Source organism: Aliivibrio friggae (assembly GCF_057368515.1).
The window spans coordinates 173014-230684 of sequence record NZ_CM170648.1; the positions used below are offsets into that span (position 1 = coordinate 173014).

Here is a 57671-nt window from a genome sequence, read left to right on the forward strand (position 1 = left end):
ACCAAGCAAGACCTCTTTTATAAAAACTATTATTAAGTTACGAACAACATATGCATTATCATTTCTAAAGTACAATTATCTTGATACATCAATAAGAGTAAGTAGCCGAAAATTAGATGTTGTTATAATTGGTTATATATTATCGCCTAGTAGTGTAGCGATTTATCAAATTGCAGTTAAATTCTCAAGTATAATTGGAAGACTAGCCAATCCGATTTATCAAACTTTATACCCAGAGTTTGTTAAAATTCTTAAAAGTGAAAAAAAACATGAGTTAAAGGTTATTACGTATAAGATAACAAAAATATTAGTATTCTTTAGTGTTGTCTCTTATTTGTTCGTACTGCTTTATGGAGATGTAATTTTAGCCATGGTATTTGGAGATGAATATGTATCAGCTCTTCTTCCTGTAAAAATTTATCTTCTAGCTGTCATCATTTCTACAATATCTTTGCCGATCAGTCCTATTTACATGGCACTTGGAGAACTTAAACGTTCAACTTACAACCAGTTAGTGTCAACGTTAGTCTATATTGGAGCTTTGCTTATTCTAGTTCCAATGTTCAATGTTATTGGAGCAACAATAGCATATGTGATTTTTTATATATTTTGGGTTTTTATGAGCTTAAAGTACCTTTTAGATAGAGAGTTAATATAATGTGTGGTCTTTTCGGTTTTGCAGGAAATAATAACCCAGAAGAAATAAAATTAAAAATAGCTTTAGATTCTATGAAAAATAGAGGGCCTGATGGAATGGGTATCTATAAGTATAATAATGTAGCCATGTGCCATAGTAGACTGAGTATTCATGACTTGTCTGAAAATGGTAGCCAACCTATGGTATCTGAAGATGACAGCTTGGTTATAGCTGTTAATGGTGAGATATATAATTATATTGAACTTAGAGATGAATTGGCTAATAAATATAATTTTAAAAGTGAGTCAGATTCAGAGGTTGTTCTACATGGATTCGTTGAGTGGGGAATTAAAAAGCTATTAGATAAATTAGATGGTATGTATGCAATATCTATTTTGGATAAAAAATACGACAAACTCTATTTGGCAAGAGATAGAGCTGGTATTAAACCTTTATATTATAAAAATAATGGTGAGTTTTCGTGGGCCTCTGAATTAAAGGCTATTATTAGTTACTTTGGAAAGGATAATTTCACCATTAATCAGACAGCATGTTATGATTTTTTAACATATGGCTATATACCTGCCCCGAAGAGTTATTATAGTGAGATAAGTAAACTTTGTCCTGGAGAAGTATTAGAGTTCGATATAGAAACAAATTCTTTTTACACAACAAAATATTGGCTATTAGAGTCTAATGACTTAGAAACAAAAAAAGACGAAGAACTTTGTGATAAATTAAGAACTTTACTAAGGGAATCTATAACGGAGCAAATTGTTTCCGATGTGCCGGTAGGTTTTTTCCTTAGTGGGGGAATTGACTCTTCGGTTGTATGTACAATATCATCTCAATTAATAAATAATATGTCAACTTTCACTATTGGTTTTGATGATGAAATAAAAGATGAAAGTAAATATGCTAAAATGATAGCGTCAAGCCTGTCAACGAATCATGTTGAAAAAATATTAGATAAAAATAGTTATGCAGAAGTAAAGAATAAAATATACGATTGGTATGATGAACCTTTTGCAGATACGTCTTGCTACCCTACATATTATGTATCGAAACTAGCATCGGAAGCTGTTACGGTAGTATTGACTGGAGATGGTGCAGATGAATTATTTGGTGGTTACGCATGGTATGAAGAGTATGACAAATTATCTAATAGAGCGATTAATCTTTCTAAATTAGGAAAAATATTTAAGCTCACTTCTACTTTATTTCCATTTTCAACTAAATTAGTACGTTTTATAGAGAAAAAATATGTTTTGGAAGGTTTCGACCTTTATACAAGACTGCTTGGCGGGCTGACAAAGGCTGAGAAAATGAAATATAAAAGGGAATTCAATATCCCTAAAAGTTATGATGATTATTGGTTTTACAGGCAATTTTTTGACCTTGATTCAGTAAAGGCTACTCGTAAAGATCTTCAGTATATTGATTTTAATTGCTTTATGCCTGAAAGTGTCTTAACAAAGGTGGACAGAGTAAGTATGGATTGTTCTATCGAATCAAGAATTCCATTTCTTAGTAAAAATCTAATTGAATTTGCTTTTTCTATTCCCGAAAAAAATATTTATGTAGAGGGTAAATTGAAAGGCTTGTTAAAAAAGACATATGAAGATGTTCTTCCTATTGAAATATTGAATAGGCGTAAAAGTGGTTTTAGCATCCCTGCAATATCATGGAATGCAGATTTTACTAGAACTAGTCAAACCAAATTTGAAAATATGCTTTTTAAATTTATAAGGCAAAATAAAAAATGAAATTGTCTTATATATCTTCTTCATTTTTGTATACTACTTCCGCAAATAATATACATGTAATAAAAATGACAAGTGCCCTTTCTAAATATTTTAGTTTTATAGATCTTTATTGTCCAAACAGAACTAATAGAAAATATAAAACGATTGAAATTAACCGGAAATATGCAATAGAGCAAAGCCTCAACCATAAAATATCAGAGATTAGTGTTTGGAATAACCAGTTATGGCAGTTGATTTATCTATTTAAGGTTTTAATTCTTGTTCTAAATTCAAAAAGCGATTGCATTTTAAGCAGGAATTTTATTGGCGCGTTATTAATGGCTTTTATTGGAAAAAAAACTATCTATGAAGTGCATGATACCCATGTGCTTAGTAGTAGGGTTAAACGTTATATTTATTTATGGATGGTGAAAAAAAATAACTATATTGGAACCGTGTTCATCACAAAAAGCTTATCTTCTGTTTATTTGGCTGTTCATCAAAATAAACACATAGTTTTAGCTGATGGAGCCGATGTACCAGAAAAAGAAATTATTAGAAAAGGTAAAGTTGATGATTTTACTCTAACTTATATTGGGTCTTTTAATAAAGGAAAAGGACTTGAACTGTTAGAGAAGCTTTCTTGGAAGCTACCTGAAAAAGTTAAACTAAATATAATAGGTGGGAATAATAAAGAGATTGAGAAGCTTATTGAGAGCTTTAACCTTAAAAATGTAGTTTTTCATGGTTATAAAAACCAAAGTGAGATTTTTAATATAGTTAGTTATACGGATGTATTTTTACTCCCTAATCAAAATAAAGTTTGGGGTAACGGCACTACAAAAGACACAAGAGATATTGGAAGTTATACATCACCGTTAAAAATGTTTGAGTATATGTCATATAAAAGGCCAATAATCGCATCTAATATTAGCGTGCTAAAAGAAGTATTAGACGATACTTGTTGTATTTTTGCTGATCCTGAAAATGAAATGGAATGGATAGAAGCAATAGATAAAATTCGCAATGATAGTATATTATATGATGAAATTGTTAATAACTCATACGATAAGCTAGTTCATAATTATACTTGGGATAAGAGGGCTAGCAAAGTGTACAAAATATTTAATAATAAGGATTCGTAGTGAATATAGCAATATTGGGTAGTAATGATCGAGCTGGTCTTACCGTAGTGAGACAGTTGGGAAATAAGGTCAATAAAATATATGTATTTAGAAGTGATCAGAATAAATCATTATCTTGTGTTTCAAAACATGTTACCGAAAGCATCTTTTTTGATGTGAATAACGAAGGGATTAAGGAGCTATTGGTAATACTTAGGAAACTTAAAATTACGACAATATTACCAATAGATGATGTAAATGCATTATTCATTATAAATAACTATTATGAGCTATCTTCCGAATTCAAGTTACTTTCTCCTGAGCCTGAAAGTTATTATAAGGCTGTTGATAAATACTCAATTAAATCGTTATGTGATGATGTACATCTAAAATTCCCCCCAACTATGCTCATCACTAAGTTTGATGACATGAATGACGTAGATTTCTCAGAATATACATACTTTAAGCCTCGTTTAAGTACCGTATTAGATCATGGTGTTTATAAGAAGTTAAATGTAAAAAAAATAACTAATCAAATGAAAAAGTTTAATTTTATTTCCGATCATATTCCCTTTGTAAATGTATTATGTCAAAAACAATTAAAAGGTTATGGTTTAGGTATAAATGTTTTAGCTTTTAAAGGAGATATTAAGTCTGTAAGTACCAATATCCGAGTACATGAACCTAAAGATGGAGGAGGCTCTTCCTACCGAAAAAGTGAAAAAGAGTTAAACCCAAAGCTAAACAATATTATATGTAGAATCGTCAAAGAGCTTAATTGGTCAGGTGTTCTAATGGTGGAGTTATTAGCTACCGAACATGGATATTACTTAATTGAAATAAACCCAAGATTTTGGGGGTCTTTATCTCTTACGGAATTCTCTGGTCATAAAATTGTTAAGAATCTTATAAATTGCTTTTACGGTAAAGTTCTTATACCTGATATATATAAACAAGTCTGGGCTCGGCATTTACTCAAGGATTTTAAGTGGAATGTTAAAAATATTTCTTTTAGAAATATATTAAATCTCATTACTGCACCTATTCGAATTATGAAAGGCAATGAACGGTTTGATGTGGAGTCAATATATGATCCATACCCGATGATATATCAATTCCTGGTATTAACTAGATTATTTTTAAATAAAAAAAAACAATTATTACCTAAAATAGGGAGCAGATATTTTCATAACTTTATTGTTGATCGGATCAAATGTGTTGAGCAGTTTGAAAAAGAGACTGCTTATATGTTTTTGTGCAAAGGGAATATTAATAGAAGTGCCTATGCCGAGTATTATTTAAAATCATTAGGTTATGAAAATGTTAGTTCTTCAGGATATTTACCTAAGGAGAAATCTAATAGGATGATGAGCTATGAAATGCTATTATTGAATAAATTTGATTCAAACATGATTAATCATCGTTCATCAACGCTTGATAAAAATAAATATATAAATATTACTGTAATAGCGATGGATTTGGAGTGTTTTTTAATAGCAAAATCTATTGGGGTAAGTGATATAAAAATGCTATCAATAGACTCAGTAAAGGATCCTCATGGTAAAGATTTGGAATTCTTTAAATACGTGTTAATTGATATCGAAAGGAAGATAAATGCGAAAGTTAATTAAACGTATATATATAAAACTATTCTTTTATGATTCTTGGAGGATTGGACTTTTAGATAAACGGGAATTAGAAGCTATTCTTAGTAATAATTTTATTAGTGATTCAAAAGTCAACTGGTTAAATTTTGGCAAGGATCATTACCAAGCTGATCCATTTTTTTTGTGTATTAAAGGCGAAGTACTTATTGCATATGAAAGAATGAATTTATGGAGTGGAGTTGGACGGTTATCCGCTTGTACATTTAATGGTGAATTTAAAGATATCTTTTCTAGTATAAATAACTCGAATGGGCATAAATCTTTTCCGCATATTATAGTCAATGATGGGAAGTATTATTGTTTACCAGAAACGTCAGATAATAATACATTAACATTATACCAATTAGATGAACAATTTAATGACTTTCAATATAAAAGCACTTTACTCAAAGGTATATCTGCTAAAGACTCGATTATCTTTGAATCTAATGATATTTTTTATCTCTTTGTTTCTGTTAAGAATCAGTCAAATATCTATGAGCAGCATCTATATTACTCTAAAGAGTTAGATGGTGTTTACATTGAACATAATTGCTCTCCTATCGCGATTTCAAATGTAACGGGTCGTAATGCTGGAAGTATTGTATCTATCAACGAAAGTCTTTATAGAGTAAGTCAAGATTGTTCTGAATTTTATGGAAAGTCTATTGTTTTTAATGAGATAACGATTTTAAATCTTGATGATTATGAAGAAGTTATTTATTCAAAAGTAGGCATTGATTCCAAAGATAAATATGGTTTGCATTCGTTTAATATACATAATGATAAGATTGTCATTGATGCTAAGGAGCGAAAGTTTTCTATATTGACTCCAGTGATGAAATTCTTTTCAAAAATAAATAAATTTAAAGAGAAAGTTAAAAGTGAAAAAGTTAGATTATAGGTCCGAAATAGATGGGATGCGCGCACTTGCTATTTTACTAGTTATTGTATTTCATTATCTTCCTGGTTATTTAACTGGTGGCTTTATAGGCGTAGATATATTTTTCGTTATCAGTGGATACTTGATTACTTCAATTATTGTATTTGAGATGGCAAATAATAAGTTTTCATTTAGAAAGTTTTATTCTCGTCGAGTCGTTCGGTTATTCCCATCAATTTTATTTCTCTATGCCTTTATACTATTATATGTAGTGCTTATGTATTCCCCAAGAGAACTTGATTATTTTGGAAAAGATATATTCTTCTCTGCAGTAGGCTTATCAAACATTTGGTTTGCACAAGGAGTTGATTATTTTACTGGAGGGGCTGCTAATAATCCATTAATACATTTTTGGTCGTTAGCTGTTGAAGAGCAGTTTTACTTGGTTTTCCCGATAATTGCATTAATATTATTTAAGCTAAACTTTTTAAAGAGGGGAGTCTGGTTCTTATTTGTTATTTTTTTAGTCATCGGTTTTTTCGGGGCTTGGACTAAAACTAAAGGTGTTTATTATTTACCACAATATCGATTTTTTGAATTGCTCTTTGGTTGTGTATTGGCTCTGTATAATGTAAAGCATTCATCACGTGTATTGTATATTTTATCTGTTACTTCTTTATTGGCGATCGCATTTTTTATTGATAAGAGCTTTCATTTTCCAGGTGCAATTGCTTTACTTGTATGTGTGTTATCTGGTTTTGTCATTATCTATAATAAAAAAAGCATGCTTAATAATAAAATACTAGTTTATATCGGTTTAGTTTCATATCCATTGTATTTGTTTCACCAACCTGTTCTGGTATTTATTAAAAGGCATTTTGAAGTAAATATTATGACAACAATTTTTGCTTTCTTAATATCATTAGCTCTTGCTATATTTTCTTTTGAGGTGGTAGAGAAAAAAGCAAAAGAAATTAATAAAAAAAGTCTATCAAAAGGTAGATATATCATTTTATCATGCTCACTTTTAATGTTAGTAGCATTATCTGGGTATTTTTTTGCAAAATCTCAGGGATTTCCTCAAAGGTATCTATTTAACTCTACTGCATTAAATCAATTTAAAAATATTGAACCTTCTTTTTATAAAAACTATAAAAATGGAATACTAGAAAGTGAATATAAAAAAGTACTTTTCGTAGGAGACTCTGTCCTTCAGCAGTATATAAATCCTATCAGTCAAGCGTTAGGATTGAAAGGTAATCAAATATCAATGGTAACAAGGGGAGGTTGTGTAATTTTAAAAGGAATAGACTTTTTAGATAAGGTTTCAGGTATTTCGTGTGAATCTTTAAACGAGTATGTGTTCTCTATAGAGAATAAGTATGATTTAATTGTATTTTCCCAATATTGGGCTGGATATGATGGTCAGCTTCTTACAAATATAAGCGAAAAAAAACTTGATCGTTGGGATGAGTATATAAGTAACACACTAAGTTATTATAAGGAAATATCTAAAAAAGTGGTCATTATTGGCCAGCATATTGAAATTGATGGAACTGATAGGATCCAGCCTTCGATGTTTATTAGTGAAAAAGATATTCAAAAAGCAGTTAAGCGTTTAGAAGTTTCTCAGGGAAGAAAAGAGCGTTCAGAAGCAATATCTTATTTCGCTAAGTATCAATCGAGCAATGTAATTGTAATTCATCCATTTGAGATATTTTGTGGATCTACATCTTGTCAAACATCGAATTTTGAAGGTAATAGTTATTTTCGAGATAATATTCATACCACACACATTTCAGATACTTTTGTCGCAGAACAAATAAAAAATAAAGTTAACATTATATTTGGAGTTGGTCGATGAAAATTGTTCATATAATAAACTCCCTTTCTACTGGTGGAGCGGAGAAACAGCTTGTGCAAATAGCGCGAACTAATTGTGAAAACCATGTTATATGTACGCTGTCAAATGAATTTACACCATTGTGTGAGGAAATTAAAGGACAAGTCAATCTAGTCCAATTTAATTTTACAAAATATAATTTTGTCTTTGAATTTTTAAAATTATTTTTCTTCATAAAAAATGAAAAAGCAGCTGTATTGCAAGGCTGGCTTTACTTATCAAATATTGTGGTATTAGTCGTTTATATCTTATCTTTGGGAAAGCAGAAGGTTGTTACTAACGTTAGAAGAACTGAAATACCGAAAGGAAAAAACAGATTATTTGCAAAGTTAGGGGCTTATTTTTCAATAATACTACCTGTACCAATTATATGTTGTGCCCACAGCGGCATAAGTTCACATGTTAGCTTTGGCTACAAGAAATCTCGCTTTATTTGGATTCCTAATGCAGTCAACGATAATCGATTCTGCATTAAAGATATCCAAATAAATAAATCTCCAAAAATAATTAGGATTGGAACTATTGGGAGAGATGTTAAAGAAAAGGGCTATGACCTTTTAGCTGGAGTTATTGCTGCTTGTAATGAAAAAATATCTATTTTCCCAAAAGAAGTATCTTTTGTTTTTGTTGTAGTCGGTCGAGGGGTTACAAGGAATAAATCATTAGTTTCATTGGATAAAACTAAGTTTGATAACAGGATTTCACTAGAACTATACGAGGAAAAAGATCAAATAGAGTTAACTATGCAAAAAAATAATATATATTGTCAAACATCCTATACGGAAGGTTTCCCCAATGTTCTAGCTGAAAGCATGGCGTGTGGATGTTTTCCTATCGCATCCTCAGTCGGAGATACATCTCTTTTACTAAATTCTTATGGTATTCTTATTAAGGACTTAACACCAGTCAATTACCTTGAGGCTTTAAATACTTACTGTCGAATAAGCGAAGAGGAAAGGTTATTATTAAGCTATAAAATTTCAAAGGAAATTCAGTTAAAATTTAGTCAAGAAGAAGTTAACAAAAAGTACGTGACCTTGTATGAGGAGTTATAAAAATATTTACTTTTATACTGAATTTGAATTTCTATAATGTTCTAGTTTTTTGATATTTTCTAAGCCACTTTTTTTGTTTTTCTGAATACGTTTCGTGTAGCGTTAAATATCCTATTGAGCTGTGACAACGCATGTATAAAATACCATTTTTTCATAAATCTAGGTGAGAGATTTAAAAATCATTACTAACTCATCATGAGTGTGTGATTTTATGTATTTCTAAAAAAGTGGAATAGCCTGAATTAAAAATACTTGGTTTGCGGATTCACATCGAATGGTAGGTGGCGATAAAGCAAAAAAGTAAGTATTCGTTATTATATCAGCTCCGCTGAGCTAGATACGGAGAGCTTTGCTCATTCTGTTCGTGGTCATTAGGGTATTAAAGTCGATGCATTGGTCTTTAGATGTCAGTATACGAGAAGATGAATGCCAAGTGTTACTTGGAAATAGTGGGCAAAACTTCGCACGTTTTCGTCATATAGCTTAATTTACTGAAGAAACGTAAAAGTAATGACAGCGTAAGCTGAGCTCAAATGAAATTATTCGTGAATGGTGAGTACAAAGGAAAGCTAGTGCTTGGTTGAAAAATGTTCATTCGTTTGACGTGAGCAACTTATACGTGAGCCTTGAACTTATATGGGAACCCAGTGATATCTATCGAACCGTTATGGAAAACGGGGTTCTATTAATTTATACATTGATAACTGGTTACAAAAATGAAAATTGCAATTGCCGGTACAGGCTATGTAGGCTTATCAAATGCGATGTTATTATCACAGCATAATGCTGTTGTCGCAGTCGATATTATCGAAGAAAAAGTGAGATTACTGAATGACAAATTATCTCCAATCGTTGACGTTGAAATTGAAAATTTCTTGGCGAACAAGCCATTAAACTTCACTGCAACACTCGATAAAGAGTTAGCTTATCTCAATGCGGAATTTGTGATTATCGCTACACCAACAGATTACGATGTTGAAACTAACTACTTCAATACATCATCAGTTGAAGCGGTAATTAAAGACGTGATGGCTATCAATCCAAACGCGGTGATGGTTATTAAGTCGACCGTGCCTGTGGGCTATACTGCGCGCATTAAACAAGAGCTAGAGTGTGAAAATCTCATGTTTTCTCCTGAGTTCTTACGTGAAGGCAAAGCCTTATACGACAACCTACACCCATCTCGTATTGTCGTGGGTGAACGATCTGAGCGTGCTCAAGTTTTTGCGAACTTGTTGTTAGAAGGGGCTATTAAAAAAGACGTTGAAATCCTGTATACCGACTCAACAGAAGCCGAAGCCGTAAAGCTGTTCTCTAACACCTACTTGGCACTTCGTGTCGCTTATTTTAATGAGCTAGACACCTACGCAGAATCTCATGGGTTAGATACGCGCCAAATTATCGATGGGGTAAGTTTAGACCCTCGTATTGGTTCGCACTACAACAATCCTTCATTTGGTTACGGTGGTTATTGCTTACCAAAAGATACTAAGCAATTGCGTGCCAACTACTCTGATGTACCAAACAATATTATTGGTGCGATTGTGGACTCTAATACCACACGTAAAGATTTTATTGCGGACTCTATTATTAAAAGAAACCCAAGACGTGTCGGTATTTACCGGTTAGTGATGAAGTCAGGCTCTGACAATTTCCGCGCTTCCAGTATTCAAGGTATTATGAAGCGTCTTAAGGCAAAAGGTATTGAAGTCGTGGTGTTTGAACCAGAGCTTAAAGATAAAGAGTTCTTCCACTCATTAGTATTAACGGATTTTGAGCAGTTTAAATCAGGCTGTGACGTTATTGTTTCAAATCGCATGGCTCAAGAATTGGCGGATGTAAAAGACAAAGTGTACACGCGTGACTTATTTGGTTCAGACTAAGGAATAAAAAATGAAGTATTTGGTAACGGGCGCTGCGGGCTTTATCGGTAGTGCTGTGGTAGATCAATTGACTGCGAAAGGCCATAAGGTTGTTGGTGTTGATAACCTGAATGACTACTACGATGTAGCTTTGAAAGAAGCGCGTCTAGTGCGTATTCAGCATACCAATTTTAAACTGGTTCAGTTAGATATTGCCGATCTCGATGGTGTTGCTGCGTTATTTAAGGCTGAGCAATTTGATCAAGTGATCCACTTAGCCGCGCAAGCTGGGGTTCGCTATTCTATTGAAAATCCACATGCCTACGCCGATTCAAACTTAGTCGGTCATTTGAACATTCTTGAAGGGTGTCGTCACAATAAAGTGAAGCACTTGGTTTATGCCTCTTCAAGTTCAGTATACGGGTTGAATGCTAAAACACCGTTTGCAACGTCAGATTCGGTGGATCATCCTGTTTCATTGTATGCCGCGACCAAGAAGTCGAATGAGTTGATGGCTCACAGTTATTCTCATTTATATGACATCCCAACCACAGGCTTGCGCTTTTTTACTGTGTATGGCTCGTGGGGCCGCCCTGATATGGCACCTTTTATCTTCACTAAGAAGATCCTTGATGGCGATACCATTGATATCAACAACAATGGTGATATGTGGCGTGATTTTACTCACGTAAACGACATTGTTGAAGGCGTTGTACGTATCGCAGATGTAGTACCAATGCGCGATAACGATTGGACGGTAGAGGCAGGCTCTCCAGCAACCAGCTCTGCGCCTTATGCGGTGTTTAACATTGGTCACGGCTCGCCAATAAAATTAATGGACTTTGTTAAGGCGATTGAAGATGAACTGGGCATTGAAGCGAAGAAAAACTTCAGAGAAATGCAATCTGGAGATGTATACCAAACTTATGCCGACACTCAAGACTTGTTTGCGGCAACAGGTTATACGCCGAAGGTGGGAGTAAGAGAGGGTGTATCAGAGTTTGTGAGTTGGTATAAAGAGTTTTATAAGTAAATGAAAAAAATACTGTTTGTTGTCAATGTTGATTGGTTTTTTATCTCCCATCGTCTCCCTATTGCATTACAAGCGATAGCGGATGGTTATGATGTACATCTTGCTTGTTCTTTCACAGATAAGAAATCTCAACTCGAAGAATTAGGTATTACTTGCCATAGCATTGCTTTTTCAAGAAGCGGAAGTTCAATAAAAGGGGAGTTCCATGCAATATCTTCCATTCGTCGAGTGATAAAGAGCCTTGAGGTCGATGTTGTACATGCGATAACAATAAAGCCTGTAATTTATACAGGGCTAGCTTTGCAGAGTATTAAAAGTCCGCCAGCTTTTGTCGCAGCGATCTCCGGATTAGGTTATGTGTTTACTGCGGAGACTCTTAGGGCAAAAATGACGAAGCTATTGGTTTCATTAATGTACAAGTTTGCTCTTCGTAATAAACGTAAAGTCGTGATCTTTCAAAACACTTCCGATCAAACCATTTTATCTGAAATTGTAAAGTTATCGAAAACAGATAGGACTTTGATTAAAGGGTCTGGTGCCGATCTTTCTGTTTATCGTTACCAGACAGAACCTGTGGGTCCTAAAAAAATAGTATCCATGGCCTGTCGCTTACTTAAAGAAAAAGGCGTCTATGAATTTGTTGAAGCCGCTAAACTCATTAAAGAAAAACATTCAAATATCGATTTTTGGTTGATAGGTAGTGTTGACCTAGAAAACCCTAATTCGGTATCGCAAGAAGAAGTCGATACTTGGGTAGAGCAGCGGGTTATAACTGCTCTTGGTCATCGTGATGATATTCCTGAATTATTCGCTCAGTCTCATATTGTAACGATGCCTTCATTTTATGGTGAAGGGGTGCCTAAAGTGCTCATAGAGGCGGCTGCTTGCGGACGTTCAATTGTGACTACTGATAATCCAGGTTGTAGAGATTCGATTATCAATGAAGAAACTGGCTTACTAGTGCCTATCAAAAATGCGGAAGCACTTAGTGAAGCATTGATGGTTTTACTTCTTGATGAAGATAAGCGGATTAGAATGGGGTTACAAGCAAGGCAATATGCTGTAAACGAGTTTGATGTCAGCAATGTTGTTATAAGACATTTAGAAATATATGAATCATTAATGGTAAGCGAGTAATGACGATATTAGTAACTGGAGCTTCTGGCTTTGTTGGCACTAAGCTTTTAGAGCACTTTCCTTGTGACGAGATTGTGGGTCTTGGACGTGAGAAGCCTTTGAACTTAGAATCACATCAATTTATTGTGGCTGGAATCGATAGAGATACTGATTATTCGATAGCTTTAAGCGGTGTCAGCGTTGTTATTCATCTCGCAGCGAGGGTTCATGTAATGAGCGACTCGGTAGAAAACCCTTTATGTGCCTATCGAGAAGTTAATACATTAGGTACCATTAATCTTGCAAGGCAAGCGGTCAATGCAGGGGTTAAGAGGTTTATCTTTGTTAGCAGCATCAAAGTGAATGGTGAATCGTCAATTCCAGGGCACCCATTTACTTATGCGGATAAACGTAAACCAGAAGATTTTTATGGGCAATCCAAGTCTGAAGCTGAAGAGCAACTTTTAGCATTAGCTGCAGAAACTGGGTTAGAAGTTGTTATTATTCGGCCAACACTTGTTTATGGTGCAGGAGTTAAAGCTAATTTTGCTTCTTTAATGAAGTTAACTTGCAAAGGTTTACCTTTACCCTTCGGTTGCATAAATAGTAATAAACGAAGTCTAGTTTCTGTTACTAATTTAGTCGATTTGATAAAGACATGTATTGTCCACCCTAATGCGGTTAATCAAGTCTTTTTGGTATCAGATGATCATGACGTTTCGACATCAGAAATGGTTAGACAAATGGCCAAAGCTCTTGATAAGTCAACATTGCAATTACCGGTTCCTCTTTGGTGTTATAAATTAGTTGGAAAGCTGATCAGAAAATCAGATGTAATTGATCGGTTAACTGGGTCTTTGCAGGTAGATATTCAATATACGAAAGAAACTCTTGGTTGGATGCCTCTACAATCGTTAGAAGATGGATTTAAAGAAACAGCTAATTACATAACAGAACAACAAGGAAAGAATTAATGATACGAATAATCGATTTTTTAGCTGCTTTTTTGGGCTTATTATTTTTATGGCCTGTTCTCTTAATTGTCGTCATTATAGGGATGTTTGATACTGGTTCACCAATCTTCGTTCAAGAACGTGTAGGTCGTAATAAAAAGCCCTTCAAGCTAATTAAATTTCGTACCATGTCAGTTGAGACAAAATCGGTGGCCAGTCATTTAGCGAGCGATGCTTCCATCACAAAGCTTGGTGGATTTTTGCGTAAAACTAAAATTGATGAGCTACCGCAATTAATCAATGTTGTGAAAGGTGAAATGAGTTTAGTTGGTCCGCGTCCAAATTTATTCAACCAAGAAGAACTGATTAGTGAGCGTGACGCGCTAGGCGTGTATAATGTTTTACCGGGTGTAACCGGCTTGGCTCAAGTTCAGAATATTGATATGTCAACGCCTGAGTTACTAGCAAAAACTGATAAGCAGATGATCGATACATTAACGATTAAAGACTATTTCAAGTACATTATCATGACAGCAACAGGTAGTGGCTCAGGTGATGCTGTAAAATAATTTGCGTGAAAAAAATTAAAATCCCAGAGCAGTGATCTATTCACTATAACTTCTGGGATTTTTTGTATCTAATCCTATCTTTCACTTTGATAATTTTTCTTATAAAAACATAAACGGTTATTATGTCTAATTTAAACGTCATTTGGTCCCTCTCTCGCTATAAAAAACGCCTTATCAGCTTAGTTATTGATTTATTTTTTATTGCTCTTTCTTTTCTTGGTGCTTATTGGGTTCGTATTGGAAAGGTTGAGGCCTTACCTTCAGTGGAAGGCCAGTATGTTTTAGTTAGTACCGTTATTATTACCTTGCTGATTTTTACAAAGTTAGGCCTATATCGAGCAGTATTAAGATACTTAGGTTTACATGTGCTTGCTTTAGTCGGGTTAGGTACTGCGTTATCTGCTATTTCGATGGCGGGTTTGGCATTTTGGTTTGATGCTGAACTTCCACGCTCTGTTCCTATTATTTATGGGGCTTTTTTAGCTATTAGTGTTGGTGGTAGTCGTCTTATTGTTCGAAGTTTAGTTGCACAGTCGTCAAATAAGGCGGGTAATCCAGTATTAATTTATGGAGCGGGCAGTGCTGGTCGCCAACTAGCGTTAGCACTACGCCAATCAGAAACACATAAAGTGGTTGGCTTTGTTGATGAAGATGTCACATTGCAAAATACTATGATGATGGGGTTGTATGTCTATACCACAGAAGATGCAGAAAAAATCATTGCAAAACATAATGTAAAGCAGATATTACTAGCGATACCCAGTGCATCGCGTCGTCGCCGTAAAGAAGTATTAGATACTATCTCTTTGTTACCGGTAGAAGTTCTTACTGTTCCTGAAATGTCTGATATTGTGGCTGGTAACGCTAGTATTGATGAGCTAAAAAATGTGTCTATAGATGATCTATTAGGGCGTGATCCTGTTGCCCCACAGCAAGCCTTAATGGAAGCGAACATTAAAGATAAAGTGGTCATGGTAACGGGTGCTGGTGGTTCTATTGGCTCTGAGCTATGTCGCCAAATTATTCGTAATAAGCCAAAAGCGTTAGTCTTGTTCGAATTATCTGAGTTTGGTTTGTATCAAATTGATAGAGAGTTATCTTTACTTGTTGAAGCAGAGGACTTAGGTATTCAAATTATTCCATTACTTGGTTCTGTTCAGCGTATTAATCGTTTATCTAAAGTGATGGGAAGCTTTAAAGTTCAAACTGTATATCACGCAGCCGCTTATAAACATGTACCCCTGGTTGAGTATAACGTAGTTGAAGGTGTGCGTAATAATGTCTTTGGTACCAACTATACTGCTCGTGCCGCGATTAAGGCAAAAGTAGAGTCATTTGTTTTAATCTCAACTGATAAAGCGGTTCGTCCAACTAATGTCATGGGTACAACCAAGCGTATGGCAGAGCTTGGGTTACAGGCGTTGGCAGAGCAGCAAAATAAGATCCGTGCAAAAGACGCAAGTGCAGGAACGCGTTTTTGTATGGTGCGTTTTGGTAATGTATTAGGCTCATCTGGCTCTGTTGTTCCGGTATTTAAGCGTCAAATTGAAAACCGTGAACCAATTACCGTTACTCACGAAGAAATAACTCGTTTCTTTATGACCATTCCCGAAGCCGCTCAATTGGTTATTCAAGCAGGGGCTATGGGTAAAGGGGGGGATGTATTTGTTCTTGATATGGGCGAATCAGTTAAGATTGTCGATTTAGCTAAAAATCTGATTCACCTTTCAGGTTTGGAAGTGAAAGATGAATCCAACCCATATGGTGATATTGAAATTCACTACACTGGTTTACGCCCTGGTGAAAAACTGTATGAAGAATTGTTAATTGGTGACAATGTAGGTTCAACAGCTCATGAGCGAATTATGACAGCACAAGAAGAGTTTTTATCATTAGATGAATACAACGCTTTGCTAAATAAATTAGATACAGCTTGTCATGATTTTGATCATGAAGGTATTCGTCAGTTGCTTTTAGATGCGCCGACTGGATTTTCGCCAGTTGATGGGATCGGTGATTTGGTTTGGAAGGTTGAAGAGCAGGATGCTTTGCTGTGAGAGGTGAGGAAGAGAAAAATCGAGGATTCAGGTTTCAGGAAGTTCAAAGCGGTTATACCTGAAACCTTGTGCGCAGCGTCCTGGGCCTAGTTTTTAGTCGTTTATCCCCCCCTCCCAACCTCCCCTTATATTGATATGGTTGATCAATTCGTTATATCGATAAAGGGGAGAAGCTGTATTGTAAACGCTGTACTACTAGCGGCCACATCTGAAATCTGCCAGCGAAGCGATCTGAACTCTATCTTTTGATTTTCGCTCTTCTTCGCCCCTCGAGCGTAGCATCCTCTATTCTCGCATCTCCGCCCTTTCTACCTTATAATCCCCTAAGATAAATTTTCTCTACAGGACTAATAATAATGAAAATTGTGATTACAGGTACAGGTTACGTTGGCTTATCAAACGCGGTATTACTCGCGCAGCATAATGAAGTGATTGCGGTTGATATCATAGCTGAAAAGGTTGAGTTAATTAATAACAAGCAATCGCCAATTTCAGATGTTGAGATTGAAGACTTTCTTGCTAATAAAGAATTAAACTTGATAGCGACTCTCGATAAAGAGTTCGCATACAAAGATGCTGAGTATGTGGTGATTGCAACACCAACAGATTACGACCCTGCGACTAATTACTTTAATACTGGCTCAGTTGAAGCTGTGATTAAAGAGGTAATAGCGATTAATCCTCATGCAGTAATGGTGATTAAGTCTACTGTTCCTGTTGGGTATACTGAACGCATTAAACAAGAATTAGGTTGTGACAATATTATTTTCTCGCCTGAGTTTTTACGTGAAGGTCGTGCGCTATTTGATAACTTGCACCCATCTCGTATTATTGTTGGTGAACAATCTGAACGTGCTCAAGTCTTTGCTAACTTGCTTGTTCAAGGTGCAATTAAAGAAAATATTGAAGTATTGCTGACCAACTCAACCGAAGCTGAAGGGGTGAAGTTGTTCTCTAACACTTACCTTGCTTTACGTGTCGCGTATTTCAATGAGTTAGATTCTTATGCTGAAGCTCATGGCCTAGATGCTCGTCAGATTATTGAAGGCGTTGGTTTAGACCCTCGTATTGGAAATCACTACAATAATCCATCATTTGGTTATGGTGGCTACTGTTTACCAAAAGACACTAAGCAGTTGTTAGCAAACTACCAAGAAGTACCAAATAATATTATTGGTGCGATTGTTGATGCTAACCGTACACGTAAAGATTTTGTGGCTGATTCTATTATGAAGCGCAATCCTAAAGTTGTAGGTATTTATCGCTTAATCATGAAAGCGGGTTCTGATAACTTTCGTGCCTCTTCGATTCAAGGGATCATGAAGCGCTTGAAAGCCAAAGGTATTGAAGTGGTGGTTTATGAGCCAGTACTTAAAGAAGCTAATTTCTTTAATTCTCGTGTGATTGAAGATTTGAATGAATTTAAGCAAGTGTCTGATGTGATTGTATCGAACCGTATGATGGAAGAGCTGGCAGATGTTGAGGGTAAGGTTTATACCCGCGATTTATTTGGTAGTGATTAAGAGCAAGAGCAGAATTCAGATCGGTCGCAAGCTCCCTTGCAGAGTTCAGAAGTAATCGTTGTGAGACTAACTAAAGACTATAAGATCAAAAGCGGGCACAGACTTTAAAGAAAGCGGATATGACTGGTTTGGTTGTGTTCGCTTTTTTTTTGAAGAGTAAAGTGAGGATTCAGGTTTCTGGAAGATCAAAAAAAAGTGCCTCTGAACTCTGCTAGCGTAGCGATCTGAATTCTAGCTTTTGCTTTTGATTTTATAGGAGCGAAGCGGTCTAGTTTCTAGTTAGCAAAGCGTATAGTCTCAAATTATTTATAACCTTGACTCTCAATCAGGACCGTAGGACCATAAGACCGCTCTTCCCGTTCTTAAAAAAGGATTTTCATGAACTACGACATCTTCAACGGTGATGCTGATGGCATCATCGCACTTCTTCAGATTCGTCTGGCTACCCCTCAAGAATCAGCTCTAATCACTGGCGTTAAACGTGACATCAACTTGGTGGCTAAAGTGGATGCCAAAGCGGGTGATAAGCTCACTGTATTAGACATCTCAATGGAAAAGAACATGGTAGGTCTAGAGCTTGCTTTACGTTCTGGCGCTGAGGTGTTTTATGCCGATCACCATCGTGCGGGTGATATTCCTGATCACGAGAATCTATCGGCTCATATCGATTTAGATGCCAATACTTGTACTGCGTTAATTGTTGATAAATTACTGAATGGTCAGTTTCATGAGTGGGCGATTACCGCTGCTTACGGTGATAATTTGATTGCTAAAGCCGATGAGTTGGCAGACGTTGCCGGTTTATCTGTTGAACAAAAATCACAGCTAAAAGAGTTGGGTACTTTAATCAACTATAATGGCTATGGGGCAAAGATGGATGATCTGCATTTTGACCCAGCAGTGTTATACCAAGCGTTATTACAATACTCATCTCCTTTTTATGTGATTGCCGATAAAGCATCGCCTTTTTATCAACTGCAAGCAGCGTATCAATCCGATATGGATAATGCGTTGGCGATTGAAGCGCAGCACAAAAGTGAGAAATTAGGTTTATTTAAGTTACCAAATGAAGCATGGGCACGTCGTATTAGCGGTGTTTATGGTAACCTTTTGGCTAATCAATCTCCTGATTCTGCTCATGCGGTATTAACGCAAAATACGGATGGAACATATATGGTGTCATTGCGAGCACCATTGAATAATAAGCAAGGTGCGGGTCAGATCTGTAGCTCGTTTGAAACTGGTGGTGGACGTGAAGCGGCGGCGGGAATTAATGTGTTGCCGAAAGAGTCGATTGCTGAGTTTATTGAAGTGGTTGAGAATAAATACTAGAGTAAAAGCGTAGGATTCAGGATTCAGGTCTCAGGTTTCAGGAAGATCAAAAGCGAGTACCCCTGAAGCCTGCAAGCGAAGCGTCCTGAAACCTAGTTTTTAGTTAGCACAGCGTATAGGCTCTTCTTTCTATCATTAATAATTAAAAATAGAGAACAACATGAACATATTAGTCACTGGCGGAATGGGTTACATCGGTAGCCATACATGTGTACAAATGATTGAAGCGGGCTTAACGCCGATCATTTTGGATAACTTATACAACAGTAAAGCAGTGGTGCTTGATCGCATTGAAGCTTTGGTTGGGGTAAAACCTAAATTTTACCAAGGTGATATTCGCGATCCTCAAATTCTAGAAACCATCTTTGCTGAAAACCAAATCGATAGTGTGATCCACTTTGCTGGCTTGAAAGCAGTAGGTGAGTCGGTTGAAAAGCCAATCATGTATTACGATAATAATGTATCGGGTACCTTGGTATTGGTAGAAGCGATGCGTAAAGCGGGCGTGAACAGTATTGTATTTAGTTCATCTGCTACGGTTTATGGTGATCCGGCTTCTACGCCAATTAATGAAAACTTTCCAACCTCAGCAACCAATCCTTATGGCCGCAGTAAGTTAATGGTTGAAGAGTGTCTAACTGATATTCAAAAAGCACATCCTGAAATGAGTGTGACGTTGCTTCGTTATTTTAACCCGGTTGGCTCTCATAAATCAGGCACCATGGGTGAAGATCCTCAAGGGATCCCAAACAACTTGATGCCATTTATCTCTCAAGTTGCTGTTGGCCGTCGTGAGTTCTTATCAGTTTTTGGTGATGATTATCCAACCGTTGATGGTACTGGTGTTCGTGATTACATTCATGTTGTTGATTTGGCTGATGGTCATTTAGCTGCGTTAGAGCACAAAGGTCAACAAGCAGGTCTGCATATTTATAACTTGGGTACTGGTAATGGTAACAGTGTTCTTCAAATGGTCGCTGCGTTTGAGAAAGCTTCTGGCGCTAAAGTTCCGTATCAAATCGTCCCTCGCCGTCCTGGTGATATTGCCGAGTGTTGGGCTGACCCTGCAAAAGCGCGCGAAGAGTTGAAGTGGGAGGCTAAGTTGTCTCTTGATGATATGACGGCGGATACGTGGCGCTGGCAGTCGAATAATCCGAAAGGGTATTAAAAGCAGAGTTCAGATCGGTCGCAGGCTCCCTTAAAGGGTTCAAGGGTGATCGTTGTAGTTTTAGTAATCACAGTACTGTTCCTCCCCTTGATAGATACATTATTGAGATTAGTAATGTTGATATAAGGGGAGGCTAGGAGGGGTTGTTAGTGATGAGGTTGAATCTATCTGAATCACGATAATATGGTGTAACCAACCCCCTCTAACTCCCCCTTGTATTGACGATGTCGATCTCATAGCTATAGCGATTAAGGGGGAGAACCTTCTTTGGTGCTGTTCGTTCAACGCATACCCCTGAAACCTGCAAGCGTAGCGATCTGAACCCTAAGTCCTTGCTCTCCACTATTCCTCCCTAATCAAATTGCATTCCCCTTACACTTCTTTTACTCTCACAGAGTCATAAACCATTTATCTGTGAGTTTACCCATGCTTTCTCATCCACCTTCTGATTATCTTGAACTCTATGCAACTTTGCTTTGTGGACCGAATATGCAGGCCGGAAGCGATCATCATGCTGAATTTACCGCAGCGTTAGCAGAGAGTGAGAATTGGAACGTCAATTACCTTAAAGTTAATGTGGTGTTTGATGAATGGTGTTTCTCTCCAGAGATAGATAAAGAACACTTCTTGGCAGCGCCGCAGTTTGATAGTAGTTATCTTCGTCATCGAGAAAGTGTTTATGAACTCGATATTCAAAAGCTCTCCTTTACTCAACTGTGCGATCTAGCCTTGTTGAGCGTGTTAGACCCTTCTTTATTAAACAAAACAAAAGAGAATCTAAATTTAGCTCTTGAACAAGCGGGTCAAGATTTTCCTCAATATTGGCAACGCTCGGTAGATTTTATTACGGCGAGTGATGCGGTGTTAGCTCGGTATTTTGACAATCCTGATCGTTGGCTTATGTCTCTAGTTCAGAAGAACGGTAAAGTGGCGTGGGGCCGAATGTTGATTGAGTCAATTGTCGCTTATCGTGTACGTGATAATGCTGATGTGTGGGTTGGCTTAATGACATTGGCTAATAACCCTGCGGTAACTACTTTACTTGAACTTCCTGATGATTTTGCGCTGGCGAAAATAGCAAAACACGCCTTGGCTCGCTTGGTGGACCAAAGCAATCCGTTACTGCTTGTATCTTCTCCTTGGCAGCAGTGGCTAACGCGCATTGATGGGGTACTAAATACTGAAGTTGCCAATAAAGAGCGTTTGATTTGGCAGTTAGAGCCGTTGGCTATGAAGGTGAATGCCAAAATACAGGCGAAAAATAGACGAGGTTGGACTCAGGGACGCAAAGTGGCTCTGGATAAGTTTAATCATAAACACAAAGAGATACTCAGCCCAAGTGATACCGCGATCCTTTCTGCCGCGGCTTATGATGGTATGGATTGGGGAGATAGTAGCTCAAGAGTCACCCGAACTGTCGCTCATGCGTTATGTGATGCCGATAATTTGTATGATCATCATGGCGACCAAGTGTCGTTTTATCGAGAGACCCCGCTGTTGGTATGGCGCTCGGTAGGAGATGAGTTGGCGTTTGAGGTTTATCCTTATTATCACCAACAGACTTGCGCTCAACCTTGGTTATATCACTCTGGTGGTGGTATCTACTCTTTCATTGATGCACCTGAGCAGCTGACTGATTTTTTAGAAGAGTTAAGAGTTCGGGACCCGCATTTTCCAGTAACCCAAACCGCAGAGTTAGTGGCGGTATTGGGTGAGCAGGTGCATTGGTTTGATATAGATAAACAGCAAGGGACAGTGACTCGGGGTGATAGTGTGGCTGAGCCTCAGTTATGGCTTGCTTGGAATGGCGCGTCTTTGGATGTGGCGATTGAGTTTGGTTCTAGCGATAACAATGTTAGCTGGACGCCAGGAAAAGGCAGCGAGTGGGAAAGTGGTTTTGATGGTGTGTGGTATCAACGTGATCTTGTCAGTGAGAAACGTCAAGCTAACGCACTGGTCGTTGAATTAGGCCTCGTTAAGAATAAGAATTTTATTTGGCAGATTGAAGGTGAGGCGGCGCTAACGTTTATTACTCAAATTGATGGTGAGTTGGGTGCAAACCTGCACTGGAAAGCCGACAGCCAACAAGTGAAGGTGATTGGGGTTGATGATTTTTCAATGTCGATTAACCAAAAGCAGAATTGGTTTGAAGTCGATGGACGCGTTCATATTGATAGCAGTTTAGAGATGGATTTACGTCAGTTGTTGGCACATCACCGTACGGGTTTTGTCAGTGCTGATAATTCTTCATTGACGCTATTAATCTCAGAGCAGCTGCGTCGCCAACTAAGCTTGATTGACAGTCTGGTCGATGATGATCAATTGGTTGACCAACGTATGGCGTATCCACTGCAAAAACTGGTGGAGTCGATGTCGGCCAATAGTGATGATGCGTGGGATAACTTGGTGGAAGAGTGGCGAGTGAAGCCTGAGCTAGATGCCGATTTATTATTGCCATTGCGTGATTACCAAAAAGAGAGTGTGGAGTGGGCGGCGCATCTATCTCAACATGGTTTTGGTGCGTGTCTTGCGGATGACATGGGCTTAGGTAAGACACTGCAAGGCTTAACGTTGTTGAGCCATTATCGTGAGCAGGGACCAAGTATGGTGGTGTGCCCTAAATCGGTATTAACCAATTGGGCGCAAGAAGCCGAGCGTTTTACGTCACAGTTAACCATGATTGATTTAGAGGCGAGCAGTGATCGTATTGCCACTATTAATGCCGCAGGTGCCAATGATGTGGTCGTGATGAGTTATGGCATGGTGACGCGATTAGCTGAAACTTTAAATGAAATTGATTGGAATTGTGCGGTATTGGATGAGGCGCAGCAAATTAAGAACCCGCAAACAAAACGCTCAAAAGTAGTGTTTGGTTTGCAAGCCGCGCATCGCTTTGCGTTATCGGGAACCCCAGTAGAGAACCATTTGGTTGAGCTATGGAGTTTGTTCTCTTTCTTGAATCCTGGATTACTTGGCGATCTTAAATCGTTCCGTTCTAAATACGCACAAGCAGCGAAGCAAGAACAAGATATGTTGCGATTAAAGACCTTAGTGAGTCCGTTTATTATGCGTCGTACTAAAGTAGAAGTACTGACGGAATTACCAGCGAAGACAGAAGTCGTTCACCATATTGAACTCTCCAATAAAGAGCGAACCGCGTATGAAGCGGTACGAAAAGAATCATTAGCGAATTTAAAAAGTGAATCAAGTCGCGGTGTGGTTGAGGTGTTTGCGGCATTAACAAAACTACGTCAGATCTGTTGTGATGTTAGCTTGGTGTTTGACTCTATGAAAGGAGAAGAGAGTACCAAGTTATCTGAAGCGCAGAGCTTGATTGAAGAGGCGTTGGATGGTGACCATAAAGTGTTGGTGTTCAGTCAATTTGTTGGGGTTTTGAAACGTTTTTCTGCTCAGTTAACAGAGTCAAATATCGGTTTCAGTTATTTGGATGGCAAGTTAACTACTAAACAACGTCAGGCGGCGATTGATTCGTTTAAAGATGGCACAAACGCTGTGTTTTTGATTAGTTTGAAAGCCGGTGGTACAGGATTAAACTTAACCGAAGCCGACACTGTGATTCATATTGATCCGTGGTGGAACCCGGCAGTAGAAGATCAAGCCAGTGATCGTGCCTATCGTATGGGCCAACAAAAGCCAGTGACGGTTTATCGCTTGGTAACAAAAAATACCATTGAAGAGAAGATTATCGCTCTGCATCATGATAAACGAGATTTAGCAGATCAAGTATTGTCGGCAAGCTCAACCAGTAAAACGTTAGATCCGGTAATGTTGTTGAGTTTGTTGGAGGGGGAGAGCTAGAAACGATAAGAGTAGGGCGCTTCGCTACGAGAGACGAGGACAGACTTTGTCCTCGAGGGACGAGTAAGATCAAAAGCGAGGTTTCAGGATTCAGGAAAAGCAGAGCAGAGTTCAGATCGCTTCGCTTGCAGAATTCAGAGGTGATCGTGGTGGTAATAGCATTCGCAATACAGTTCCTCCCCTTGAACGATACATTATTGAGATTAGTAATCTTGATATAAGGGGGAGGTTAGGAGGGGTTGTTAGTGATGAAGTTTAGTTTATCTGAATCACGATAGTATGTTGTAACCAACCCCCTCTAACTCCCCCTTGTATTGATTCTTTCGATCTCATTACTTTAGTATTTAAGGGGGAGAACCTTCTTTGGCGTGATTAGTCCAGCGCACACCCCTGAATCCTGCAAGTGAAGCGTCCTGAAACCTAGTTTTTCGCATAGTTTCTAGTTATATATAACCAACTCCTCCCAGCCTCCCCTTATATTGATATTTTTAGTCAAGTGACTATATCGATAAAGAGGAGGAGCTATATTGTGATCGCGGTTATTTCAACAACCACCTCTGAATTCTGCCAGCGAAGCGATCTGAACTTTTTTTGACTAAAACAAAAATGCCCACAGGCTATAAAACCTGTGGGCATTTGATTATGTTCAGAGACTAGAAAAACAAGGATTCAGATCGGTGGCAAGCTCCCTCAAAGGATTCAGGATGATTGCTTTTGATCTTCCTCGCTTCTCGAGCGAAGCGTCCTCGCCTCTCGTCCCTGCTCTTTTCTTACTTAAAAAGAACTTCACCAGACATCTCAGCAGGAATCGCTGTATCAGTTAGCGCTAGCATAGTAGGAGCTAGATCAGACAGTTTACCGCCTTCTTTAAACTCAACTGCCTTGCTACCAACGTAGATAAGAGGAACAGGAAGGTTAGTGTGAGCAGTATGAACGCCACCTGTTTCAGGGTTGATCATCATTTCAGCATTACCGTGATCGGCTGTGATAAGCATTTGACCATCAACTTCTTTGATAGCTTCAACGACTTTACCGATACACTCATCTAGTGCTTCCATTGCTTTAACTGCAGCTTCGTATACGCCAGTGTGGCCAACCATGTCACAGTTAGGGAAGTTACAAACGATAGCGTCGTACTTACCAGATTTGATTGCCGCAACTAATTTCTCAGTCAGCTCAGGTGCGCTCATTTCAGGTTGTAGATCGTAAGTCGCTACTTTTGGTGAAGCAACCAGTTGACGTTCTTCGCCTTCAAATTCGTCTTCGATGCCGCCATTGAAGAAGAAAGTAACGTGTGCGTATTTTTCAGTTTCAGAAATACGTAGTTGAGTTTTACCTTCTTTAGATAACCACTCACCGTAAGTATTTTCTAGAGACGCTGGAGTGAACGCACAAAGAAGAGGGATGTTTGCTGCGTATTGAGTCAGCATCACAAAATCGATTTCTGGGAATACGTTACGAGCGAAACCATCGAAATCAGGAACGAATGCACGTGTAATTTCACGAGCACGGTCAGCACGGTAGTTCATGAAGATAACTGCATCGCCATCAACGATTGCTGCTGATTCTTCGCCTTCTGCTTTGATTTCAGTTGCCTGTACAAACTCATCGCTTTCTTCACGAGCGTAAGCCGCTTCAAGACCTTCAACAGCAGTATCAAAAGTGAATTCACCTTTTGCTTCTGTCATTAGTTCGTAAGATTTTTGTACGCGATCCCAGTTGTTATCACGGTCCATTGCGTAGTAACGACCAATTAGTGAAGCAACACGGCCTTTGCCTAGTTTAGCGAATAGCTCTTGGAAGTTTTTCAGAGAGTTTTCAGCTGAACGAGGTGGAGTATCACGTCCGTCTAGGAAGCAGTGTAGGTAGATTTTTTCTGCGCCACGTGCCGCTGCCATTTCTACTGCTGCGTAGATATGATCTTCATGAGAGTGAACGCCACCTGGAGACATAAGACCCATGATGTGAACAGCTTTATCTGCTTTAACTGCTTTGTCGATAGCGTTAACTAGTGTTTCGTTTTCTTGGAACTCACCATCAGAGATAGCTTTAGTGATGCGAGTAAGATCTTGATAAACAATACGACCAGCGCCGATGTTAGTGTGACCAACTTCAGAGTTACCCATTTGACGATCAGGTAGGCCAACGTCCATACCAGATGCAGAAATTAGTGTGTTTGGTTGAGTAGCCATTAGGCCATCAAGAACTGGAGTGTTTGCGTTTGTGATTGCGTTATCTGCTTGAGCTTCACGGTGACCGTAACCATCAAGAATAACTAGAGCCATAGGCTTTTTAGCTGACATAAAGGTGTTCCTCGTCAATAACTTAATAAATTCGAATAAATAACTTTGTGTAATTTTACTACAAAGTTTGAAAATGGGCTAGAGCAAAGGGCTGATTCAGGATGGGGAGGGAAGAGAGTTATATTATAATTACAGAGTTATTAGATCTATTTATCTGCACGTAGCCACATCGTTTAATTTTTGGTGTGGAAGTTATTTATCATAGAGCTATAATGTTAGATAAAACCATGTTCGGTATATATAAATTAACCTTATGAATATGAATATGAATATGAATGTCGAGTGCTTTACCTAGAGTTGGTGTGGTTGTAACTTTATGATTTAAAAGATTAAGTTTTATTAATTGTTTCTTGTTGTCTATAGTTGATTTTTGTAAGGTTTGTTATGTTTATCTATCTTATTTAAGATGACGAATATTCTTCCAATAGTTGCAGAATCAAGTTATATATTTGAGATTAAACTTGATTAAAAAGTGTTAAATAGAGGGAATATGAAAAAATACGATTATCTAATTGTAGGTGCGGGTTTCTTTGGTGCTGTATGCGCTTATGAACTAAAGAAAAAAGGAAAGAGAGTACTGATTCTTGAAAAGCGGAATCATATTGGAGGAAATGCTTACACTTATAATGAAAATGGTATTCAAGTTCATCAATATGGCGCTCATATTTTTCATACGAATGATAAGAAAATATGGAATTATGTGAACGAATTAGTTCCTTTTAACCGATTTACAAATTCACCTTTAGCTATACATAAAGGGAAATTGTTTAATTTACCATTTAATATGAATACGTTTCATCAGTTGTGGGGGGTTATAACTCCCGCTGAAGCAAAAAGCAAAATAGCAAAGCAACGTGCTGAAATGGATGGAAAGGAACCTGAAAACTTAGAAGAACAAGCCATTTCTCTAGTGGGTCGTGATATGTATGAAACCTTAATTAAAGGTTATACTGAGAAACAATGGGGTTGTGCTGCAAGAGAGTTACCTTCTTTCATCATTAATCGTTTGCCAGTCCGCTTTACATATGACAACAATTATTTTTCTGATAATTATCAGGGAATACCTATTGGGGGATATACTAGATTATTTGAAAAACTTCTTGGAGATATTGAAGTTCGTTTAAATGTAGATTATCTAGAAGAAATAGAAGCCTATAATGATATGGCGGAAAACGTTATATTCACAGGTCCTATTGATTCATATTTTGGCTATCAGTTAGGAACTCTAGACTATAGATCTTTAGAATTTGAACATGAAGTTCTTGATATTGAGAATTTTCAAGGAAATGCTGTAATTAATTATACTGAAAGAGAAATTCCTTTTACTCGTATAATTGAGCATAAACATTTTGATCCAGTTGATGTACCTCATACTGTTGTTAGTAAAGAGTACCCTAAAAATTGGTGTTTAGGAGACGAACCATATTATCCGATTAATGATAGTAAAAATATGAATTTATATAAAGAGTATAGAAAATTAGCAAAAGATACAAATGTTATTTTTGGTGGAAGACTAGCTGAATATAAATACTATGATATGCATCAGGTAATTAAAAGTGCACTAAATTTAGTGGCTGAATTATAAAGGATTTATAATGAGAAATATATATGTAATTTGTCCAGGTAATATAGTTACAGGTGGCCCTGAATTACTTCATCAATTCGTTCATAGACTAAATGAACGAGGTGTTAATTCTTCAATTATTTATTATCCTTTTAATCAAAAATTTGATGTTCCTCCAGCATATCAATCTTATAATATTAATGTTGAAGAATATACTAATGTAGAGAAAGATTCGATAGTGATAATGCCAGAAGTTACAACTGGGTATAGTAAGTTTTTTAAGGGTTCAAAAATATTTATTTGGTGGCTTTCTGTTGATAATTATTTTAATTCTAAAAAGCCGTTAAGTATTTTAATGGATAAATTAAAAGGTAAATATTCAGGAGAGGACCCTGGTAGAGTTAAATTGAATAAAATGTCAAACTTTAGCCATTTAACTCAAAGTGAATATGCAAGATTGTTTTTAAAAGATTTAGGTTATGAATCAGAAATGCTTTCTGATTATCTAAATAAAGACCACTTTTCTAAAGTGTTTAATGTAAAAGATAAGAGTAATATTATTTGTTTTAATCCTAAAAAAGGTAGTGGGATAACAAAAAAATTAATTGAGCTTAACCCTGAGCTAAACTTTGTGCCAATAGAAAATATGACATCAAAGGAGGTTGCTAATTTGCTGAATAGCGCGAAGGTGTATATCGATTTTGGCCAACATCCAGGAAAAGATCGTATACCTAGAGAAGCTGCAATGGCTGGGTGTATTATTATCACAGGGATGCAAGGAAGTGCAAAAAATAATATAGATATGCCTATACCTGAAAAATACAAGCATGACGAGCAAGGTATTGACTTTTTTAATGATGTATCAGTAATTCTTAAGAATTCTTTAGCTGAATATGAGGTTGCGATTAATGATTTTTCTTCTTACCGTACATCTATAGAGAAAGAAGAAAGTCGATTCAATAATGAAATAGATTTGTTTGTAAAAAACCAACAGATGCTATAACCATATTTATATTAGCCTTATGCTACTTTTATAGAGTATAGGGCCTTTTCTGTTGATAATTATTTTAACTATCGGAGCTAGTATAACTTGTTCTTTGCATACCAAAATGCACTTATCCCACCCATCACATTTCCTATCGCAATCCCAACAAACAAGCCTTCCATGCCATATAAGTGGCTACCAATCCACGCTGTTGGCAGAGTAAATACAAACAATCTCATGAAACTCCAACTGAAAGAATGTAACGGTTTTTGCATCGCATTTAAGCTGCTCACAAGTACCATCACTATTCCTTGGAAGCCATAACTGAATGGCACACAGATCAGATACATCCATAGACCATGTTGTACGGCATCATCTTGGCTAAATAGATGAGATAACGGAATGCTGAGTGGAACAATTAAAATATAAAGAAACAATTGGAAGAAGACAGAGAACTTCATCGCTAAGAAAATCGCTTCTTTGACTCGCTCTGGTTGTTTAGCTCCAAGGTTTTGAGCGACAAATGGGCTTAATGAAGACGTAAGTGCCATTATCACCAACAACATTAATGACTCGACTCGTTGCGCTGCACCATAAGAGGCGACCGCAACCGTACCTTGGCTGGCAAGCATCATCATTAAAATGGCTCCTGATATTGGATTTAATGCGTTTGATAATGCTGCGGGAGAGCCGATTTTTAAGATCTGATGCCAATCTTGTTTTATCTCTGATGGCTTTGGTGGTGCAAGCAGTTTTACTTTTCGAGTTAATACATAGAAAGAGGCACATAAGGCACCAAACCAACTGATGCCACTGGCAATCGCTGCGCCTTGAATACCTAACTCAGGAAAAGGCCCATAACCAAAGATAAGCAATGGATCGAGGATGCCATTGATCAACCCTGCCAGCATCATGATTTTTGCAGGCGTGGTGGTGTCACCCGTGGCACGAATGGCACTGTTGCTCGATATTGGAATAACCAGCAGCGGAATAGTGAGATACCAGATCGACATATATTGATGAATAAGAGGTAATAGTTTGTCCTCTGCGCCTAATAATCGAAACAGAGGTTCAATGGTGAAAAAGCCAATGCTGCAAGCGATAAGAATAAGAATGACCGCTAAGATTAATCCGTGTGTCGTTAATTGAGCCGCGTGCTTGCTGTTACCTTGTCCGAGTAGGCGTCCAATAGAGGCAGATAATCCAACCCCAATCCCCATCGTAATGCAGTTCACCGCAAAGGTTACGGGGAAGGTAAAACTCACCGCAGCAAGGGCATCTGTACCAAGCAATGAAATAAAGAAGGTGTCCACCAAGTTGAATAGAAGAATCGCAACCATGCCAAACACCATTGGGGTGGTGAGTTTTTGTAATACGTCGGCGATAGGTTGGGTTAGTAAACCGTGTTTATCTAGCATGGTTTTCTCGAGTGGTGGTGGGATGGGTAGTGTAGCAGTAAGAGCAGAGGCGCAACAAGTTGCTTAAGGTTAAAGGGCGCTTCGCTTAAGGAGGACTTCGTCCCAGAGGAGAGCATAGAGCAGAGTTCAGATCGCTACGCTTGCAGATTTCAGAGGTGAGCGTGGTGGTGACAACACTTGTAATAGGGTTCCTCCCCTTGAGTGTTGAATTATTGAGGTTGATGATGTTGATATAAGGGGAGGCTAGGAGGGGTTGGTAGTGACGAAGTTGAATTTATCTTCATAATTAAAAAACATGAGCAACCCCCTCTAACTCCCCCTTGTATTGATTATTTCGATCTCATGAGTATTAACGATAAAGGGGGAGAACCATCTTTGTCGCTGTAATCACAGCGATCGCCTCTGAATTCTGCAAGGGAGCTTGCGACCGATCTGAACTCTGCGTTTTCTTCAAAAATTTAGTCATAAACCCTTGCAATCCCCCCCTAAAAACCCCATTAATAAACCAAAGCCAAATCATGGCACTTTATTCTTAAATGGAACATTATCAGGAGATACGACCAATGAATATCCGTCCTTTACATGACCGTGTGATCGTTGAACGCCAAGAAGTTGAATCAAAATCTGCAGGTGGCATCGTGCTAACTGGTTCAGCGGCTGAAAAATCAACTCGCGGTACTGTTCTAGCTGTTGGCAAAGGCCGCATCCTAGAGAATGGTTCTGTACAACCATTAGACGTAAAAGTTGGCGATTCAGTTATCTTTGCAGAAGGTAATATCAAAGCAGAGAAGATCGAAGGCAAAGAAGTGTTGATCATGTCTGAATTTAACATCCTAGCGATTGTTGAATAATAAACGATATTAAGAAAAGAATTTAAAAAGGAAATTAAAGATGGCTGCTAAAGACGTTAAATTTGGTAATGACGCACGAATCAAAATGCTAGAAGGTGTAAACGTTCTGGCTGACGCGGTTAAAGTAACTTTAGGTCCTAAAGGCCGTAACGTTGTTTTAGATAAATCATTTGGCGCACCAACTATCACTAAAGATGGTGTTTCTGTTGCACGTGAAATCGAACTTGAAGACAAGTTCCAAAACATGGGTGCACAAATGGTTAAAGAAGTGGCTTCGCAAGCGAATGACGCGGCGGGCGACGGAACAACTACTGCAACTGTTCTTGCTCAAGCTATCATTGCTGAAGGCCTAAAAGCCGTTGCTGCTGGCATGAACCCAATGGATCTTAAACGTGGTATTGACAAAGCAGTTGTTGCTGCAGTTGAAGCACTTAAAGAGCTATCTGTTCCATGTGCTGATACAAAAGCTATCGCACAAGTAGGTACTATCTCTGCGAACTCTGACTCTACTGTTGGTAATCTTATTGCTGAAGCAATGGAAAAAGTAGGTCGTGACGGTGTTATCACTGTTGAAGAAGGTCAAGCACTTCAAGACGAATTAGACGTTGTTGAAGGTATGCAGTTCGACCGCGGTTACCTATCTCCATATTTCGTAAACAACCAAGAAGCGGGTTCTGTTGATCTAGAAAGCCCATTCATCTTACTGGTTGATAAAAAAGTATCAAACATCCGTGAATTGCTTCCAACGCTAGAAGCTGTAGCTAAAGCATCTCGTCCTCTTCTTATCATCGCTGAAGATGTTGAAGGCGAAGCGCTTGCTACTCTAGTTGTGAACAACATGCGTGGTATCGTTAAAGTTGCTGCGGTTAAGGCTCCTGGTTTTGGTGACCGTCGTAAAGCTATGCTACAAGACATCGCGGTTCTTACTGCGGGTTCTGTAATTTCAGAAGAGATTGGTCTAGAGCTTGAAAAAGTAGTTCTTGAAGATCTTGGTCAAGCGAAGCGTGTAACTATCACAAAAGAAACAACAACTATCATCGATGGTTCTGGTGAAGAGACAATCATCTCTGGCCGTGTTACTCAAATTCGTCAACAAATCGAAGACGCAACGTCTGACTACGATAAAGAAAAACTTCAAGAGCGTGTAGCTAAACTGGCTGGCGGTGTTGCAGTAATCAAAGTTGGTGCTGCTACTGAAGTTGAGATGAAAGAGAAGAAAGACCGTGTTGAAGATGCTCTTCACGCAACTCGCGCTGCGGTTGAAGAGGGTGTTGTTGCTGGTGGTGGTGTTGCACTTATCCGCGCTGCATCTAAAGTTGCTGGCCTTGAAGGTGACAACGAAGAGCAAAACGTAGGTATCCGTGTAGCACTTCGTGCAATGGAAGCTCCTATCCGTCAAATCACTAAGAATGCAGGTGAAGAAGATTCAGTCGTTGCTAACAACGTTCGCGCTGGTGAAGGTAACTACGGTTACAACGCAGCAACTGGCGTTTACGGTGATATGATCGAGATGGGTATTCTTGACCCAACCAAAGTAACGCGTTCTGCACTTCAGTTCGCTGCATCTGTTGCGGGTCTTATGATCACAACTGAAGCGATGATCACTGATAAACCACAAGATTCTGGCTCTGCTATGCCTGATATGGGCGGCATGGGTGGAATGGGCGGCATGATGTAATCATCCCCTGAGCCTATTGTCTAAATAGACAAAAGTTCAAATTGAGAGCCGAGGTTAACTTATTCGTAAGTGCCTCGGTTTTTTTATGCTTTGAAGCTAGAGGCTATACACTGCGCTAACTAGAGACTATAAGAGCGAGTATGATTGGCGTGGCAATGAATTAGGTTTCAGGAAAAGCAGAATTCAGATCGCTGCGCTTGCAGATTTCAGAGGTGATCGCTGTGATTACAGCGACAAAGAACGGTTCTCCCCCTTGGTCGTTTTTAGTTATGAGAACGATATAGTTAATAGAAGGGGGAGTTAGAGGGGGTTGTAACTAAATATACTTTTTTATACAAAGAAGCACATTGTCACAGCTATCTAAAACATCTTGATTAGTAAATCTAACAACTCTTATTCCTAAGTTTTTCATAAATAAGTTTCTAATTTCATCATACTTCTGAGCTTCAATAGAAAAATGACTATCACCATCAAGCTCAATGACTAACTTTCTTTCACTACAAAAGAAGTCAACAACATACTTTCCAATTCCATGTTGTCTTCTAAATTTAACGCCTAATTGCTTTTTTCTTAAATAGAACCATAATTTTTTCTCTGCACTTGGCATATCATTTCGTAAGTTTTGTCTTAATGTGCAGTGTTTCTTCTGATTAAAAATATTCGGCATATTGATTACTTATAGAAAAATTAGTATCAATAAACAGTAAGGGATAAGAAATCGATTGGATGAAAAAATCAGAGTTATTGCGATCATATTCAAAATTACTTATTAACAACCCCTCCTAACCTTGTATCAACATAGTCAATCACAATACATTATTACTCAAGGGGAGGAACAGTATCGTGATAGCTGTAATTACAGCGACCACCTCTGAATTCTGCAAGGGAGCTTGCGACCGATCTGAAACCTGAACCCTGCTCTTAAAAACAAAAAAACCGCAGATGCTTTCACACCCACGGTTTCAAATTGTTCACAGAACCAAGTTCTTCCTCGCCCCTAGAGCGAAGCGTCCTCGGTTCTCGAATCTTAATTAAGCTTTTGCTTCAGCTGCTGCTTTAGCGATAGCTGCAAAGCTTTTCGCGTCAAGAGCTGCACCGCCAACTAGAGCACCATCGATGTCTGGTTGTGCGAAGTATGCTGCTGCGTTTTCAGGTTTAACAGAACCGCCGTATTGGATAACAACGTTCTTAGCAACTTCTTCTGATTTCTCAGCAATGTGAGCACGGATTTGAGCGTGGATGCGTTGTGCATCGTCAGCTGTAGCCGCTTTACCAGTACCGATAGCCCAGATTGGTTCGTAAGCGATGATAGCGCCTTCAAGAGCGTCAACGCCTTGAGTGTTGATAACAGCGTCAAGTTGACGTGCACAAACTGCTACCGTTTCGCCAGCTTCGTTTTGTGCTTCAGATTCACCGATACAAAGAACAGGAGTTAGACCGTTCTCTTTTAGGAATGCGAATTTCTTAGCAACAAACTCGTCAGACTCAGCGTGGTATTCACGACGCTCAGAGTGACCGATGATGATGTGAGAAGCGCCGAACTCTTTAAGCATAGCTGGAGACATGTCGCCAGTGAAAGCACCGCTGTTGTTTAGGTCAGTGTTTTGAGCACCTAGGATGATTGCGCTGCCAGCTTCAGTAAGCGTACGCTCAGCAAGGTCAACGAAAAGTGCTGGTGGAGCAACTGCAACGTCTACGCCTGTAACGCCTTCAAGTTCAGCGTTAAGACCGTTTAGTAGATCAACAACCATTTCTTTGCTGCCGTTTAGTTTCCAGTTACCCATAACTACAGGATGACGCATAGGATTCTCTCCAATTCAAATTAATGTAAAAAACTTGCGTAAAAATATAACAGATTTTGCGACAGATTTAGTGTCTAAAATCATTTTTATGCATAATTTTAGCGCTTTTATTTCGAAGTGCGAAAGATTATTAACTGAATTGAGGGGATTTTGATTGTTCCTAACTGTGATTCATTAGGCACTTTTATATTGAGGAGATTGTAACTTACGCGCTTTCACTGAATGATGGAAAAATAATCATTCATTTAACGCAGTATGAAAAGGAAGTAATAATGCCGCACTTAATCATGGAATATTCAAACTCAGCAGAGGATCGTTTAAATACGCAGGGGTTGTTAGAAGATCTGCATCAGGTGGCGATAGATTCAGAGTTGTTTTCAGTTAATGATGTGAAGTCTCGTGCGATCCGTGTTCACTCTTGGTTAGTAGGAGATAAAGGCAACAGTGCGGATTTTATCCATATAACGGTAGAGCTATTATCGGGAAGAACCGCTGAGCAGAAGAGAGAGTTAAGTCGCGCATTAATGAATGTATTAGCAGAACAAGCGAGTCACATTGATAGCTTAACTATCAATGTGCGAGATATGGAACCCGAGAGTTTCCAGAAAATAGGCTAGACACTTTTTCCAGGATAAATGCTAGTGCTTGATATTATTTGATGGACGAGTTCGTGTATTTGGAAATTGAATAATGTCCGCCACTTGGTGCTCATTAATGGGCTTATTTAATGAATCAGCAAAACGAACAAACTGCTTACCGAGCTCTTTCCCTAATAATATGTTGATGTGATTAGGGTTGTTGCCTCTTCCAATAATACGATCAATGTGGCTTTGCTGTGCCAGCAGTGGCCCTTGATGCTCTTCCGGTAAACTTTCAATAAATTCCATACTAAGTTTGTGTCGCAATGCTTCCAATTGCTCAGGGGATTTTTCCGCTAAGGCTTTAAGTTCATCGAATGAGGGGATTTCTATCTGATGATGTGAATGCGGCATTGGCTGACTCCTTGCTGTGGTATCCATGAGTTCAGCTTAGTTGGAGTTTTTAGATTTTGAGAAAGTGGAATGGGGGATATTGAAGGTTTGTCTCGTTTGTGAGAGTTAAGAGCAGGGTTCAGATTGCTTCGCTTAAAGGGTTTAGAAGTGATCGCTGTAATTACAGCGAACGAGATATAGTTCCTCCCCTTGATAGATATATCGTTGAGATTAGTGATGCTGATATAAGGGGAGGCTAGGAGGGGTTGTTAGTAATGAATCTTGGTTTATCTAAATAACATAAATATTATATAACCAACCCCCTCTAACTCCCCCTTGTATTGACTATGTCTATCTCATAACCCTAACGATTAAGGGGGAGAACTGTTCTTTGCTACTCTAACCACAGCACTCACATTCTGAATTATTCACTCGCTTTACGCTTAATAGAATCGAAGCGGTCTAGCTAGTACGTGTATAGCATCTAGTCTCACAACGATCACCCCTGAACCCTGCAAGGGAGCCTGCGACCGATCTGAAACCTGAACTCTCTAAAACAAAAAAACCGCAGATGCTTTCACACCCACGGTTTCAAATCAGGCAAAGAATTCAGATCTTCCTCGCTCCTCGAGCGAAGCGTCCTCGCCTCTCGCTCCTGCTCTTAAAGAATAATATCTCTAACTTCTTTGTCTTTACGCTCTAGATAATGAATAGACTTGATGCGACGGATCGTACGGCAGCGCCCACGAATAAGCAGTGTTTCAGTCGTTGCAATATTACCTTGGCGAGTGATGCCTTCTAGTAAATCACCTTTCGTGATACCAGTAGCAGCGAAAACAACATCATCGCTACGTGCCATGTCAGTCATTTTTAAGATAACGTTAGCTTTAACGCCCATCTCAGCACAGCGTTTTAGTTCATCTTCACCGTAAGCACGATTTTCTGGCGTATCGCCTTTCACTTCGTGACGAGGAAGAAGACGTGCTTGCATGTCGCCATCTAGTGCGCGAATAACGGCAGCAGAAACTACACCTTCAGGTGCGCCACCGATGCAATACATTACGTCGACTTCGCTATCAGGCATACATGTTAGGATTGATGCAGCAACATCACCATCAGGCACTGCAAATACACGTACACCCATTTTTTGCATATTAGCAATAATGTCATCATGGCGTGGTTTAGCCAGAGTTGTTACGACTAATGTATCTAGAGTTTTACCTAGTGCTTTAGCAACGTTTTCTAAGTTTTCTTCTAGAGAAAGGTTAAGGTCAATTGCGCCTTTTGCGCCAGGACCAACAACCAATTTTTCCATGTACATATCAGGTGCTTTTAGGAAGCTTCCTTTTTCACCAGCAGCAAGAACAGCAAGTGCATTTGATTGGCCCATAGCTGTCATGCGCGTACCTTCAATTGGGTCAACGGCGATATCAACAGCGTCACCGCCAGTACCTACATGCTCACCAATATAAAGCATAGGTGCATCATCGATTTCACCTTCACCAATAACAATCTCACCACTGATGTCAGTTTTGTTCAGCAGTGTACGCATTACTTCTACAGCAGCGCCATCAGCAGCGATCTTATCGCCACGACCAAGCCATTTGTAACCTGCCAGTGCGGCACCTTCAGTAACTCGAGAAAAAGCCATTGCTAAATCGCGTTTCATAATTGCTCCGAATAAATCGATGAATAAATAAAAATCGCGAAGATTTTAACATAACAAAAAGGGAAACGTTTGCTTTTCGAGTAAAGATTCGAATTTTTTAGAATTTATCAATTTGATTTATAGAAGAGATGCTAGGCTGTAACTCAAATAATGGATTGAAATGGTTAGTTTTAGTATGAAGTTCGTTTTAATCTTAAGAAAGTAAGTCAGATGTTGGTAAAAGATGCCGTTTTTTTGTTCAAATGATACATTTTCATGAATAACACTATGGCAGAATTGCAATTGCTGAGTAGAATAGAAAATAAGTCAGCAGAGAACATTTTACTCTCTGCATCTCATTGAAGATTACAGTTAAGGTGGCAGGAATGTCTTTAGAAATATTAGAACAACTAGAAGCTAAAGTTCAGATGGCAGTAGATACAATCGCACTGCTACAAATGGAAGTTGAAGAATTAAAAGAAACGAACGCTGAGCTAGCTCAAAATCTTGAGCAAGCAAACAACGGTCGTTCTGAAGTTGAGCAACAAGCTCAAAAAGCACGTGATGACCAAGCTCAATTTGAAGCTCGCATCCGTGGTTTACTAGGTAAGATGGAAGAAGTAGAGTAATAGAGCAGGGGCGAGGACGCTTCGCTCAAGGAGTGAGGAAGAGCTTGGTTCTGTGAATTATTTGAAACCGTAGGTGTGAAAGCATCTGCGGTTTTTTTATGCTAGTTCTTAAATCTCTTCCTCACCCATCTCTTCTAACGGCTCTTGAGAAATAATCGTCCCTGTCGAATCCGCATACAGATGATCTTCAGGCAAAAACGTCACGCTACCAAAATTAACAGCCACATCAACTTCACCGATGTTCTTCTTCGCGGCGCCTACAGGGATAGATGCCAGAGCTTGAATGCCAATGTTGATCTCTTCTAAATAATCCACTTCGCGAATACAACCGTAGACAACCAAACCTTCCCAACCATTATGAGCGGCTTTAGAGGCTAAGTCGGCATCAACCAAGGCACGGCGTAATGAACCGCCACCATCAACGAGCAATACTCGGCCTTCTCCTTTCTCATCGAGAACACGACTAATTAAGCCATTATCTTCAAAGCACTTGATTGTCGTGATTTGACCGGAAAAAGAGGTTTTGGCACCAAAATGGCTGAACATAGGTTCAACAACATCAACTTGGTCTAAATAAATGTCACAAAGGGCTGAAGTGTTATATTCCATGATGATGTCTACCTTTTGGTTGGTGTAAGGATATTCTAGTAATGACTTAATATACGTGCTTAATAAGTCATTACTATGATGGGCAACAAGTTTATATTGATAAATATAGGCCAATAGAGAAGAAAATATTAGTGAATAAAGCACACTGAACTACCGTTCCCATCATTGGTCGGATGGCTTCGCCATTGGGCGCGCGCAGTACAGAAACCACATGATAAAGTGCAAATGGACCTGCTAGTAAAAATAACCAACCAGCGAGTGAGTGAATTTGAGTGGCACTAAAAATGGCAAGACAGATAAAGCTAACTGCCATTAATACAGCGTGATATTTACGACCCCAGTCACCACCCATACGAACCACTAGTGTCATTTTTCCACAGGTTTCGTCGTTTTCAATATCACGCAGGTTATTAATATTTAATACGGCGACGGCTAATAGACCACAAGCTACCGCAGGCAGTAGCAATGCAGAGGATAGATGACCAGTATGCAGATAATAAGTACCCGCTACGCCCAATAAACCAAAGAAGATGAATACTGAAATATCACCCAAACCGCGATAGCCATAAGGTTTGTCACCCATGGTATAAGCGATGGCAGCACCAATAGCCAGTAAACCTAAGGCGATAAAACCGATGATATCCATGGTTTGATGTAGAGAAGTAAACACCAGAATTAAACCACTAATGATGGTTAAAACGATATTAATGCCAATGGCTTTTTTCATCGTATCTTGCGTGACAAGGCCTGATTGCATAGCACGTTGTGGCCCAAGACGATCATCGTTGTCCGTACCTTTTACAGCATCACCATAATCATTAGCAAGGTTAGATAAAATTTGTAATAAGGTTGCAGTAACAAATGCCATGAGAGTGATGGTAGCTGAGGCGTGATTGTTCCAATACGCTAACGCTGAGCCTGTCATAATTGAAGCAAGCGCAAGCGGTAAGGTTTTTGGACGGGCAGCACTGAGCCAAATAGCAAAAGGTGAATTTTTCATAGCATCGCAAAAATAGTGAATAGAGTCTCTATTATTCACTATTTTTGGAAGAACCCCAAATTTGAAAAGAAAAAGAGGGGAAGTTTAGACTCGTTATCCGATTTTTCCGGTATCAATTAACTGTTGTAGTAACGGACGAATGATTAATTCCATTGCAAAGCTCATCTTTCCTCCTGGAACCACAAGCGTGTTGTGACGGGACATGAAAGAGCCATCAATCATGGCAAGTAGGTAAGGAAAGTCTACATTACGGATCCCACGGAATCGGATCACCACAAAGCTTTCATCTAAGCTTGGAATGCCTTTGGCGTTGAGTGGGTTTGAAGTATCAACCGTAGGTACGCGCTGAAAGTTAATGTGAGTACGAGAAAACTGCGGCGTGATGTAATTGAGATAATCATCCATTGAGCGAACAATCGAATCCATTACCGCTTCTCGTGAATGGCCGCGATCACGAGTATCTCGAACGAATTTTTGGATCCACTCAAGGTTTACAATCGGCACCATGCCTATCAATAAATCGACGTGTTGGGAAACATCAATATCGCCATCAACCACACCACCGTGTAACCCTTCATAGAAAAGTACATCGGTGTTTTCAGGCAAATCTTGCCATGGAGTAAAAGTCCCCGGCATTTGGTTGAAGGGAACGGCCTCATCAAACGTGTGTAAATAGCGACGGTATTGCCCTGTGCCATCAAGACCATATTGACGGAAGAACTGCTCGAGTGCTGGAAAGTCATTTGCTTGAGGGCCAAAGTAGCTGATGTGCTTACCTTGTTCTTTCGCTTTACGGATCTCTACATCCATTTCAGGACGCGTAAATCGATGAAAGCTATCGCCTTCAAGCCATGATGCTTTAATGTCCATCATATTGAACATTTTACGAAAGGCTTCAGAAGTCGTAGTAGTACCTGCACCGGATGAACCAGTAACGGCGATAATTGGATGTTTAGCGGACATGACAAACCCTGTCGGTTATTCTTGGCATCAAGCCTTAATGTCAGAATGTTATAACAGGGTTGCGTTAAATGATACGTTATCGTTTAAAATTTGTGATTGATTGAAAACGATTATTCAAATTCATGATTGGTGAGATTAGGATTAAAACGCGCTTTGGTTTGAATATCGACCGTTTCATGTAACTCTGAAAACACGACCATCGCTTCGCCACTTTTAAGTAATAGCTTAATTTGTTCTATTTTATCTTGATGGCTGCATTCCATCTCACCGTAATCTGTCCCTTCTCGAAGTACAAATTCTGAAATTAAATTCTCTAGTGTGTCTGGTGCGATGTCTTGCCAAGGAATGATCATACTACTTATCTCATCCGTTTAATGAATAGCCATGAGTGGCGTTAGGATTATAGAGCGTGTTGAAACCATTGATTTACGGTGGTCTCTAACCAAAAATTGGGTTTGGTGAATGAACCATTAATAAAGCCCACATGACCACCATGCTCTGTTAGTTGATAGTGTACACAGTTAGGCAGAGGATGAGTAGGGATCACCGCTTTTGTCATAAATGGGTCGTCTTTAGAGTGAATAATGCGTGTTGGAACATCTATGTCATCTAAAAACTGCAGACCACTGCATTGTTGATAATAATCTTGTGCGTTCTCGTAGCCGTGCATTGGGGCGGTGAGTAAATTATCAAATTGCAGGAGATCGGGAATGGCTGCAATCATTGTTTTATCTAAACCGACGATTGCTTTTCTACTTCCGTTGATCTTTTTGATGCTACTGGCTTTCAATGATCGTAATAAATAGCCTTGATAGACTTGGGAAAAGCCTTGTTGAATACGCTCTGAGCAAGCGGCTAAATCTAAAGGAGCAGAAATAACGGTTGCTGCATTCAATAATGTTTTTGTTTTGTACTTAGCAAGATAATTTACCAGCATATTGCCACCCAGAGAGATCCCAGTAGCAACTTTTACTTGTTGTGGAAAGCGGCTGTCTAACATTTGAATAAAAAAACGCGCGTCTTCGGTTTCCCCTGAGTGATAGGCTCTGGCTAAACGGTTTGGTACGGCACTGCACCCTCGAAAATGCATCATTACGCCTAACCAACCTTGTTCTTTAGCGGCGGCGAGTAATCCATTCGCGTATGGGCTTTCAAAGCTGCCTTCTAAGCCATGAAATAAAATGAAGATGGGTTTATCTCCGGCTTTATTTGGATTTTCACTCCATGCTAAATCTACAAAATCACCATCAGGCAGTTCAAGGCGCTGCCAATAAGCATTGAATAGTGGATTTCTACGTATTAAGCGAGGCAGAAGGGTTTGAATGTGGCAATTGGATAACCCTGTAGCTGGTGTAAATTGGTCCATCATCGAGATATACCTTAATTAGCTTGGTTAGCTTGTAAGTTGAAAATGAGTGTTTCTGCGTTCAGTGAAAGACAGTAATGACGTAATAGAGCGGGAGTGTCGATTGCTGTTACTTGTTTTAATGGAATACGTAATAAAGCTTCAATAAGCTCAGCTTGCTGTTGTCGTTCGAGTTGAAGCTCAAAGTTAAGCGCATCTTGATAAAGAGATATATTGGCCGTTTTTTTGATCGCTTTGCGTAATTTACGATAAGAAAACAATAAGGTATCAGTGCTGATAAGAGCCGTTTCAAGAGTCTTTATATCTGGTGTTGGAAAGCCAATGCTAAGGCTATCAAGCCAAATTAAGAGTAATGCTAAGTTAACATTGCCATGATGTTTGTCTTGTAGGGTCAGCGCGCCTTGTTGTACACCTTTTTCATTGTAGTGGGATAACGAGAAGGACCAAAAGGCTTCGCCGGTAAGCAAAGCCTTTTGTTGTTTACTGACTGGAGGATTACAGCTGAGAGGCATTCTCTTTTTCTTCAATTTGCTCTTGAAGATCCATCCACTCCATTTCGACATCTTCTAGCTCTGATTTTGCTGAGGCTTGAATCGCTAAGACTTCCGTTAAGCGTTTTTTATTTTCTGCTTCATACAAAGAAACATCACCTAACTCTTCTTCCGCTTGGCTTATGGCTTCATTCAATTTGTCCATTTTCTTTTCAAGCTTAGTCACTTCTTTACGTAGTGGTGCTATCTGCTTTCTGAATTCGGCTTCTTTACGCTTTTGCTCTTTTTTGTCTGCCGCACTTAAGCTCGTTGAAGTGCTTGGACTGTCTTGCTTGTCTTGTTGTAGTTGTTCTTTACGTTCGGTCTTGTTTTGTTCTGTTAGCCACTTGTAGTAATCGGTTAAGTCACCATCAAAAGGAACCACTTGGCGATCATGAACTAGGTAAAGATCATCTGTGGTAGCACGAAGTAAGTATCTATCGTGACTGACGATAACCATTGCACCTTCAAAGGTTTGTAGTGCCATGGTTAAGGCTTGGCGCATATCCAAATCAAGGTGGTTGGTTGGTTCATCGAGTAGCAACATGTTTGGTTTTTGCCACACAACAAGTGCTAATACTAGACGTGCTTTTTCACCACCTGAGAATGGACCTACTTTATCGAGCGCTTTCTCACCTTGAAAACCAAAGCTACCTAAGTAATCACGCAGTTGTTGCTCGGTGTGATTAGGAGCAATTTGCATTAAGTGTTGTAGTGGCGTTTCTTCTACGTGCAGCGTTTCTAATTGATGCTGTGCAAAGTAACCAATTTTTACACCTTGGGAGTAGCTGAAAATGCCACTTTGTGGTGCTAACTCACCTGAGAGTAATTTAATTAAGGTCGATTTACCGGCACCATTTCGACCCAGTAGACCAATACGGCTGCCCGGAACAAGGTTCAAACGAATTTGTTCTAGAATGGTGTTGTTTTCATAGCCCGCGCTTACTTCATCCATCATTAGAATTGGATTTGGCAGGGCATCGGGTTCTCTAAAGTTAAAGCTGAATGGATTGTCTAATTGTGCTGGTAGCACTTTTTCCATCTTCTCTAACGCTTTAATACGGCTTTGTGCTTGACGTGCTTTTGATGCTTTGTAACGGAAGCGGTCAATGTATGACTGCATGTGCGACATGTTCTTTTGCTGCTTTTGGTATTTCGCTTGTTGCAGCACTAATTTTTCAGAGCGTTGCACTTCAAATGACGAGTAGTTACCTGTGTATTCGTTCAATTGCTGATTTTCGACATGAATGATGCGATTGATTACTGGATCAAGAAAATCACGGTCATGAGAAATAAGCATTAAGGTGCCAGGGTAATTTTGTAACCAACGCTCTAACCACATTACGGCATCTAAATCTAAGTGGTTGGTTGGTTCATCGAGTAGCAATAAATCAGAGCGACAAATCAGGGCTTGCGCCAAGTTTAAACGCATACGCCAGCCACCAGAGAATTGAGTTAGATTCCACTCCATTTGCTGTTGAGAAAAGCCTAAGCCGTTAAGTAATTCAGCCGCACGTGAGTTAATGGTGTAACCACCAGCAATATCTATTTTGCTGTGAAGTTCAGCAACTAAGGTGCCGTTATCTACCTCTTCTGCTTTACGTAACTGCTCTTCTAAGCCTCGAAATTCACGATCGCCATCGATAACATAATCAATTGCTTTGCGCTCTAATGCCGGTGTTTCTTGCGCTACCCATGCCATTTCCCAGTTTTGAGGAACACGGTTTGAACCGGCATCAACGCTTAATTCGCCTTTAATTAGGGCAAAAAGAGTGGATTTACCACAGCCATTTTTTCCGACCAAGCCCACTTTGTCACCCGGGTGAATAGTGGCAGAGGCTTGTTCTAATAATGGCTTCCCGCCACGAAGTAATTGAATGTCTGAAAACGTAATCATGCTGTGGTGTTCTTCTCTTGTTGGCAAAATAGTGAATACGAAGAGCATAGTAGGCGTAAGAGGGAAGATTGTCGATATGGAAATAGTCTGTATGATGGAGAAGATAACAACAAAAAAGAAAAGTCTAGAAAGGAATTTATGACTCAGTTGCCTAAAATATTAGTGATCCTCGCTCATCCTGATCCTGAACATTCAGTTGCCAATAAAGCCATTTTAACGGCCTATCAAAATCTCGCTCATGTCACTGTGCATGATCTTTATGCCCAATATCCAGAGTTTTTCATTGATGTAGTTTATGAGCATGAGTTGATTGCTCAGCATGACATTATTGTTTTTCAACATCCTCTTTATCTCTACTCATGTCCGGCACTGTTAAAAGAGTGGATGGATTGTGTCCTTGGAAAGGGGTTTGCCTATGGTGAGGGCAATGCTCTAAAAGGGAAGCAATGGCGCAGTGTGATTACCGCTGGTGGTATTGAAGAGGCGTTTTCTGAGAGGGGTTATAATCAACATACGATGGATGAGATTTTAATTCCTTTTAAGATCACCGCTGCGTTATGTCAGATGGAATGGTTAACGCCATCAATTCAATATTGGGCTCGAAAAATTACGGTAGAAAAACGTCAGCAGTTTATTGATGAGTATAGAGATTGGTTGTTGAATCCCAAAGGAGGCATCTAATGGCGGGTGATTGGTTACATACCAGTTCAATATTTTTAGCGGCGGCAGTGGTTACGGTTCCTTTGGCGCAGCGATTTGGTTTAGGTGCGGTACTGGGTTATTTATTGGCGGGAATTGCGATTGGTCCATGGGGGTTAGAGCTAATCTCGGATGTAGATGCGATTTTACATTTTTCTGAATTTGGCGTGGTATTGCTTCTCTTTTTGATTGGCTTAGAGCTAAACCCAAACAAATTATGGAAGATGCGAAAACCAATTATAGGGTTAGGTGGTAGTCAAGTGGTGGTGACCACCTGTGTGATAAGCGCGGTGATGCTGTTGTTTGGTCTGACGTGGCAAGTGAGTCTGGTGATAGGCATGGGGTTGGCTTTGTCATCAACCGCGATTGCCTTGCGAGTGATTGAAGAACGCAAATTATCCTCCTCTGAGAGTGGTCAATCAGGCTTTGCGGTCTTGTTGTTTCAAGATATTGCGGTGATCCCAATGCTGGCGGTATTACCTGTGCTGGCTGGGGGCGCGAGTGGCAATTGGCTTGATGGCTTATGGATATTGGCAGGTGTAATCGGTATTTTCACCTTAGGTCATTTTTTATTACGACCACTATTTAGCTATGTAGTGAAAAGTGGTGCGCGTGAATTGTTTACGGTTGCGGCACTGCTTTTAGTTATTGGTGTGTCTGCTGCGATGAAACAGTTGGGATTATCGATGGCGCTTGGGGCATTTCTAGCAGGGGTGTTACTGGCTGAAAGTGAGTTTCGTCATGAATTAGAAGTGGCGATTGAACCCTTTAAAGGTCTGCTACTTGGTTTGTTCTTTATTGCGGTCGGTATGTCGGTCAATTTAGGATTGTTACTGCAATATCCATTAGAAATATTGGCTGCTGTCACTCTATTGGTTACCTCAAAAGGGATGCTACTTTATAGCTTAGCTCGGTCGTTTGGTACTCAAGCTAAAGCGCGCAGTCAGATGGCGATGATTTTAAGCCAAGGTGGTGAGTTTGCTTTTGTGTTGTTTACGGCAGCGCAAATGGAAGGCTTATTAAGTCGTGAGCTAACCGCCTTTTTATTGGTGGTGGTCAGTTTATCGATGATGACGACGCCGTTATTATTGATAGGCCAAGATTGGTGGTTTGGTAGAACACTGAACGGTGAAGAAGAGATGCCACAATCAGATTTTACTCATGCTACCCAGCCAAAAGTAATTATCGCGGGCTTTGGTCGATTTGGACAAATTGTTGGGCGTCTGCTGTTTGCCAATAAAATTAAGTTAACCATTCTTGAAGGTGACCCAAGCCAAATTCGTTTACTGAGAAAGTTTGGCTATAAGGTCTATTATGGCGATGCTACTCAAGTCGAGTTATTACGGGCAGCAGGAGCTGAAAAAGCCGAAGCGATTGTTATTTGTAAGACCGATCCGCAAAAAGTGATGGAGATAGTTGCTTTATGTCAGCAGCATTTTCCACATTTGAAAATTCTAGCGAGGGCGAGAAGCCGAGTTGAGGCGTATGAGTTGTTAAGTGAAGGTGTGGATCACTTTTCACGAGAAACTTTTTATGGAGCCCTTGATTTAGGCCGACAAACCCTCACATCTTTGGGTATGCATCCGTATCAAGCCAAACGTGCAGAGTCGCATTTTAAAAAGTTAGATGTTGCTATGCTAAAAGAATTGTTACCATTGCACTCAGATGACAAGGTTCTGGCTTCTAAGGCGAAAGCGGCTCGAATAGAGTTAGAAGAGATCTTTGGCTTAGAAATGGAAAATGAACGATCAGATCAGAACCATTGGGATTGATGTGAGGCAGAGTTAATTAGCACAAGGATAATAACCGTGAAAAAACGATTTATTGCAGGTGCGGTTTGCCCATCGTGTAGCACTACGGATACGCTACGTTGGTGGGAAGAAAGTAATATTGAACATGTCGAATGTGTGGAGTGTGGTCATACTGACCGCAAAACGCCAAAATCGATAGAAAAAACCAAACATGCGCAAGATGATGTTATTGGCGTTTTTAAGCCTGAATAGTATTATGTCGCAACACTGAATACCATCCACTAATGCCAAGTGCATCCGGAGTTAAAATGAAAATTGAAAAGAATGTTGTTGTAAGTCTTGCTTACCAAGTAAAAACTGAAGAAGGCGTAGTTGTTGATCAATCAACAGTTGAAGCTCCTCTTGATTACCTACATGGTCACAACAACCTAATCGTTGGTCTTGAGAAAGCGCTTGAAGGCAAAGTTGCAGGCGATAAATTCAGCATCACTGTTACTCCTGAAGAAGCATACGGCGAGCACATGGATGAGATGGTTCAACGTGTTCCTGCGAACGTTTTCCAAGGTGTTGAGCAAATCGAAGTTGGCATGCGTTTCCTTGCTGATACAGACCAAGGTCCAATCCCTGTAGAAGTGACTGAAGTTGACGGCGACGAAGTTGTTGTTGATGGTAACCACATGCTTGCTGGCCAAACGCTAGGTTTTGACGTTGAAGTGGTAGCACTACGTGAAGCAACTGAAGAAGAAGCTGCACACGGTCATATCCACCAAGAAGGCGGCTGTGGTCACGATCACGGACACGACCATGATCACGAAGGCGGTTGTTGTGGTGGCGAAGGCCATTCTCACGATCACAAAGAAGATCACGAATGTTGTGGTAGCGGTAACTGTTCTAAGTAATCTTTTAAGAGCAGGGTTCAGATCGCTACGCTTAAAGGGTTCAGGGGTGTATGTGGTGAGGTTTCTATTATTAACTAGAAACTATACGCTGCGCTAACTAGAGTCTATAAGAGCACATGCAGAGTTGAATGTTGTGCTTAGAATTAGAAAGACCACAGGTGTGAGCCTGTGGTCTTTTTTTTTAAGTCGAGTTCAGATCGCTGCGCTGGCAGAATTCAGAGGTGATTGCTGTAATTACAACGATCACCTCTGAACTCTGCAAGGGAGCTTGCGACCGATCTGTATTCTGAAATCTATTTCTAGTAATGCGGTGGTGGTGTCTCTTCTGACGCATCAGCCATGCTCGACGTATCCATAGTCTTCATCTTACCAACCATAAACTTCATCTGAACTTGCATATTCGTGATCAATAATTGTTGCTGAGATAACGCATCATTTAACTCTTCGATCGTTTGCTCTTGAAACGCTATTTTGTACTCTAAATCACTGATTCTATCGTCTAATTTTTTAATATCTGTCGTCATTATTCTATCAACCAAGCTTGAGCTATTCCGGCTGAAGTAGCGGAAATGACTCGTTGTTTTTTATCAATGGCGACATCATACACTACCGCTGTTGGTGGACGTGCATCTTTTAATGGTTCAGCACGCCATTGTTCTTGCTTCTTACCTGACAAAGTATCCCATAGCATGATATTACCGGCAGGTGAGCCTGTCATGAGGTATTTACCATCATCGCTAAAGCGAGCACTTGAGAACACTTGTTGGCGAGCAAAGGTACTTAACTCTGTCATTTTATCGCCAGTTTTTAAATCCCAGATAAAAGCTTCATTACCACCATCGGCTGTTAAAGCGTATTTGCCATCTCGTTGCAGTGCGATGCGACTTACGCGTTTCTCATGCTCAAAGGTGTGCAGTATTTGTCCCGTTTGCGTATTCCAAAAATAGGCAAAGTGATCATTACCACCAGATAAGGCAAATTTACCATTGGCAGATAAGGCGACTGAATTTACTTTTTCACGATGGGCGAGAAATTCAAGTCTACGTCCAGTGGCTAAATCGATATAGATAGCCTTGCCATTAGATAGGCCAAGTAAGACTTGTTGGCCATTACTTGCAATATCAACGTCACGAATAATACCATCAGAGATAGACCATAATCCTTCAGATACGCCCATTCCTAAATCCCAAACGGCAAAATTGGTTTGTGTTGCTGTAATAGCAAAGCGAGAATTATCGGAGATGGTGATATGAGAAACGGTAGAATCGTGCTGATCTTGAGCGCCAAAATAGGTGAGTTCTTTATTATCGACCAGATCCCAGAAGTGTAAGCCACTTTTAGTTTCACTATCAGTATTGGCGGCGTTAGATCCTTTTTTTACGAAGAATAACCCAAAGCGAGCGTCGCGGCTTAACGCGAAACTTGTGGTGCCTTGTGTTGCCACTTCCCAACGCTGAACGTCAGAATTATTAAAGAAACAGCCTGATAATGTCAGCGTAATGACAAAAATTGCTAGGTATTGAGAGATAAGGCGCATCAAATTGAACTACTCGTTTGTAATGTGTCTATAAGTACTAGTATATTGTGATGAACAGTATTTCACATCTTTATCTAAAAAATTGAATAAGAAATTGAGGCAAGACCTCAAATAACCGGAGTTTTGAAATGAAATCTATCTTTAAAGTGTCGTTACTTGCTGCAACTGTTGCATTCGTTGTTGGTTGTCAAAAAGAAGAAGCACCAAAAACAGAAGCAACAACGTTACCTGCAACTATTGAAGCATCAGCAGAAGGCGCAACGGCATCAACGTTCGCATCTGAAGATGAAAAAGCGGGTTATGCAATTGGTGCATCACTGGCTAAATACTTAAACTCTAATTTAGAGAAGCAAACAGAACTTGGTTTAGACCTGAAAAAAGAAGACGTACTTGCGGGTGTTACTGATGTATTCAACGGTAAAGAACGTCTAACAGACGAAGAAATTCAAGGTGCTCTACAAGCGCTAGATCAACGTGTTGCTGAAATCGCACAACAAAAAGCAGCCGCTGAATCTGAAGCAAACATCAAAGCCGGTGCTGATTACCGCGCAGAGTTTGAAAAACAAGACGGTGTAATGAAAACTGAATCAGGTCTTCTATACCAAGTAGAAACACCAGCTGAAGGTCCTAAACCAAAAGCAACGGATACTGTAGTTGTTCATTACTCAGGTACATTAATCGATGGTACTAAGTTTGATAGCTCTTACGATCGTAACCAACCTGCGACATTCCCACTGAATGCAGTAATTCCTGGTTGGACTGAAGGTGTTCAGCTTATGAATGTTGGTTCTAAATATAAGTTCGTTATTCCTGCTGAATTAGGTTACGGCGCTCAAGGTAACCAAGCGATCCCTGCAAACTCAACATTAGTATTTGATGTTGAATTGCTAGAAATTAAAGATGCAGCAAAACCTGCAAAATAATTTTCTTGAAGATTAAATAATCTAAACTTTGTTTTAGATCACTGAATTAGCCCCGGCACTTGCTGGGGTTTTTTATTTTCATGCAAATATTCTGATAAACTTGATGTAATTATTTTAAGCGTAGGTCTTAACGCATGTGTTAAGCAGCAAATATTAAGTTGGTAATTATGAATATAGCAAAGACCACAGAAGAAGGTTTATCTGCGGTAGTGCCATTTACTGAATTTGATCATCATATTCTGCGTTCTTATGAAGCTGTTGTTGATGGTATTGCCAGTTTAATCGGTAGCTATTGTGAGATTGTTCTGCATTCATTAGAAGACATTAATAAGTCGGCTATCCGAATTGCCAATGGTGAGAATACAGGCCGTAAAGTCGGTTCTCCTATTACTGATTTAGCATTACAAATGTTGAAAGATATTCAGCGTTCAAAGCGTAATTTCTCACGCTCATACTTCACTCGCGCAAAAGGTGGGGTGTTGATGAAGTCGATTACGGTGGCGATCCGTAATGGTGACGAACGAATTATTGGTCTACTGTGTATTAACATCAATCTAGATGCGCCTTTCTCTCAAGTTTTGCATTCCTTCATGCCAAGTGAAGAGGCGAATGAAGCGGCCTCAAGTGTCAACTTTGCCAGTGATGTGGATGAGCTTGTTGATCAGACGGTTAAGCGTACTATTGATGAGGTTAATGCTGATAAAGAAGTCGGCAATAACGCTAAGAATAAACAGATCGTCATGGATTTATACGATAAAGGTATTTTTGATATTAAAGATGCCATTAACCGTGTTGCTGATCAGCTCAATATTTCAAAACATACGGTTTATCTCTATATTCGTCAGAGAAAAATAGAGGATGGTGAAAAGTGAGTTTGCGCTACGGATTAGTCGTTAATGGCTCGGCCTATGGCACTCAAGCGTCAAGGCAAGCTTTTCAATTTGCACAAGCGTTGATCGAGCAGGGACACAGATTAGAGAAAGTGTTCTTTTATCAAGATGGGGTGCTGAACGCCTCTTCATTGATCTTACCTGCTAATGATGAATTTGATATTACTAAAGCATGGCAAGCATTGGCACAAGAGCACAATGTAGAATTAGAAACCTGTGTTGCGGCTGCATTGCGCCGTGGTGTTATCGGTCAAGAAGAAGCAGATCAACATAAGATGGAGCAACATAACCTAGCGCAAGGCTTTCAACAGGCTGGTTTAGGTGGGTTAGCAACGGCGTTGTTGAAGTTTGATCGTGTTGTTCAGTTTTAATAGCTTGGATCTGAAAGAAATAGGTAAGTCATGAATCGTATTGGATTTGTATTTCAAAGTTCACCACACTCAACCACTAAGGGTAGGGAGGGGTTAGATGCCATCCTAGCAGCGTCGGCATACAGTGAAGATATTGGTGTTTTCTTTATTGGTGATGGTGTGCAGCAGTTACTTGAAGCACAGCAGCCTGAAAAAATATTATCTCGCGATTATATTGCTGGGTTTAAAATGTTGCCTTTGTACGATCTTGAAGAGATCTTTGTCTGTCAGACGGCGCTATTAAATCGCGGATTAAAATCTCATAACCTGAACATTGATGTTGAAGTCATCTCAAATCAACAAATTAATGAGAAGTTAGCACAATGCGCTCAAGTGATGGTGTTTTAAGTTATGCTGCATATTTTAACCAAAACAGACAATTTACACGCGCTTTATAGGCAAGAGTTACCCGTAAATATAGATGATGATGTGTTTTTATTAACACAAGACTGTGTCTATGCAGGAATATTGGATCATAAAGATCATTTATTGATCCTCTCTCTTAAGCAGTGTTATTTTTTACAAGAAGATGTTGAGGCGAGAGGTGTTAAAGGATTAATTGATAATAAAATTCAATTAGTTACTTATGCATCTTTTGTCTCTTTAACCCAAGAACATTCCCCTGTGGTGACTTGGTAATTGAGTGTTATGGCCAAGAAAGAAAGACTATTTTTAAATTGTTTATTAATAGTGCTGTATATTTCTTGACACATATCACGTTCAGCCTTAGAATTTCGCGTCCCTATTTCCATAGGGATATAGATTTTTCAAAAGTTTTCGAACCTCTAATCAGGAGCTATTTTAATGGCAACTATTAACCAGCTGGTACGCAAGCCACGTGCAAAGCAAGTTGTTAAAAGCAACGTGCCTGCGCTAGAAGCGTGTCCACAAAAACGTGGTGTATGTACTCGCGTATATACTACTACTCCAAAAAAACCGAACTCAGCATTACGTAAAGTATGTCGTGTTCGTCTAACTAACGGCTTTGAAGTTACTTCATACATCGGCGGTGAAGGTCACAACCTTCAGGAGCACTCAGTTGTTCTTATCCGTGGTGGTCGTGTTAAAGATTTACCAGGTGTGCGTTACCACACTGTTCGTGGTGCACTTGACTGTGCAGGCGTAAACGACCGTAAGAAAGGTCGTTCTAAGTACGGTGTGAAACGTCCTAAGTCTTAATGGAATCCGTTAAGTAAGGCCAAACACTAAATATTTGTAATTTGAAGAAACTGAAAAGTTTTGGATAACCTGAAGACAACAACGGAGATATTCCATGCCACGTCGTCGCGTAATAGGCCAACGTAAGATCCTTCCAGATCCTAAGTTCAAATCTGAACTGTTGGCAAAATTTGTAAACATCGTAATGGTTGACGGTAAGAAATCAACTGCTGAAAAAATCGTTTACGGTGCCCTAGAAATCATGGCTGAGAAATCTGGTAAAGATCACTTAGCTGTATTCGAAGAAGCTCTTGAAAATGTTCGTCCATCGGTGGAAGTTAAATCTCGCCGTGTGGGTGGTTCAACTTACCAAGTTCCTGTAGAAGTACGTCCGGTTCGCCGTAACGCACTTGCTATGCGTTGGATGGTTGATGCTGCGCGTAAGCGTGGTGAAAAATCTATGGCTCAACGTCTTGCTAATGAAATGGTAGACGCGTCTGAGAACAAAGGTACTGCGGTTAAGAAACGTGAAGACGTTCACCGTATGGCTGATGCTAACAAAGCATTCGCTCATTACCGCTGGTAATACCGAAGGTGCAGCAGTCCTTGCTGCACCTTATTTCTTTCTTTCCCATTTAGTAAAACACTTAGCCATTATCGCTATTTCAATGCGTGTGCGTTGGGAAATAGCAATAATCCCTAAGATAAGAGGATACAACCGTGGCTCGAAATACACCTATTGAGCGCTACCGTAATATCGGTATCTGTGCTCACGTAGATGCAGGTAAAACTACAACTACTGAGCGTATTCTGTTCTATACAGGCCTTTCTCATAAAATCGGCGAAGTTCATGATGGTGCTGCTACCATGGATTGGATGGAGCAAGAGCAAGAGCGTGGTATCACAATTACCTCTGCGGCTACTACGACTTTCTGGCGTGGTATGGATGCACAATTCGAAGATCACCGTATTAATATCATCGATACTCCTGGACACGTTGACTTCACCATTGAAGTAGAACGTTCTTTGCGTGTACTTGATGGTGCGGTTGTTGTGTTCTGTGGCTCGTCGGGTGTAGAACCTCAATCTGAAACTGTATGGCGTCAAGCGAATAAATACGGAGTTCCTCGTATAGTATTCGTTAACAAAATGGACCGTGCTGGTGCAGATTTCTTACGTGTTGTAGGCCAAATTAAAAACCGTCTTGGTGCGAATCCTGTTCCTATCCAATTAAATATTGGTGCAGAAGATGATTTCAGAGGTGTTGTTGACCTTATCAAGATGAAAACAATCAACTGGAATGAAGCCGATCAAGGGATGACCTTCACTTATGAAGACATTCCTGCTGATATGCAAGAACTTGCAGATGAATGGCGTCAAAACCTAGTTGAAGAAGCCGCTGAAGCCTCTGAAGAGCTGATGGACAAATACCTTGAAGGTGAAGAACTATCAGAAGAAGAGATCAAAGGTGCATTACGTACTCGTACATTAAATAACGAAATCGTATTAGCAACTTGTGGTTCTGCTTTTAAAAATAAAGGCGTTCAAGCGGTACTTGATGCTGTTATTGAATTCTTACCTGCACCTATCGATGTTCCTGCAATTAAAGGCGTTGATGAGAATGATAATGAAGTTGAGCGTCACGCAGACGACAACGAACCATTTGCAGCGTTAGCATTCAAAATTGCAACAGACCCATTCGTAGGTACGTTGACTTTCATGCGTGTTTATTCTGGTGTTGTTAATACTGGCGACGGTGTTTATAACTCAGTTAAGCAAAAGCGTGAACGTTTTGGCCGTATTGTTCAGCTTCATGCCAATAAGCGTGAAGAAGTGAAAGAGATACGCGCTGGTGATATCGCTGCGGCGATTGGCCTTAAAGACGTAACTACAGGTGATACACTGTGTGATCAAAATGCAAAAGTTATTCTTGAGCGTATGGAATTCCCTGAACCGGTTATTCAAATCGCAGTTGAACCAAGAACACTTGCTGACCAAGAAAAAATGGGTATCGCACTAGGTAAACTAGCCGCTGAAGATCCATCTTTTAAAGTTGAAACCGATAAAGAATCAGGTCAAACACTGATTTCTGGTATGGGTGAACTACACTTAGATATTATCGTTGATCGTATGAAGCGTGAATTCAGCGTTGAATGTAATGTTGGTAAGCCTCAAGTAGCATACCGTGAAACTATCCGTGGTAGCGCGGAAGTGGAAGGTAAATTCATACGTCAATCTGGTGGCCGTGGTCAATACGGTCATGTATGGTTAAGAATTGAACCAGCAGAGCATGATGCTGGCTTTGTTTTTGTCGACGAAATTGTTGGTGGTGCTGTTCCTCGTGAATACATCAGCTCAGTAGCAAAAGGTATCGAAGAGCAAATGAATAACGGCGTGTTAGCAGGTTATCCTGTACTCGACGTTAAAGCTACGCTGTTTGATGGCTCATACCACGATGTTGACTCCAATGAAATGGCGTTCAGGATCGCGGGTTCAATGGCATTCAAGAAAGGTGCGCTTGAAGCACAACCTGTTATTCTTGAGCCAATGATGAAAGTTGAAGTAACCACTCCAGAAGACTGGATGGGTGATGTTGTTGGTGACTTAAACCGTCGCCGCGGCATGATTGAAGGTATGGACGATGGCATTGCTGGTTTGAAAATAATCCGCGCGCAAGTTCCTCTTTCTGAAATGTTTGGTTATGCAACATCTCTACGTTCTGCGACTCAAGGTCGAGCGTCTTATTCTATGGAATTCTCCGAATATGGTGAAGTTTCTAAGAATGTTGCCGATAGAATCATCGCTGAACGCGGATAAAACACTCAATACCCTTGCGTCAAGAGCAATTGACGCATAAAATAGCAAATTCTGGCGCGCCTTATCACTGTTCGATAAGGCGAATCATAACTAGGAAGGAACACGATCGTGTCTAAAGAAAAATTTGAACGTACGAAACCGCACGTAAACGTTGGTACTATCGGCCACGTTGACCACGGTAAAACAACTCTAACTGCTGCTATCTGTACTACACTTGCAAAAGTGTACGGTGGTGTTGCTAAAGATTTCGCATCAATCGATAACGCTCCAGAAGAGCGCGAGCGTGGTATCACAATCTCAACTTCTCACGTTGAGTATGATACACCTGAGCGTCACTATGCACACGTTGACTGTCCTGGACACGCCGATTATGTTAAAAACATGATCACTGGTGCTGCTCAAATGGATGGTGGTATCCTAGTTGTTGCTGCAACAGATGGTCCAATGCCACAAACACGTGAGCACATCCTACTTGGTCGTCAAGTTGGTATCCCTTTCATCGTTGTATTCATGAACAAATGTGACATGGTTGACGATGAAGAGCTTCTTGAGCTAGTAGAAATGGAAGTTCGTGAACTTCTTTCTGAATACGAATACCCAGGTGATGATTTACCAGTAATTCAAGGTTCAGCTCTTGGCGCTCTAAACGGCGAAAAAGAGTGGGAAGATAAAATCGTTGAGCTAGCAACAGCTCTAGATACTTACATTCCACTTCCAGAGCGTGCTGTAGACATGCCTTTCCTACTTCCAATTGAAGATGTATTCTCAATTCAAGGTCGTGGTACTGTTGTTACTGGTCGTATCGAACGTGGTATCCTACGTGTAGGTGACGAAGTAGAAATCATTGGTATCAAAGAAACTACAGTTTCTACATGTACTGGTGTTGAAATGTTCCGTAAACTGCTTGACGAAGGTCGTGCTGGTGAGAACGTTGGTGCACTTCTACGTGGTACTAAGCGTGATGACGTTGAACGTGGCCAAGTACTTGCTGCTAAAGGTTCAATCAACCCACACACTAAATTTGAGTCAGAAGTATACGTTCTTTCTAAAGATGAAGGCGGCCGTCATACTCCTTTCTTCAAAGGCTACCGTCCACAGTTCTACTTCCGTACAACGGATGTAACTGGCGATATCACACTTCCTGAAGGTGTTGAAATGGTAATGCCTGGTGACAACGTTCAAATGACGGTTGAGCTAATCGCTCCAATCGCTATGGACGAAGGTCTACGCTTCGCAATCCGTGAAGGTGGCCGTACAGTTGGTGCTGGTGTTGTTGCTAAAATCTTCGCTTAATAGCTAAAGATTTTGCGATAAATCGCATGACTAAAAAAAAGGGAAGCTTAGGCTTCCCTTTTTGTTGCCTGTAAGAAAAGACTATACGCTTTGCTAACTAGAAAACTTTGCGCTAGACACCATAAGAGGAAGTCAGGTCTAGCCCTACCAATAATAAGATTTAATTAACTTATGTTAGTATTCATTTGATGTGTTGAAATGAAAATCTTATTAAGAGAGGGGAGTTATATGTTTGCTTTTTCTCTTATAGTTTCTAGTTAGCAAAGCGTATCGTTTCTAGTCATAATTTTTTTCGTTTGTTTTTCAAACAATGCTTGCAACTGAAAGTGTGATCTGTATAATGCAACGCACTGGCTTAAGTCGGTTGTGAACCAATGAGCAGCGAGGAAAGTGCTGATTCCTACAGAGTAGGGTTAGTACTTAGAATGAATACTCAGCTTATGTTCGCGGTTAACATTATTAGACTTTATCTTTTGATTCGTCATCAGTTAAATTCTAATATAAGTTAACTGACAATGTGTCCTAATTTTGGACCTATGGTTTCACATAAATCAATCGCGTTCTCTCGTCTTATCGAGACTGAATGGCGATATTGTTTGTGTATTTATTATTGGAGCTCTGTCTCATGCAGAACCAACGTATACGTATCCGCCTA

At 39.5% G+C, this 57671-nt stretch carries 52 protein-coding genes (2 of these 52 only partly in view); 37 read left to right on the plus strand and 15 right to left on the minus strand.

Annotation, left to right across the window (positions count from 1 at the left end; genetic code table 11):
* The 17 genes from AC2INI_RS00750 to AC2INI_RS00830 all read left to right on the plus strand — a co-directional run.
* On the plus strand, window positions 1–658 hold the 3' portion of the coding sequence (locus AC2INI_RS00750; RefSeq protein ID WP_486305124.1) for a lipopolysaccharide biosynthesis protein. 596 nt of this gene lie to the left of the window's left edge; the window shows 658 of its 1254 coding nt (coding positions 597–1254); the start codon falls outside the window, past its left edge; its stop codon occupies window positions 656–658.
* The gene (gene asnB / locus AC2INI_RS00755) at window positions 658–2403 is read left to right on the plus strand and encodes an asparagine synthase (glutamine-hydrolyzing) (protein ID WP_486305125.1); all 1746 of its coding nucleotides are present in this window, start codon (window positions 658–660) and stop codon (window positions 2401–2403) included. Before AC2INI_RS00750 ends, asnB begins: the two co-directional genes overlap by 1 nt.
* A gap of 65 nt (window positions 2404–2468) precedes the next feature.
* A complete protein-coding gene (locus AC2INI_RS00760; RefSeq protein ID WP_486305126.1) occupies window positions 2469–3527 on the plus strand; it encodes a glycosyltransferase in 1059 nt (352 codons plus the stop codon).
* Complete coding sequence (locus AC2INI_RS00765) at window positions 3527–5137, plus strand: ATP-grasp domain-containing protein (protein WP_486305127.1); 1611 nt, start codon at window positions 3527–3529, stop codon at window positions 5135–5137. The genes AC2INI_RS00760 and AC2INI_RS00765 overlap by 1 nt, the downstream gene beginning before the upstream one ends.
* Window positions 5121–6056 carry a glucosamine inositolphosphorylceramide transferase family protein gene (locus AC2INI_RS00770; protein ID WP_486305128.1) on the plus strand — a complete coding sequence of 312 codons (936 nt, stop codon included), beginning with the start codon at window positions 5121–5123 and terminating at the stop codon, window positions 6054–6056. The genes AC2INI_RS00765 and AC2INI_RS00770 overlap by 17 nt, the downstream gene beginning before the upstream one ends.
* The gene (locus AC2INI_RS00775; protein ID WP_486311218.1) at window positions 6037–7899 is read left to right on the plus strand and encodes an acyltransferase family protein; all 1863 of its coding nucleotides are present in this window, start codon (window positions 6037–6039) and stop codon (window positions 7897–7899) included. Before AC2INI_RS00770 ends, AC2INI_RS00775 begins: the two co-directional genes overlap by 20 nt.
* Window positions 7896–8993 carry a glycosyltransferase gene (locus AC2INI_RS00780; RefSeq protein ID WP_486305130.1) on the plus strand — a complete coding sequence of 366 codons (1098 nt, stop codon included), beginning with the start codon at window positions 7896–7898 and terminating at the stop codon, window positions 8991–8993. Before AC2INI_RS00775 ends, AC2INI_RS00780 begins: the two co-directional genes overlap by 4 nt.
* Window positions 8994–9709: 716 nt before the next feature.
* On the plus strand, window positions 9710–10876 hold the full coding sequence (locus tag AC2INI_RS00785; RefSeq protein WP_486305131.1) for a nucleotide sugar dehydrogenase: 1167 nt from the start codon (window positions 9710–9712) through the stop codon (window positions 10874–10876).
* Window positions 10877–10886: 10 nt separating this feature from the next.
* Window positions 10887–11888 (plus strand): NAD-dependent epimerase, encoded by a 1002-nt coding sequence (locus AC2INI_RS00790; protein WP_486305132.1) that lies wholly within the window; start codon window positions 10887–10889, stop codon window positions 11886–11888.
* Window positions 11889–13025, plus strand: coding sequence for a glycosyltransferase family 4 protein (locus AC2INI_RS00795; RefSeq protein ID WP_486305133.1), 1137 nt, complete (start codon window positions 11889–11891; stop codon window positions 13023–13025).
* Entirely contained in the window at window positions 13025–13978 is a 954-nt protein-coding gene (locus AC2INI_RS00800; RefSeq protein WP_486305134.1) for a UDP-glucose 4-epimerase family protein, read from the plus strand. The genes AC2INI_RS00795 and AC2INI_RS00800 overlap by 1 nt, the downstream gene beginning before the upstream one ends.
* Entirely contained in the window at window positions 13978–14526 is a 549-nt protein-coding gene (locus AC2INI_RS00805; protein WP_486305135.1) for a sugar transferase, read from the plus strand. The genes AC2INI_RS00800 and AC2INI_RS00805 overlap by 1 nt, the downstream gene beginning before the upstream one ends.
* 122 nt (window positions 14527–14648) lie before the next feature.
* Window positions 14649–16583, plus strand: a complete 1935-nt coding sequence (locus AC2INI_RS00810) for a polysaccharide biosynthesis protein (RefSeq protein ID WP_486305136.1) — start codon at window positions 14649–14651, stop codon at window positions 16581–16583.
* Window positions 16584–16939: 356 nt separating this feature from the next.
* Window positions 16940–18106 carry a nucleotide sugar dehydrogenase gene (locus AC2INI_RS00815; protein WP_486305137.1) on the plus strand — a complete coding sequence of 389 codons (1167 nt, stop codon included), beginning with the start codon at window positions 16940–16942 and terminating at the stop codon, window positions 18104–18106.
* A gap of 378 nt (window positions 18107–18484) precedes the next feature.
* On the plus strand, window positions 18485–19438 hold the full coding sequence (locus tag AC2INI_RS00820) for a DHH family phosphoesterase (protein ID WP_486305138.1): 954 nt from the start codon (window positions 18485–18487) through the stop codon (window positions 19436–19438).
* Between the two features lie 160 nt (window positions 19439–19598).
* Window positions 19599–20606 (plus strand): UDP-glucose 4-epimerase GalE, encoded by a 1008-nt coding sequence (galE, locus tag AC2INI_RS00825; RefSeq protein WP_486305139.1) that lies wholly within the window; start codon window positions 19599–19601, stop codon window positions 20604–20606.
* A gap of 426 nt (window positions 20607–21032) precedes the next feature.
* Complete coding sequence (locus tag AC2INI_RS00830; protein WP_486305140.1) at window positions 21033–24425, plus strand: DEAD/DEAH box helicase; 3393 nt, start codon at window positions 21033–21035, stop codon at window positions 24423–24425.
* A gap of 770 nt (window positions 24426–25195) precedes the next feature.
* On the opposite strand, the gene gpmM is transcribed toward AC2INI_RS00830, so the two are convergent.
* A complete protein-coding gene (gene gpmM, locus AC2INI_RS00835) occupies window positions 25196–26728 on the minus strand; it encodes a 2,3-bisphosphoglycerate-independent phosphoglycerate mutase (protein ID WP_486305141.1) in 1533 nt (510 codons plus the stop codon).
* A 490-nt stretch (window positions 26729–27218) separates the two neighbouring features.
* On the opposite strand from gpmM, the gene glf reads away from it, so the two are divergent.
* Both glf and AC2INI_RS00845 read left to right on the plus strand, forming a co-directional pair.
* The gene (glf, locus tag AC2INI_RS00840) at window positions 27219–28313 is read left to right on the plus strand and encodes a UDP-galactopyranose mutase (protein ID WP_486305142.1); all 1095 of its coding nucleotides are present in this window, start codon (window positions 27219–27221) and stop codon (window positions 28311–28313) included.
* A 10-nt stretch (window positions 28314–28323) separates the two neighbouring features.
* Window positions 28324–29295, plus strand: coding sequence for a hypothetical protein (locus AC2INI_RS00845; RefSeq protein WP_486305143.1), 972 nt, complete (start codon window positions 28324–28326; stop codon window positions 29293–29295).
* A 77-nt stretch (window positions 29296–29372) separates the two neighbouring features.
* Here AC2INI_RS00845 and AC2INI_RS00850 read toward each other — a convergent pair whose 3' ends face one another.
* On the minus strand, window positions 29373–30695 hold the full coding sequence (locus AC2INI_RS00850) for an MATE family efflux transporter (protein WP_486305144.1): 1323 nt from the start codon (window positions 30693–30695) through the stop codon (window positions 29373–29375).
* 563 nt (window positions 30696–31258) lie between these two features.
* Here AC2INI_RS00850 and AC2INI_RS00855 point away from each other — a divergent pair.
* A complete protein-coding gene (locus AC2INI_RS00855) occupies window positions 31259–31546 on the plus strand; it encodes a co-chaperone GroES (protein WP_060993308.1) in 288 nt (95 codons plus the stop codon).
* A gap of 40 nt (window positions 31547–31586) precedes the next feature.
* Window positions 31587–33224 (plus strand): chaperonin GroEL, encoded by a 1638-nt coding sequence (groL, locus tag AC2INI_RS00860; RefSeq protein ID WP_486305145.1) that lies wholly within the window; start codon window positions 31587–31589, stop codon window positions 33222–33224.
* A gap of 316 nt (window positions 33225–33540) precedes the next feature.
* Here groL and AC2INI_RS00865 read toward each other — a convergent pair whose 3' ends face one another.
* Together AC2INI_RS00865 and tpiA are read right to left on the minus strand one after the other, a co-directional pair.
* On the minus strand, window positions 33541–33891 hold the full coding sequence (locus AC2INI_RS00865; protein WP_486305146.1) for an endonuclease domain-containing protein: 351 nt from the start codon (window positions 33889–33891) through the stop codon (window positions 33541–33543).
* Between the two features lie 364 nt (window positions 33892–34255).
* Complete coding sequence (gene tpiA, locus AC2INI_RS00870; RefSeq protein WP_045103077.1) at window positions 34256–35026, minus strand: triose-phosphate isomerase; 771 nt, start codon at window positions 35024–35026, stop codon at window positions 34256–34258.
* A 272-nt stretch (window positions 35027–35298) separates the two neighbouring features.
* Between tpiA and AC2INI_RS00875 the strand changes: the two genes are divergently transcribed.
* Window positions 35299–35643, plus strand: coding sequence for a 5-carboxymethyl-2-hydroxymuconate Delta-isomerase (locus AC2INI_RS00875; protein ID WP_486305147.1), 345 nt, complete (start codon window positions 35299–35301; stop codon window positions 35641–35643).
* 21 nt (window positions 35644–35664) lie between these two features.
* On the opposite strand, the gene AC2INI_RS00880 is transcribed toward AC2INI_RS00875, so the two are convergent.
* Both AC2INI_RS00880 and glpX read right to left on the minus strand, forming a co-directional pair.
* The gene (locus tag AC2INI_RS00880) at window positions 35665–36018 is read right to left on the minus strand and encodes a DUF3135 domain-containing protein (RefSeq protein WP_486305148.1); all 354 of its coding nucleotides are present in this window, start codon (window positions 36016–36018) and stop codon (window positions 35665–35667) included.
* 640 nt (window positions 36019–36658) lie between these two features.
* Window positions 36659–37666: a class II fructose-bisphosphatase gene (gene glpX / locus AC2INI_RS00885; protein ID WP_486305149.1), complete on the minus strand. Its 1008-nt coding sequence runs from the start codon at window positions 37664–37666 to the stop codon at window positions 36659–36661.
* 365 nt (window positions 37667–38031) lie between these two features.
* Here glpX and zapB point away from each other — a divergent pair, with 365 nt between their 5' ends.
* Window positions 38032–38274 carry a cell division protein ZapB gene (gene zapB, locus AC2INI_RS00890; RefSeq protein ID WP_486305150.1) on the plus strand — a complete coding sequence of 81 codons (243 nt, stop codon included), beginning with the start codon at window positions 38032–38034 and terminating at the stop codon, window positions 38272–38274.
* Between the two features lie 108 nt (window positions 38275–38382).
* Here the strand turns inward: zapB and rraA are convergent, their stop codons facing one another.
* From rraA to AC2INI_RS00925, 7 genes are all read right to left on the minus strand, one after another.
* On the minus strand, window positions 38383–38883 hold the full coding sequence (rraA, locus tag AC2INI_RS00895) for a ribonuclease E activity regulator RraA (RefSeq protein WP_486305151.1): 501 nt from the start codon (window positions 38881–38883) through the stop codon (window positions 38383–38385).
* Window positions 38884–38974: 91 nt separating this feature from the next.
* Complete coding sequence (locus AC2INI_RS00900; protein ID WP_486305152.1) at window positions 38975–39883, minus strand: 1,4-dihydroxy-2-naphthoate polyprenyltransferase; 909 nt, start codon at window positions 39881–39883, stop codon at window positions 38975–38977.
* Between the two features lie 93 nt (window positions 39884–39976).
* Window positions 39977–40846: a phosphoribulokinase gene (locus tag AC2INI_RS00905; protein ID WP_045103071.1), complete on the minus strand. Its 870-nt coding sequence runs from the start codon at window positions 40844–40846 to the stop codon at window positions 39977–39979.
* Window positions 40847–40956: 110 nt separating this feature from the next.
* Complete coding sequence (locus AC2INI_RS00910; RefSeq protein ID WP_486305153.1) at window positions 40957–41199, minus strand: YheU family protein; 243 nt, start codon at window positions 41197–41199, stop codon at window positions 40957–40959.
* Between the two features lie 47 nt (window positions 41200–41246).
* Window positions 41247–42215 carry a hydrolase gene (locus tag AC2INI_RS00915; RefSeq protein ID WP_486305154.1) on the minus strand — a complete coding sequence of 323 codons (969 nt, stop codon included), beginning with the start codon at window positions 42213–42215 and terminating at the stop codon, window positions 41247–41249.
* Between the two features lie 11 nt (window positions 42216–42226).
* Window positions 42227–42724 carry a TIGR02444 family protein gene (locus AC2INI_RS00920; protein WP_486305155.1) on the minus strand — a complete coding sequence of 166 codons (498 nt, stop codon included), beginning with the start codon at window positions 42722–42724 and terminating at the stop codon, window positions 42227–42229.
* Window positions 42708–44639, minus strand: a complete 1932-nt coding sequence (locus AC2INI_RS00925) for an ABC transporter ATP-binding protein (protein ID WP_486305156.1) — start codon at window positions 44637–44639, stop codon at window positions 42708–42710. The genes AC2INI_RS00920 and AC2INI_RS00925 overlap by 17 nt, the downstream gene beginning before the upstream one ends.
* A gap of 138 nt (window positions 44640–44777) precedes the next feature.
* Here AC2INI_RS00925 and kefG point away from each other — a divergent pair, with 138 nt between their 5' ends.
* Genes kefG through slyD form a run of 4 tightly spaced genes read left to right on the plus strand, consistent with a single transcriptional unit; the run spans window position 44778 to window position 47988 of the window.
* The gene (gene kefG, locus AC2INI_RS00930; protein WP_486305157.1) at window positions 44778–45320 is read left to right on the plus strand and encodes a glutathione-regulated potassium-efflux system ancillary protein KefG; all 543 of its coding nucleotides are present in this window, start codon (window positions 44778–44780) and stop codon (window positions 45318–45320) included.
* Entirely contained in the window at window positions 45320–47110 is a 1791-nt protein-coding gene (gene kefB / locus AC2INI_RS00935) for a glutathione-regulated potassium-efflux system protein KefB (RefSeq protein ID WP_486305158.1), read from the plus strand. The genes kefG and kefB overlap by 1 nt, the downstream gene beginning before the upstream one ends.
* Before the next feature lie 30 nt (window positions 47111–47140).
* The gene (locus AC2INI_RS00940) at window positions 47141–47341 is read left to right on the plus strand and encodes a YheV family putative zinc ribbon protein (protein WP_174213438.1); all 201 of its coding nucleotides are present in this window, start codon (window positions 47141–47143) and stop codon (window positions 47339–47341) included.
* Between the two features lie 56 nt (window positions 47342–47397).
* Window positions 47398–47988 (plus strand): peptidylprolyl isomerase, encoded by a 591-nt coding sequence (gene slyD / locus AC2INI_RS00945; RefSeq protein WP_045103063.1) that lies wholly within the window; start codon window positions 47398–47400, stop codon window positions 47986–47988.
* Window positions 47989–48287: 299 nt separating this feature from the next.
* Here the strand turns inward: slyD and AC2INI_RS00950 are convergent, their stop codons facing one another.
* Window positions 48288–48512, minus strand: coding sequence for a SlyX family protein (locus AC2INI_RS00950; RefSeq protein ID WP_045103062.1), 225 nt, complete (start codon window positions 48510–48512; stop codon window positions 48288–48290).
* A complete protein-coding gene (locus AC2INI_RS00955; RefSeq protein ID WP_122033270.1) occupies window positions 48512–49525 on the minus strand; it encodes a WD40 repeat domain-containing protein in 1014 nt (337 codons plus the stop codon). The genes AC2INI_RS00950 and AC2INI_RS00955 overlap by 1 nt, the downstream gene beginning before the upstream one ends.
* A 128-nt stretch (window positions 49526–49653) precedes the next feature.
* Between AC2INI_RS00955 and fkpA the strand changes: the two genes are divergently transcribed.
* From fkpA to rpsJ, 10 genes are all read left to right on the plus strand, one after another.
* On the plus strand, window positions 49654–50448 hold the full coding sequence (gene fkpA, locus AC2INI_RS00960; protein WP_122033269.1) for an FKBP-type peptidyl-prolyl cis-trans isomerase: 795 nt from the start codon (window positions 49654–49656) through the stop codon (window positions 50446–50448).
* Between the two features lie 167 nt (window positions 50449–50615).
* Window positions 50616–51320: a helix-turn-helix transcriptional regulator gene (locus tag AC2INI_RS00965; protein WP_045103059.1), complete on the plus strand. Its 705-nt coding sequence runs from the start codon at window positions 50616–50618 to the stop codon at window positions 51318–51320.
* Window positions 51317–51709, plus strand: a complete 393-nt coding sequence (tusD, locus tag AC2INI_RS00970; RefSeq protein ID WP_486305159.1) for a sulfurtransferase complex subunit TusD — start codon at window positions 51317–51319, stop codon at window positions 51707–51709. The genes AC2INI_RS00965 and tusD overlap by 4 nt, the downstream gene beginning before the upstream one ends.
* A gap of 30 nt (window positions 51710–51739) precedes the next feature.
* Entirely contained in the window at window positions 51740–52096 is a 357-nt protein-coding gene (gene tusC, locus AC2INI_RS00975) for a sulfurtransferase complex subunit TusC (RefSeq protein ID WP_486305160.1), read from the plus strand.
* A 3-nt stretch (window positions 52097–52099) separates the two neighbouring features.
* Window positions 52100–52387 carry a sulfurtransferase complex subunit TusB gene (gene tusB, locus AC2INI_RS00980; protein ID WP_486305161.1) on the plus strand — a complete coding sequence of 96 codons (288 nt, stop codon included), beginning with the start codon at window positions 52100–52102 and terminating at the stop codon, window positions 52385–52387.
* 165 nt (window positions 52388–52552) lie between these two features.
* A complete protein-coding gene (rpsL, locus tag AC2INI_RS00985) occupies window positions 52553–52927 on the plus strand; it encodes a 30S ribosomal protein S12 (RefSeq protein WP_005417208.1) in 375 nt (124 codons plus the stop codon).
* A 94-nt stretch (window positions 52928–53021) separates the two neighbouring features.
* Window positions 53022–53492 (plus strand): 30S ribosomal protein S7, encoded by a 471-nt coding sequence (rpsG, locus tag AC2INI_RS00990; protein ID WP_122033265.1) that lies wholly within the window; start codon window positions 53022–53024, stop codon window positions 53490–53492.
* Window positions 53493–53626: 134 nt separating this feature from the next.
* A complete protein-coding gene (gene fusA, locus AC2INI_RS00995) occupies window positions 53627–55723 on the plus strand; it encodes an elongation factor G (RefSeq protein WP_122033263.1) in 2097 nt (698 codons plus the stop codon).
* 108 nt (window positions 55724–55831) lie between these two features.
* On the plus strand, window positions 55832–57016 hold the full coding sequence (gene tuf / locus AC2INI_RS01000) for an elongation factor Tu (protein ID WP_122033842.1): 1185 nt from the start codon (window positions 55832–55834) through the stop codon (window positions 57014–57016).
* Between the two features lie 625 nt (window positions 57017–57641).
* Window positions 57642–57671, plus strand: the 5' portion of a protein-coding gene (gene rpsJ / locus AC2INI_RS01005) for a 30S ribosomal protein S10 (RefSeq protein ID WP_005417222.1). Its footprint extends 282 nt past the window's final position; the window shows 30 of its 312 coding nt (coding positions 1–30); the start codon lies at window positions 57642–57644; its stop codon lies beyond the right edge, outside the window.

Coding starts and splice junctions, on each gene's coding strand:
- rpsL (WP_005417208.1), top strand. CDS start 52,553: ATGGCAACTATTAACCAGCTGGTACGCAAGCCACGTGCAAAGCAAGTT.
- AC2INI_RS00915 (WP_486305154.1), bottom strand. CDS start 42,215: ATGATGGACCAATTTACACCAGCTACAGGGTTATCCAATTGCCACATT.
- AC2INI_RS00800 (WP_486305134.1), top strand. CDS start 13,025: ATGACGATATTAGTAACTGGAGCTTCTGGCTTTGTTGGCACTAAGCTT.
- tusC (WP_486305160.1), top strand. CDS start 51,740: ATGAATCGTATTGGATTTGTATTTCAAAGTTCACCACACTCAACCACT.
- AC2INI_RS00850 (WP_486305144.1), bottom strand. CDS start 30,695: ATGCTAGATAAACACGGTTTACTAACCCAACCTATCGCCGACGTATTA.
- AC2INI_RS00760 (WP_486305126.1), top strand. CDS start 2,469: ATGACAAGTGCCCTTTCTAAATATTTTAGTTTTATAGATCTTTATTGT.
- glf (WP_486305142.1), top strand. CDS start 27,219: ATGAAAAAATACGATTATCTAATTGTAGGTGCGGGTTTCTTTGGTGCT.
- kefG (WP_486305157.1), top strand. CDS start 44,778: ATGACTCAGTTGCCTAAAATATTAGTGATCCTCGCTCATCCTGATCCT.
- AC2INI_RS00925 (WP_486305156.1), bottom strand. CDS start 44,639: ATGATTACGTTTTCAGACATTCAATTACTTCGTGGCGGGAAGCCATTA.
- zapB (WP_486305150.1), top strand. CDS start 38,032: ATGTCTTTAGAAATATTAGAACAACTAGAAGCTAAAGTTCAGATGGCA.
- AC2INI_RS00955 (WP_122033270.1), bottom strand. CDS start 49,525: ATGCGCCTTATCTCTCAATACCTAGCAATTTTTGTCATTACGCTGACA.
- AC2INI_RS00875 (WP_486305147.1), top strand. CDS start 35,299: ATGCCGCACTTAATCATGGAATATTCAAACTCAGCAGAGGATCGTTTA.
- AC2INI_RS00780 (WP_486305130.1), top strand. CDS start 7,896: ATGAAAATTGTTCATATAATAAACTCCCTTTCTACTGGTGGAGCGGAG.
- AC2INI_RS00815 (WP_486305137.1), top strand. CDS start 16,940: ATGAAAATTGTGATTACAGGTACAGGTTACGTTGGCTTATCAAACGCG.
- AC2INI_RS00810 (WP_486305136.1), top strand. CDS start 14,649: ATGTCTAATTTAAACGTCATTTGGTCCCTCTCTCGCTATAAAAAACGC.
- asnB (WP_486305125.1), top strand. CDS start 658: ATGTGTGGTCTTTTCGGTTTTGCAGGAAATAATAACCCAGAAGAAATA.
- tusB (WP_486305161.1), top strand. CDS start 52,100: ATGCTGCATATTTTAACCAAAACAGACAATTTACACGCGCTTTATAGG.
- AC2INI_RS00965 (WP_045103059.1), top strand. CDS start 50,616: ATGAATATAGCAAAGACCACAGAAGAAGGTTTATCTGCGGTAGTGCCA.
- AC2INI_RS00865 (WP_486305146.1), bottom strand. CDS start 33,891: ATGCCGAATATTTTTAATCAGAAGAAACACTGCACATTAAGACAAAAC.
- AC2INI_RS00820 (WP_486305138.1), top strand. CDS start 18,485: ATGAACTACGACATCTTCAACGGTGATGCTGATGGCATCATCGCACTT.
- AC2INI_RS00900 (WP_486305152.1), bottom strand. CDS start 39,883: ATGAAAAATTCACCTTTTGCTATTTGGCTCAGTGCTGCCCGTCCAAAA.
- rraA (WP_486305151.1), bottom strand. CDS start 38,883: ATGGAATATAACACTTCAGCCCTTTGTGACATTTATTTAGACCAAGTT.
- AC2INI_RS00805 (WP_486305135.1), top strand. CDS start 13,978: ATGATACGAATAATCGATTTTTTAGCTGCTTTTTTGGGCTTATTATTT.
- gpmM (WP_486305141.1), bottom strand. CDS start 26,728: ATGTCAGCTAAAAAGCCTATGGCTCTAGTTATTCTTGATGGTTACGGT.
- groL (WP_486305145.1), top strand. CDS start 31,587: ATGGCTGCTAAAGACGTTAAATTTGGTAATGACGCACGAATCAAAATG.
- rpsG (WP_122033265.1), top strand. CDS start 53,022: ATGCCACGTCGTCGCGTAATAGGCCAACGTAAGATCCTTCCAGATCCT.
- AC2INI_RS00920 (WP_486305155.1), bottom strand. CDS start 42,724: ATGCCTCTCAGCTGTAATCCTCCAGTCAGTAAACAACAAAAGGCTTTG.
- AC2INI_RS00795 (WP_486305133.1), top strand. CDS start 11,889: ATGAAAAAAATACTGTTTGTTGTCAATGTTGATTGGTTTTTTATCTCC.
- glpX (WP_486305149.1), bottom strand. CDS start 37,666: ATGAAACGCGATTTAGCAATGGCTTTTTCTCGAGTTACTGAAGGTGCC.
- AC2INI_RS00855 (WP_060993308.1), top strand. CDS start 31,259: ATGAATATCCGTCCTTTACATGACCGTGTGATCGTTGAACGCCAAGAA.
- tpiA (WP_045103077.1), bottom strand. CDS start 35,026: ATGCGTCATCCTGTAGTTATGGGTAACTGGAAACTAAACGGCAGCAAA.
- slyD (WP_045103063.1), top strand. CDS start 47,398: ATGAAAATTGAAAAGAATGTTGTTGTAAGTCTTGCTTACCAAGTAAAA.
- AC2INI_RS00790 (WP_486305132.1), top strand. CDS start 10,887: ATGAAGTATTTGGTAACGGGCGCTGCGGGCTTTATCGGTAGTGCTGTG.
- AC2INI_RS00910 (WP_486305153.1), bottom strand. CDS start 41,199: ATGATCATTCCTTGGCAAGACATCGCACCAGACACACTAGAGAATTTA.
- galE (WP_486305139.1), top strand. CDS start 19,599: ATGAACATATTAGTCACTGGCGGAATGGGTTACATCGGTAGCCATACA.
- AC2INI_RS00785 (WP_486305131.1), top strand. CDS start 9,710: ATGAAAATTGCAATTGCCGGTACAGGCTATGTAGGCTTATCAAATGCG.
- AC2INI_RS00950 (WP_045103062.1), bottom strand. CDS start 48,512: ATGACGACAGATATTAAAAAATTAGACGATAGAATCAGTGATTTAGAG.
- AC2INI_RS00845 (WP_486305143.1), top strand. CDS start 28,324: ATGAGAAATATATATGTAATTTGTCCAGGTAATATAGTTACAGGTGGC.
- AC2INI_RS00830 (WP_486305140.1), top strand. CDS start 21,033: ATGCTTTCTCATCCACCTTCTGATTATCTTGAACTCTATGCAACTTTG.
- AC2INI_RS00770 (WP_486305128.1), top strand. CDS start 5,121: ATGCGAAAGTTAATTAAACGTATATATATAAAACTATTCTTTTATGAT.
- fkpA (WP_122033269.1), top strand. CDS start 49,654: ATGAAATCTATCTTTAAAGTGTCGTTACTTGCTGCAACTGTTGCATTC.
- AC2INI_RS00880 (WP_486305148.1), bottom strand. CDS start 36,018: ATGCCGCATTCACATCATCAGATAGAAATCCCCTCATTCGATGAACTT.
- kefB (WP_486305158.1), top strand. CDS start 45,320: ATGGCGGGTGATTGGTTACATACCAGTTCAATATTTTTAGCGGCGGCA.
- AC2INI_RS00905 (WP_045103071.1), bottom strand. CDS start 40,846: ATGTCCGCTAAACATCCAATTATCGCCGTTACTGGTTCATCCGGTGCA.